The organism is Salinarimonas sp., assembly GCF_040111675.1.
Lineage (GTDB): Bacteria > Pseudomonadota > Alphaproteobacteria > Rhizobiales > Beijerinckiaceae > Salinarimonas.
This window is the reverse complement of record NZ_CP157794.1, coordinates 4,249,087-4,306,757: the sequence shown is the minus strand read 5'-3', so window position 1 is coordinate 4,306,757 and position 57,671 is coordinate 4,249,087. Positions and strand designations below refer to the sequence as shown.

Here is a 57,671-nt window from a genome sequence, read left to right as displayed (position 1 = left end):
TTCCCGGCATGGCGGAGCGGATGGTCCAGGGCTACGCCCAGATCGCGGAGCAGGTGCCGACGACCTACGAGTACAACGAGGATCTCGGCTTCCACGTCGAGCGCTTCGTCCCGTTTCCGCTGCTCGTCAAGTTCCGGCGGCTGCTGAAACCCGCCGACGCCACCTGAGGCGAGCCCGGCTCGAGGGGAGGCGGTGGCGATGCACCTCGCGGCGTTCCTCTACCCGACGGGATACCACGTCGCCGCCTGGCGCCTGCCGGAGACGCGCGCACGAATGGGCGCCGAGCCCGCCGCCTATCGCGAGATGGCGCGCGCCTGCGAGCGCGCCTGCTTCGACTTCGTCTTCCTTCCCGACAGCATGGCGATGCGCGGCAGCGACGTCGACATCCTGTCCCGGTCGGCGATCAACTACGTCGCGCAGCTCGAGCCGCTGACGCTCGCGGCGAGCCTGTGCGCCGCGACCGAGCGGATCGGCGTCGTGGCGAGCGCCTCGACGACCTACAACCATCCCTTCACGGTCGCCCGCCAGATCCTCTCGCTGGACCACGTCGCCGCGGGGCGCGCCGGCTGGAATCTCGTCACCTCACAGAACGTGCACGAGGCCGGCAATTTCGGGCGCGAGGCGCATGTCGCCCACGACGCCCGCTACGCGCGCGCCGAAGCCTTCGTCGACGTCGTGACGGGCCTGTGGGACAGCTTCGCTGACGACGCCTTCGTCTGCGACAAGCCGGCGGGACGCTTCTTCGACCCGGGCAAGCTGCGTGCGCTGGACCATGCGGACGAGCATTTCCGCGTCCGGGGCCCGCTCAACGTCCCGCGCTCGCCCCAGGGACGGCCGGTCGTGCTCCAGGCGGGCGCGTCGCCGCCCGGTCGCGCGCTCGCCGGAAGGACGGCGGACGTCGTGTTCTGCGCGCAGAACGAGATCGGCGCCGCGCGGGCCTTCCGCGAGGACATGCGCGCGCGCGCCGCCGGCTTCGGCCGCGACCCCGACACGATCCGGGTCCTCCCCGGCGTCATGCCGATCGTCGCGCCCACCGCGGCCGAGGCGCGCGCCGCCTTCGAGCGCCTGCAGGCGCTGATCACGCCCGAGGTCGGGCTCGCCCTGCTCGCCGGCCAGCTCGGCGAGATCGACCTGTCCGGCCTCGCCGTCGACGCCCCGCTGCCGGAGCTCCCCGAGACGCTGCGGACCGACGCGAGCCGCAGCCGGCCCGCGCTCCTGCTGGAGCGCGCCCGCGCCGCCGGCCTCACCCTGCAGGATCTCTACCGGGAGGTCGCGGCCTCGCGTGGCCACCTCCTCCTCGTCGGCGATGCCGTCGGCGTCGTCGACGAGCTGGAGCGCTGGGTGGTCGAGGGGGCCGCCGACGGCTTCAACGTCATGCCCGCCGCGCTGCCCGGCGGGCTCGAGGCCTTCATCGACCTGTGCGTTCCGGAGCTGCGCCGCCGCGGGCTCGTCCGCGAGCGCTACGAGGGAACGACGCTGCGCGAGCATCTCGGGCTCGCGCGCCCCGAACGGCGGGTCGCGCCGTGAGCCCCGAGGAGACCGCGCGGGCCCTCGACGCCCTCACCGAGCACTCCGGCAAGCGCGCGCTGTATTCCGAGGACAGCTTCTTCCGCGAAGGGCTCTCCGAGGCCCGCGTCGCGCTGGGCGACGCGCTCGCACCGGCGCTGGCGCCGATCGCGCTCGTCCTGTTCAAGCCGGACGCGGTCGCCGCGCGCAAGGTCGCGCCCGCCCTGGCGCTCCTGCGCGAAGACGGCTTCGCGCCCGTCGCGGCGGCGCCGCTCGCCTTCACCGGGCCCGTGATCCATGCGCTGTGGCGCTACCAGATCCGGCGCAACACGATCGACAAGATCCGGTTGTACACGCGCTGGGCCTCGCGCGTGCCGGCGCTGCTCGTCCTGTTCCGCGACGAGGCCGATGGCCGTGCGCTGCGCGGCGCGGCGCGGATGAGCGCGGCGAAGGGGCCGGCCCTCGTCGAGCGGCGCGAGCCGTGGCATCTGCGCACCCGGCTCGGCAGCCCCAACAGCATCCTCAATTTCCTGCATTCCGCCGACGAGACGGTGGACGTGCTGCGCGAGCTGCCGATCCTCGCCGACGCCGACATTCGGCCCCGCCTCCTCTCCGCCGTTCGAACGGGCGCCGACGCGGGCGATCTCGCGCCGGTCCTCGCGGATCTCGCGGCCCGCATCCCCGAGCACGACGCGGATCCCCGGGCCGCGGCCCTGCGCCTGCGCGCCGCCGCCGCGGAGATGCCCGGGGCGGCCACGCGCGACCTGGTGGAGCGGATCGACGCGACGCTCTCCGGCCGGTCGCGCCTCGACCTGCACGCGCTGGAGGCGGCGATCGCGGCGCTCGGGCTCGAGCCCGATCCGCTCGACGTCTTCGCCTTCGGCTCCCACTTCATCGATCGCGACATCGCCGGGCTCGCCGGCGAGATCGAGGCCGCCGGTGCGCGCGCGTGATCTTCCTTGGAATGCGCCCGGCGCGCGCCGCCGAGGGAGCGCCGGCGCGCCCCTCGTGCGCGGGGTGCGCGCGCGCCTCGCGGCTCTCATGGACCGGGAGGAGGAGCGGGGCCGTTCGCTCGTCGTGATCGGCGCCGACGGCGTCGGCCTCGCCGATGCGCGGCGCCTGTGGCGCGGCGCGCGGATCTCCGCCATGTCCGCGGAGCTGCCGACGACCTCGTCGACCGGCTGGCTCTCGAGCCTCACGGGGCTCGCGCCCGTCGAGCACGGCGCGCTCGGCGTCGTGCAGCGCGCGGAGGCGGATCGGGTCGCGCGCTTCGTGCTCTCGCCCGATCCGGACCTCGCTCTGCCCCCCGTCGCGACGGCGTTCGAGGACGCGGCGCGCCTCGGCCGGCGGGCGATCGCGCTCACGGGGGATCTCCTCGACCTCGACGGCCCCTGGCGGTCGCGGCTTCTCGCGGGCGCCGAGATCCGCGAGGGGCCGCGGCTCCTGGCCGGGCGCGCGGTCGAGCGGCCCGAGCCGGGGGAGCTGGTGGAGACCCTGGAGAGCGCGCTCGCGCGCACCCTCGACGAGGCGGCGCCCGCCTTCGTCTGGTGCCATGTCGACATCGACCTCGCCATCCACCATCACGGGGTCGACCCCTGGGTGGAGGACCTCCTCGCCCGGCTGGACGCGGCGGCCGGGCGGCTCGCGAGGCGCGCGCGGGTCGTGGCCTATGCCGATCACGGCCTCGTCCCGACCCGGCACGACCCCGGGCTCGCCGCGCGGCTCGCGGCCTTCTGCGAGCGCGAGGGGCTCGCCGTCGGCGGGGCCGGGCGGATGCGCTGGCTCTACGATGCCGACGACCCGCGGATCGAGCGGGCCCTGCGCACCCTCCTGCCCGAGGACGTGCGGCTCGTGCGGCGCGAGGCGCTGTTTCCCGCCGGGCCGTATCGCGCGCGCGTCGGCCCGCTCGTCCTCCTGGCGACCGGGACCCGGTTCCTGACCGACCCGCTCTACACCCACGACCACGGCGGCGGCTCGCCGGCCGAGCGGCGCGTCCCCTTCGCCGTCTGGGAGGCCCGATGAAGCTCGCCGTCGACAGCTATCGCGGCCTCGCGCTCGCGGACGGGCCCGGACGGCTCGATCTCTCCTGGACGAGCGACGAGCGCGACGCGCTCGAGCCGGAGCTCTCGCAGGCGCTCGCGCCGGTCCTCGCCGACGCCGCCCGCCACATCGCGATCTACCCGGTCGGCGATCCCTACGGGCGCGCACGCCTGTCTCCGGCGGTCGCCCGCCGCTTCGCGCTCGGGGAGGATGTCGATCTCGTCTGCGGCGCCGGCGTCGGCGCCCTCGTGGCGGCGACCGCGCGCGCCTTCGCGACGCGGCGTGTGGCGGTTCTGGGCTCCGTCTACCCCGACCTGCCGGCCTGGCTCGCGCGGCTCGGGACCGCCCCGGTCGACCCCGTCGACCCCGTCGCCGGAACGCTCGGGCCCGCGCGGGCCGACGTCGTCTTCCTCGAGCATCCCTCCCTGCGCGCGAGCGCGGATGCGCCCGATCCAGCCGCGATCGTGGATCTGTGCCGGCGCGGCTTCGAGGCGGTGGTCGTCGACGAATCGAACGCGAACTACATGCAAGCCGCCGAAAGCGCGCTCGGGATCGCGCCGATGCCGCCGAATCTCGTGGTCCTGCGCGGGCTGAGCAAGGCCTACGGCATGGGTGGCCTGCGCTGCGGCTACGCGGCGGGGGGGCGCGACGCCGTCGCGCGCATCGCCGCCGCGCTGCCGCCGCTTCAGGTCTCGAGCCTCTCGCTCGCCGCCGCCGAGGCGATCCTGGCGCTCCCCGACGCGGTCGAGGCGCGGCTGCGGGACGCGATCGCGCAGGCGCGGCGCGCCGCCTGCGACGCGCTGGCGGCCGCCGGGTTCCCCGCGCCGATCGCCTCCCACCCGGCCTTGCCCTATCTCCTCTACGACCCCGACGCCGACCCGCTCCACCGCGACGCCGTCGCCCGGCTCGCGCGCCTCGGCATCCACGGCAAGCGGCACCTGGTCCACGACGGCGCGACGGGCGCGCTCGCGCGCTTCAGCGCGCCGATGCGGGCGGATCGACGGGCGCGGCTCGCCGCGCTCCTCGGCGGAGGCGCGCCGTGAGCCGTCCGCGACATCAGGGATGGGACGACGTCTACGACGCGGTCGTCGTCGGCGGCGGGCCGCACGCGACCTACGCGCTCGAGCGCCTCGCCTGGGCGGCGGAGACGCTCGCGCCGCCGCGCGGGCTGCGGATCGCCGTCGTCGATCGCGACGGCGCCTTCGGCTGCGGGGCGGTCCACGCCTGGGACCAGGCGCCGACGAGCTACCTCAACCGCGCGGCCGGCGACGTCGCGCTCGGTCTCGGCTCGGGGCCGATGCCCGACTTCCACGCCTGGCAGGAGCGCGAGGTCGCGGCGGGGCGCCTCGACGCCGCGCTGGGGCGCGGCGACACCCCCGAGCGGGCCCTGCACGGGCGCGCCCTCGCGGCCGCCTTCGCGAGCCACGCCGCACGCCTCGAGCAGGCCGGGGGCGGCGAGGTGGCGCGCGTCCCCGGCGAGGCGGTCGCGATCGCGCCCGCGGGCGAGGGTCCGGACGCGCCGCTCGTCGTGACGGTCGAGGGCCGGTCGCCCGTGCGGCTCGCGACCCGCGCCGCGCTCCTCGCCACCGGCCACGATCGCATCGCGCCCGACGAGACGGAGAGCGCGTACGCGGCCTTCGCGCAGGCGCGCGCCGGCCTCGCCTACGTCCACGATCCGTACCCCCTCGCGGCGCTCGACGACGCCTTCGAGCCGGCCGGCGCGACCGTCGCGCTGCTCGGGCTCGGCCTGTCGGCGATCGACGTCGTGCTGCACCTGACGGAAGGGCGCGGCGGCGGCTTCGAGCGCGACGCGAGCGGCCGGCTGCGCTACCGGGCGGGCGGGCGCGAGCCGCGGCGGATCGTCGGCGTGTCGCCCTCCGGGCGACCGGTCCTCGCCCGCGCCCGCGACGTCCGTGCCGCGCGCGGCGCGCCGCCGCATGAAGCCTACGCCCTGTCGATCGACGCCGTCGCGCGCCTGCGGGCGCGCCGCGGCCGATGGACGACCCTGCCCGGCCGCGGGGAGACGGCGCAGCTCGATTTCGACCGGGACGTGCTGCCCCTCGTCCTCGCCGAGATGGCCTGCGTCCACCACGCGGCCGCCGCGCCGGACGCGGTCGGGAGCGCCCTGCGCGCGTCCCTCCCGACCGTGCTCGCGCGCTACCTCGACGCCCCGGCCGCGTCTGCCGGCGAGGCGTCGGCGGCGCTCCTCGCCGCCGTGGACGAGGCCGCGCGCGCCGGCGGATCGACCCGCCGTCTCGACGGGCTCGCGCTGATGGAGGGCGCGCTTCCCCCGGGCGACGGCGACTGGGCGGCCCGCACCCGCGCGGCGATCGCCGACGATCTGGCGCGGGCGCGGGTCGGCAATCTCGACGACCCGCTCAAGGCCGCCATCGACGCCGCCTGGCGGGAGCTGCGGCCGGCGCTCGCGGCCGCGCTCGACTTCGGGGGCCTCACGGCCGCCTCGCAGGAGCGCTTCGGCCGCGTGCGGCTGCGCGCCTACAACCGGCTCTCGAACGGCTCCGCCGTCGAGCCCATGGAGAAGCTCCTCGCCGTCGCGGAGGCGGGCATCCTCGACCTGTCCGCCGGCCCGGGCGCGCGGGTCGAGCTCGACCCGGAGCGCGGGCGCTTCGCCGTGATCGGCCCGCGGACGGGCTGTCGGGTCGCCGCCGACGTGGTGATCGGCGCGCGTGTCCGCCGCTTCGATCCGCGGCGCAGCCGCGCGCCGCTCTACCGCGCGCTGCTCGATCGCGGGCTCGTGACGCAATGGGAGAACCCCGGGGCGGACGGGGAGCCCGGCTATCGGCCGGGAGCGATCGCGATCGATCCCCGTCATCACGCCCTCGACGCGCGCGGGCGGCCGGACCCGCGCCTCACCCTCGTCGGCTCTCCCGTCGACGGCGTGCGCTACTTCCAGGAGAGCCTCGCCCGCCCGGGCGCGAGCGGCGGCGTGGCCGGCGTGCTCGGCGCCTGGGCGCAGGCGGTCGTCGGCCGCGCCGGCGGCGGGGCAGGGGGCCTCACAGGCGGCTGATCGCGTGCAGGACCCGCTCCACGAGCGCCGTCGTGCCCGCGTCGAAGGGCTGCTCGAGCGCAAACGAGGCGGCGCGCGTCGCCTCCGCCGGCTCCACGCCCTCCCACAAGGCCACCACGCCGTTCGTCAGGCGCGCGAGCGTCGCCTTGTCGCGCGCCCGCGCCGCCGCGATCTCCGCCGCGTCCGCCGGGGGAAGCGCCGCGAGGATGCCGCGCAGGTCGAGGGGGCCGGACAGCCGGATGCGCGGGGTCCGCTCGCGGCGTTCGCCGCCGTCCACGAGACGAGCGGTCGCCGCGGCCCGATAGGCCTGCGCCCAGTCCTCCGCGCCGGCGCGGGCGGCCCGCCCGGCGACGGCCTCCACGCGCCGCGCACAGCGGCGGCGGTGACGCCGCACCGCCGCATGCGCCGAGCTCTCTTCCCGAAGGTCGGGCGCGGCCGCCCACGCCGCCGCGCGCGCGGCCGCCCCGGCCGCCGCGTGCAGGACGGCGAGGTCGAGCCGCTCCGGGGCGTCCCCGTCGGTGTGGTTGTAGGCGTCGCGGTCGTGGCAGAGCTGGACGGTCGGCGCGGCGAAGGGACCCGCGGCGAAGATCGCGTTGTCGGAATAGCCGTGGAAGGGGAACAGCCGCCAGCCGGCGAGCTCCGGCGCGGCGTCGAGGGCGGTCGCGACGAGCGCCTCGAGCGCGAACCCGTCGGCCGTGGGGGCGCGCTCCAGCCCGAACCGGCCGCCGGCCGACGCGGCCTGGCCGATCATGTCGAGGTCGATCACCGCGTGCGGCGGCGCCCGCGGGGTCTCGCCGTCGCCGTGGAGGTGCGCCGCGGGCCCGGTGAACTCGGGGCCGGAGAGGAAGCGGATCGTCCGCCGCCGCGCCGGGGGCACATGCGCCAGGCGATCGCGCAGGAACCGGCTCGCCAGAACGAGCCCGGCGACGCCCGAGGCGTTGTCGTTGGCCCCGGGCATCTGATGGCACAGATGCGCCATCAGCAGCACCTCGCCCGGCCGATCCCCCGGCAGGGACCAGGAGACGACCGGCATGTCGGCGCTCTCGTCCAGGGCGAGGCTCGCCTCCAGCATGCGGCCCGCCGTGCCCTGCAGGGCGGCGAATTCGGCGCGCGTCAGGCTGAAGCCGGTGAGCGGCGCGTGCTTGGGAAGCTCGATGCGCCCGCGCAACGGGGCGCCGTCCGGCGCCTGCCGCGCGGCGGCGTCGGTCGCGAAGCGCTCCACGCTCGCCGCGAGGAGCGCGTCGATCCGGAAGCTCTTCGCGGGCACGAGGACGAGCGCGCCCGGCGGGGGCGGCGCGCCCGCCTCGTCCAGGCGCACGACGACGACGTGGTCGCGGCCGGGCGGCGTCGCCCGCGAATGCACGGCGACGAGGCAGGGCGTCGTCTCGTCGAGCGCGACGACGCCGGGGCAGACGAGCCGCGCGCGCGCCGGCGCCCAAGGCTGCGGGCTCTCGAACGTCCACCAGGATCGGCGCCCGTCCACCCGTCGACGGTCGACCGAGACGGGAAAGCCGAGCGCCGACACCCGCCCGGCCAGGATGTCGGCCGCCGCGGCGAGCCCGGGGCTCGCCTGGTAGCGGTCGAAGGCGCACAAGGCGGCGAGCAGGTCCCGGGTCTCGTCCGAAGTCTCCTCCCGATCGAGCCCGCTCGCCGGCGCGGTCACGGCGCGCTCACCGCTTCGCCGTCGCCCGGGCGCGCGCGAGGAACGCGTCGCCGTAGACGGCGCTGTCGCCGAGCTGCTCCTCGATGCGGATGAGGCGGTTGTACTTGGCGGTGCGGTCCGAGCGCGAGAGCGAGCCCGTCTTGATCTGGCCGCAATTGGTCGCGACCGCGAGGTCCGCGATCGTGGTGTCCTCGGTCTCGCCCGAGCGATGCGACATCACGCAGGTGTAGCCGGCCTTCTGCGCCCGCTCGACGGTATCGAGGGCCTCGGTGAGGCTGCCGATCTGGTTGACCTTGACGAGGATCGAGTTGGCGATGCCGTCCGCGATCCCGGCCTCCAGGTATTTCAGGTTCGTGCAGAAATTGTCGTCGCCGGTGAGCTGGCAGCGCCCGCCGAGGCTCTGCGTGATCATCTTCCAGCCCTCGCGGTCGTTCTCCGCCATCGGGTCCTCGATCGAGACGATCGGGTAATCGGCGACGAGCTGCTCGAGGTAGCGGACGTGCTCCTCGCGGGAGCGGACCAGCTTCTCGCCCGAGTAGTGGTAGGCGCCGTCCTCGTAGAATTCCGAGGACGCGGGATCGAGCACGATGCCGACGTCGACGCCGGGCGTGTAGCCCGCGCCGGCGATCGCCTCGACGATGAAGTCGAGCGCCTCGCGGGCGTGGCTGAAGTTCGGCGCGAAGCCGCCCTCGTCGCCGACGTTGGTCGCGTGCCCGGCCCGGCGCAGATGGGCCTTGAGCGTGTGGAAGATCTCCGAGCCCACGCGCACCGCCGTCGACAGCCGGTCGACGCCGATCGGCATGATCATGAACTCCTGGAAGTCCATGGGATTGTCGGCGTGCTGGCCGCCGTTGACGATGTTCATCCCCGGCGCCGGCAGCACGTGGGCGTTGGCGCCGCCGACGTAGCGGTAGAGCGGGACGCCCTGGCTGTCCGCGGCGGCCTTGGCGACGGCGAGGGACACCGCGAGGATCGCGTTGGCGCCGAGCCGGCTCTTGTTGTCGGTGCCGTCGACGGCGATCATGGCCGCGTCGACGCCGCGCTGGTCGTAGCCGCTCATGCCGAGGAGCGCATCCCGGATCTCGCCTTCCACGGCGGCGACGGCGTCGGCGACGCCCTTGCCGAGATAGCGGCTCTCGTCGCCGTCGCGCAGCTCCACGGCCTCCCGCTCGCCGGTCGAGGCGCCCGACGGCACGATGGCGGTGCCGAAGGCGCCGTCGTCGAGGTGCACGTCCGCCTCGACGGTCGGGTTGCCGCGGCTGTCGAGGACCTCTCGGGCCACGATGTCGATGATGTCCGCCATTCCGGATGCCTCCTGCGTGTGCGGCCGCTCTGCCTCCCGCGCCCGGAGGCGTCAGGCGCCGCCGGCGGCCCCTGTGCCGCGCGGTCTCGCCATCCAGCGGCCCGCGACGCGATCGGCACAATGTCTGCTGCGTACGCCCGGCCGTGTCAAGGCTGCAGGGCGTCGGCATGCTCGTAGGCGACGAGCTCGCTCGCCACGACGACGACGTCCCAGCGCGCCCGGTGGTCGAGCGTCGCGCCGGCGATCGCGGCCTCGAACGTCCACCACGGCACGCCCTCGTCGCCCGCCAGGCCCGCGGCCGCCCGGCCCGCGCGCAGCGCCGGCCGCCGGGCGAAGACCTCCGCCTCGAGGATCGGTCCCGCGGGGCTCGCGAGGAGGCGCTCCAGCGCCGGCGCGAACAGGAGGTCGTGGCGCGGGTTGCGGGCCTCGACGGCCTCGAGCGCCGCGCGGACGCGCGCCCGCGCGGCCTCCGGACGGACCTGCGCCGCGGCCTCGCCGAGGGCCGCGCGACGGGCCGGCGGATCGAGCAGGATCGAGAGCTCGCGCAGGACGTCCCCCGGATGGTCCGCGACGTGGACGAAGTTGAGAACCTGGTTGGGCGGCTCGAGGCGCGTGCGCAGGTCCGTCGGCCGGCGCGCGCGGGGCAGGGACGACCCCTTCACCGCGCTCAGGCGCCGCGCCGCCGACACCGCGCCGCGCGCGGGCATGTGGACGAGAAGGAGAAGCCCCTCGGCCGCCTCGTACCAGAACCGGCAGAAGGCGAGCCTGTCGACGGGATAGACGACCCAGTCGTTCCGCCAGAGCTCGTACGTCGCCCTGCGCTCGAACCGGATCGGCGCCGCCGCAACGGGCGTGCCGCCGTGCTCCTCCAGGAACGCCAGGATGCGCGCGCCGCGCCGGCCGACGACGGCGTCCGGCTTGAGGCACAAGAGCGCGAGATCCCGCACCGCATCGGCGGCGCCGGGGCCGAGGAGGGTGCGCGCATCGTGCCAGGCGGCGCGGAAGTGGAGGTCCTCCCGCAAGACCCGTCGCTCCGCTGGGGCGACCGCCGGGTCCGCGAGCGCGCGCCACTCCTCCGGGCTCGGGTCCTCCGCCGCGCGCGAGGCGCGACGCACGGGATCGCCGCCGCTCACGCGGGGACACTCCGCCCGGCCGTGCGCAGCGGCGAGAACCAGAGCCCGACGACCGTCGCGAGGTTGAGGCCGGCCGCGAGCAGGAGGGCCGTCGAGACGTCGCCGCTCTCCGCGAGGAAGCCGCCGAGCAGGATGAGCGGCGGCATGCCGATCTTGAAGATCGAGCCCGTGATCCCCGCGACGCGCCCCATCGTCTCGGCCGATGTCGTCTCCTGGCGGAAGGTCCACAGTCCGATCACGAACACGGTCGAGAAGAAGCCCTCCGCGAAGGCGAGGCCGGCCAGCGTCCAGACGTCGGGCGCGAAGGCCGCGGCCACGTAGACGAGCGCGGTCGCGGCGATCGGGCCGGCGAAGGTGAGCGGCGTGCCGAGCCGGGCGCGGATGCGCGGGGTGCCGACGGCCGCGAGGAGCGCGCCGACGCCGCTCGCGCTGAGCACGAGCCCGACCATCAGGTCCCCGCCGCCGTGCACGCCCTTGAGGGAGGCGATGAGCATCGTGGCGTAGATGCCCTCGGCGCCGTTGACGACGAGCACCGCGATCGACATCGCCACCAGGACGCGATTGGCGCGGAACGCCTGGACCCCTTCGACGAGCGCCTTCCAGAGCGAGCGGCGCGGCGGGCGTGGCTCGTCGACCGCGATCGTGAGGGAGACGGCGAGGGCGGCCGCCATGGCCAGCACGCACACGCCGAGCGTGCCACCGAAGCCGATGCTCGCGAGCATGAGGCCCGCGGCCGCCGGACCGGCGACCGCGATGACGGAATCCACCCCGGTCGTCGCCGCGTTCGCATCGACCAGCCGGTGCCCGGGCACCGCGAGCTTGGTGAGCCCGATCCGGGCGTTGCCGAAGGCGTAGCGCACGCCCGCGATGCCGAAGGCGCCGACCAGCAGCGCCGGCAGCGAGATCGCGTCGAGATAAGCGAGGCCGGCGAGCACGCACAGGATGGCCAGCTGCGCGAAGACGTAGGCGACGAAGGCGCGCCGCTTGAGCAGCTGGTCGTTGATGACGCCGATGAAGACCCCGAGCAGGAGGTTCGGCAGGAACGTCACGCCGCGCAGGGCGGCGAGATCCATCTCCGAGCGGCTGAGGTCGTAGGCGGCCAGCGGCAGCGCCAGGTGCAGGATCTCGGCGCACGCGCTGCACAGCGCCGTGGCGACGAGGATGCGCGCGAAGGTGGGGTTGACCGGCACGAGCCGGTCACGCAGGCGGCGCGTCGGCTCGCTCGCGGTCACCGCGCGGCCTCCACGAGCCCCTGGCCGTAGAGCAGCTCCTCGTGGAACGCCGGGTCGAGCGTATGCGGCAGGTCGAGCGCCGCGATCCGCGCGGCGCAGGCGTCCGAGAGCCGCGCCAGGCTGCCCAGCACGGCGCCGACGTCCTCGAGGAAGCCGCAGCGTCGCGCCTGCGCGACGAAGCGCGGCGCCGCGAACCCGTGCCGCTCGTCCCCGAGGATCGCGGCCAGCTCCAGGAGCGACCGCAGGCGCTCCTGCCCCTCCCGGACGCCGACGTGCACGCGGCGCGCCGAGAAGGTGGCGAAGGTCGTCGCGTCGAGCGTGCGCGCGCCGAGGAAACGCTCCTGGTTCGCCGGGTCGGCGATCACCGCGCCCTCGTCCGCGCCGCCGTAGGAGGCGGTCCGCTCCAGCACGAGGAAGACGCGCGGCCCCTCGGCCAGGCGGCGGATCGGCCCGTAGGCGTCGGCGAGCTCCAGCGCGTCGTCGAGGGGAGGCGGGGGCTCCTGCGCCATCCGGCTCAGCGCCGGGTCCTTCACCACGCGCCCGCCGCTCGCCTGTGCGGCCGCCTCGCGGCGGGCGGCCTCGTCGAGCGCGACGACGCGGCCCTGCGCGTCGACGCCGAGGGCGCGATAGCCCAGGCCCGCGAGGGTCTCTTCGTAGCGCGCGACGTCCCGGGGCGCCACGTACACGTCGATGTCGCCCCGCGGCCCGGGCGGCAGCGCCGGCCCCAGGCGGGCGTTCCAGGGGAAGCCCTGCACGAGCACGAGGCTCTCGATTCGCGCGAGCGCGGCGGCGTCGGGGGCGAAGGCGCGCCGCTGCACGGCGTCGAGCTCGGCGAGGAAGCGCCCGAGCCCGGCGAGCGCGGGCACGGCGGAGGCGAGCACGCTCTCGAGCTTCTGCGCGACCGCGAACGCCGCGAGCGAGGCGAGCGCGTCCTCGTCGAGCGGCGCCAGCCGCACCGGCCGCGCCTGCGCGGCCGCGTCGAGGGCGGCCTCGACGAAGCGCCGGGCGTCGCTCAAGCCGCGCTCCCGCGGCGAGCCTTGCGGCGATACGTGCCGGGGGTGCCCGCGTTGCGGCGCAGCGCGTTCTCGGTCAGCCGCTGCCAGAGCCAGCCGGGAACGTCCGCGAGGTCCTGCGTCACCTCCGGCGCCGGCGCGCGGGCGTGAACGGCGCGCGGCACCTCGATCACCTGCAGCCACGGCCGCGTGCGCGAGAACGCGACGGGCTCGTCGGTGCGCAGCATCTCGATGTTGGTGAACAGCGGCCCCGCCCACCAGTCGGTCTCGACCACGCCCTCGATGATCGTGCAGGCGGGGTCGCCCCGCCGGTTGACCGGGGCGCGGATCCAGGCGCTGACCTCCGGCTCCGTGACGCCGTAGAAGCCGGTCCAGACCTGCACGACGCCCCGCTCCGCGAAGGCCTCGAGGAAGGGCGGCATCAGCTCCAGCGCCTCGGCCGGGACCCGGTCCTCCCAATGGTCGGCGCATCCCGGCAGGAAGGCGCGATCGAGCTTCAGCAGCGCCTCAACGCCCTCCAATTGTGCGAAGATCGATGCGCCGTCCCAGGTCAGCGTGAAGTCGAGGGGCGGATAGAGAAGCCAGCCCGCCCTGTTGGCGGCGAGATAGGGCTCGCAGAACCGGTGCGCACGCGACGAGATCTCGCCGGCGAGATCGTCCGTCGCGGGGGTCGGATCGAGAACGCCCGGCCAGGCCTTGAAGAACTTCATGAGCGCCTCGGATGACGGCGATCGGTCGGAAGAGGCGAGCGTCGCCCTCCAGGTAGCCGGGCGGCGCTCGCCGGCGTCGCCTCAGCGGGCGGCGCCGCCGCCGTTCGCGAAGACGCGACGGCCGTTGCTCGAAACCGGACGCAGAGTGCTGGCGAGGACAATCTTCATCGCTTCTCTCCTGTGCTCGAACGATCGCCCCAGCGGGGTCGCAGACGATCATTCATATCCGCTCCACTCTCGGAGCCACCTGAAGTATGGCAATCATTCATCGTATGGTCAACGCGATAGTTCGTCGGAGTGGGGGCGTCGACGCCTGCCGGTCGTCGCCTGTACACGCCGAGGTCACCCCCCGAGGCAACCCGTCGAGCCCCCTCGCCGCGACCGGTCGCACGACCTACGGGCCCGAGAGGGGGTGCGTCGGCGCGCCGGAGCTCGAGCAGGCGGTCGACGCCGATTTCGCGCGCCTGCGGGCGAAGGGCGCCGCCTGCGCCGGCGGTGGCGGAGGCGGGAGGGGAGCGCCTCGGCGCGTCCCTCGTCGACCTGGACGACGCCTGCGAGACCCTCGGTCGGCGCCAAGCCTACGTCCACGACGTCCATGTCCTTCCCGGCGCCGTCGGTCGCGGCGTGGCGCGACGCCTCTATGCGGACATCGAGGCCGTCGCCCGTGCGGCGGGTGGCGCGCGGCTCGGCGCGACCGTGTCGGCGCCGACCGCGGACGCGCTGCGTGCGCGCCTCGACGCCATCGCGCGCGTCGGCTGGGCGCCGGCCTACGTCTCGCGCGTCCTCGATCGGCCCGCCTGAGCGGCGGCCGGCTGGTGCGTCCCGCGACGCGGGCGATCCGTCGCGCGCCGGCGCGGACCGCGGGAACCGCCGCGCTCACGTCTCGTACACGCAGACCAGCTCCTTGCGCGCGATCCGCCGCTCCCGTGGATAGCCGAAGGCGTTGTTGACGTACGTCACCCCGTCGAGCTCCTTGCGCTGGTTGACGTGACTGTGGCCGTAGACGTGCAGGCTCCCGCCCAGCGCCCGCACCTGCTCGTCCATCCGCCGGCTGCCGAGCACCGGATCGAGGAAGCGGTAGGCGGCGCGGGCGCGCTCCGGCACGACGTCGATGCGCGGCAGGAAATGCGAGAAGGTCAGCGTCACCGCGTCGGCGACGGGATGCAGGGGCGCGTTGAGGCGCAGGAACTCGGAGGTCACCGCCCACGCGTCGTAGCCCTCGGGCCAGCGGCAGACGCGGAAGTCGGCCCACGACGTGCGCAGCCGGTCGTCGGGGTCGCCGAAGCTGAAGTCGTACCAGCCCAGCAGCGGCACGATGCGCAGCGCACCCTCGCGCCACTCCCGCATCGAGACGCCGCTCTCGCGCGCCACCCGCACGACGTCGCGATACTTGTCGAAGGAATCGCCGAGGCTCCGGTCCGGGCCGACCCAGAGGTCGTGGTTGCCGGGCACGAACAGGACGACGCGGAAGCGCGCGGCGAGAAGCTCGAAGGCGTGGGCGACGAGGGGGAGCGCGCTCGAGACGTCCCCGGCCAGGATCAGCACGTCGTCGCTGTGGTCCACCCGCGAGAGGCCCCGCAGCCAGTCGAGGTTCTCGGAATAGTCGATGTGGATGTCCGAGACGGCGAGGACCCTCATGCGAGGACGCTCGCGACTGCGGCGGTCGCTCGCTGGACGTCGAGCGGGATCGGCATCGGTCCTCCGGATCGTGTGCGACGGCGACGGGGGGTGGGGCGGCGACGGGCGGGTCGGCGGCGAGCGGACGGGCGAGGCGGATCGGCCCGGCTCTCGCGGAAGCAGACTAGCGGATGCCCGTCGCCGTTTCCACCCGCCGCTCGACCTGGCGCTCCCGCCGCGCGGCGCGGGTCGACCGGCACGCCGTCGACGGAACGAGCGGTGTGGGGGCGGGTTGACGAGGCAAGGATAAGAACAGGGAGAAACTCCGCTTGCCGCAAGACGACATCAGCCGCTTCTCCCGTGCGCCGGGGCGTAACGACCCGATGAGACCCCGTCGCGAGCCGGGCGTCCGCAAGACAGGCTCCAGCGCCGGCATCGCCATCGGGCTCGCCGCGATGGGTATCGGCCTGGGCATCGGCGCCGCACTTCTGGCGCAGCGTCGGGGATCGTCCCGGGACCGCGGTGGGGATCTCGCCGGGTCCATCCGTCGGGAGATTCTCACCAAGCCGATCCACGGCTGGGCCCGCAAGGCGCTCCCCCGCCTCTCCGAGACCGAGCGCGAGGCCCTGCATGCCGGCGAGAGCTGGTGGGATGCGGAGCTGCTCTCGGGCGATCCGGACTGGCGCAAGCTCGACGCGGTCGAGGCGCCGCGGCTGAGCCCGCGCGAGCAGGCCTTCCTCGACGGGCCGTGCGAGCGCCTGTGCGCCATGCTCGACGACTGGAAGATCAACCGCGAGGAGGGCGACCTGCCTCCGGAGGTCTGGCGGTTCATGCGCGAGGAGAAGTTCTTCGGCATGATCATCCCGCGCTCGCGCGGCGGGCTCGAATTCTCCGCCTACGCCCATTCGGAGGTCGTGCGCTACATCGCGAGCCGCTCCATCGCCGCCGCGGTGACCGTGATGGTGCCGAACTCGCTGGGTCCCGGCGAGCTCCTGCTTCAGTTCGGCACCGAGGCGCAGAAGGACCATTGGCTGCCCCGCCTCGCGGACGGTCGCGAGATCCCCGCCTTCGCGCTCACCAGCGAGGAGGCGGGCTCGGACGCGGCCTCGATGGTCGACAGCGGCGTCGTCTGCCGGGGCGAGTGGGAGGGCGAGCAGGTCCTCGGCATCCGGCTGAACTGGTCGAAGCGCTACATCACGCTCGCGCCGGTGTGTACGGTGCTCGGCCTCGCCTTCAAGCTCTACGACCCGGACCGCCTGATCGGCGAGGACGCGGAGATCGGCATCACCTGCGCGCTGGTGCCCACCCATCTCGACGGCGTCGAGATCGGGCGCCGGCACGTCCCCTCGCAGATCATGTTCCAGAACGGCCCCACCACGGGGCACGACGTCTTCATCCCGCTCGACAGCATCATCGGCGGGCCGGCTTGCGCCGGGCACGGCTGGACGATGCTGATGAGCGCGCTCGCCGCCGGGCGGGGGATCTCGCTGCCGTCGATGGCCTCCGCCGCGGTCGCGATGGCGGCGCACACGTCGGGCGCCTATTCCCGCGTGCGCGAGCAGTTCGGCATCCCGATCGGCAGGTTCGAGGGCATCCAGGCGCGGCTCGGCCCGCTCGCCGCCAACGCCTACGCGCTCGACGCCGCGCGGCGGCTGACCTGCGCGGGGCTCGACGAGGGGAGGGCGCTCGCCGTCGTCTCGGGCATCATGAAGGCGCACGCGACCTACCGGATGCGCGAGGCGCTCGACGACGCCATGGACATCCATTCCGGCAAGGCGGTGATCGACGGGCCGAGCAACTACCTGCTCCCGCTCCACCGCGGCGTGCCGATCGCCATCACCGTCGAGGGCGCCAACATCGTCACCCGCAACCTGATCATCTTCGGCCAGGGCGCGATCCGGGCGCATCCGCACATGCTCGACGAGATGATGGCGCTGGAGGAGCGGCGGTACGACGTCTCGCTCGCGCGGTTCGACGCGCATCTGTGGAAGCACGTCGCGCACACCGCGCGCACGCTCGCGCGGGCGACGCAACTCGCCTGGTCCGACGGGCTCCTCGCCCCTGCGCCCGATCGCGGCCGCGCGACGCCGATCTACCGGCAGATGACGCGCTGGTCCGCCGCGCTGGCGCTGACCACGGACGCGCTGTTCCTCACGGTCGGCGGCGGGCTGAAGAAGAAGGAGATGATCTCCGCGCGCATGGGCGACATCCTCTCGGAGCTCTACTTCCTCTCCGCCACGGTGAAGCGCTGGGAGGACGACGGCCGGCCCGCCGCGGACTTCCCGCTCGTGCGCTTCGCCGCCGATCGCGGTTTCGCCCGCATCCGCATCGCCCTCGACGAGGTTCTCGCGAACTTTCCCAATCCGTGGGTCGGCGGCGCGCTGCGCGCGCTGCTGCGGCCCGGCCGCGCCGTGCGCGCCCCCGACGACGCGCTGGTGAAGGCCTGCAGCGACCTTCTCTACGAGCCCTCGCAGACGCGCGAGCGCATCGTCGGCCGCATCTTCGGCGGCTGCGAGCGCGAGAGCGTGCGGGTGCTGGGCGAGGCCTGGGAGGCGGTCCTCGGCGCCGAGCGCATCGCCTCGAAGCTGCGCAAGGTCGGCGTCGGACCCGAAGAGGCGGTGCGTTCCGGCGCGCTCTCGCCCCGCGAGCGGGCGCGATACGAGGAGACGACGGCCGCGGTGCGGCGCGCGGTGGCGGTCGACGATTTCAGCCAGGACGAGCTCGCCCGGCTGCTGCCGGCCTATCGGCGCACCACGCCCGAAGCGGTCGTCCGCCCGCAGGAGGGTTCCCATGAGCGATCGTGACGTCTTTCTGGTGGACGGCGCGCGCACGCCGTTCCTGAAGGCCCGCGGCAAGCCCGGGCCGTTCACGCCGGTGGACCTCGCCGTGCAATGCGGGCGCCCGCTGCTGGCGCGGCTGCCGCTGTCGCCGGACGCGATCGACCTCGTCATCCTCGGCTGCGTCAACGTCATCGCCGACGAGATGAACCCCGCCCGCGTCGCCGCGCTGCGGCTGGGGCTCGGCGCGGACCAGGTGGCGTTCACGATGCAGATCAATTGCGGCTCGGGGATGCAGTCCATCGACACGGCCTGCCGCTACATTCGCGAGGGATCGCACGAGCTGATCCTCGCCGGCGGCACGGAGGCGCTGAGCCACGCGCCGCTCGTGATGCGCGAGGAGGCGGTCGAATGGTTCGCCGACGTCGCGCAGGCCAAGAGCCAGGTCGAGCGCGCAAGGCGGATGGCGGACCTGCGCCCGAACTTCTTCCAGCCCGTGATCGGCCTCGAGCGGGGCCTCACCGACCCGATCACCGAGCTCAACATGGGCCAGACCGCGGAGGTGCTGGCGCACCGCTTCGACATCGACCGCGCCACGGCGGACGCCTACGCGATGACGAGCCATCACCGGCTGGCGAAGGCGCAGGAGGAGGGCTGGCTCGCGGGCGAGGTCGAGCCCGCCTTCACCCGCGAGGGCCGCGCCTACGATTCCGACGACGGCGTGCGCCCCGACAGCGACATGGACGCCCTCGCCAAGCTCAAGCCCGCCTTCGAGAAGCCCTACGGCAAGGTCACGCCCGGCAATTCCTCGCAGGTCACCGACGGCGCCTCCTGGGTCGTCGTCGCCTCGGGCGAGGCGGTCGAGACGCAGGGGCTCACGCCCATCGCGCGCATCGTCGACAGCGAATGGGCCGCCCTCGATCCGTCCGTGATGGGCCTCGCGCCGGTGCTCGCCGCGACGCCGATCGCGACCCGCCAGGGGCTCGGCCTCGACGACATCGACCTGTGGGAGATCAACGAGGCCTTCGCCGCGCAGGTGCTCGCCTGCCGCGCGGCATGGCGCGACGCGGATTTCTGCCGCGCCGTGCTCGGCCTCGGCGACGCCTTCGGCGAGATCGACACGGACCGGCTCAACGTCGACGGCGGCGCGATCGCGCTCGGCCACCCGGTCGGCACGAGCGGCAACCGCATCGTCCTGCATCTCGTCAACGCCCTGCGCCGCCTCGGCAAGCGGCGCGGCATCGCCACCGAGTGCATCGGCGGCGGCCAGGGCGGGGCCATGCTTCTGGAGGTCGTGTGATGACGGGACCCGTGCTTCGACACCTGGGCGAGACGCGGCTCGAGCTCGGTCCGGCGCGCGACGCCGCGCGCGAGGGCCATTGGCGTCACGCCAAGGGGCCGGACGGCATCGTCTGGATGATCCTCGACGCGCCCGGCGACGGCCCCAACACGATCTCGAGGGCGGTCATGGCCGAGCTGGGCGCGCGGCTGGAGCGCCTCGAGGAGACCCCGCCCAAGGCGCTCGTCCTGCGCTCGGGCAAGCCGGCGGGCTTCGCCGCAGGCGGCGACATCGCGGAATTCTCCGCGATGGACCCGAAGGACGTCGAGGTCATGCTGCGCGACGGCCATCGCATCGTCGACCGCCTGGCCGATCTCCCCTGCCCGACGATCGCCGTCGTCCACGGCGAGGCGCTCGGCGGCGGGTTCGAGCTGGCGCTCGCCTGCGACTGGCGCATCGCGGTCGACGGGGCCGCCTTCGGCATGCCGGAGACGCGGCTCGGCCTCCATCCCGGGCTCGGGGGCACGTTCCGGCTGACGGGGCTCATCGATCAGGTCGAGGCCATGCAGCTGATGCTGACCGGCAAGAAGGCCCATACGAAGAAGGCGAAGGCGCTGGGCATCGCCGACGTGGTCACGCAGGAGCGCCACGTGGCGGCCGCCGTGCGCGCCTGCGCCGACGGCGAGGTCGAGCCCCGCAGGAAAGGCGGCCTCGCCGGCGGGCTGAAATCGGGCGCGCTCAAGTTCGGCCGCACGCGCAGCCTCGCCGCGCGGCAGATGCGCGCGAGGACGCAGGAGAAGGCGCCGCAGGAGCATTATCCCGCGCCCTCAGCGCTCATCGACCTGTGGGAGACGCACGGCGACGATCCCGCGGCGATGCAGGACGCGGAGATCCGCTCCTTCGCGAGCCTCCTCGCGACGGACGCAGCGAAGAACCTGGTGCGGGTCTTCTTCCTGCGGCAGGCCCTGAAGCAGCGCGCGCGGGGCGACGACGAGATCGCGCACGTCCACGTCGTCGGCGCCGGCGAGATGGGGGCCGAGATCGCGGCCTGGGCGGCGATCAGCGGCAAGACCGTCAGCTTGTCGGACGTGAAGCTCGACGTGCTCGGCGAGGCCGTGAAGACGGCCGCCGGCGTTTGCGAGGGCGCGCATCTGAGCCCGGCCGAGACCCGCGACGCGCTCGACCGTATGATGCCCGATCCCAACGGCTACGGCGCGAAGCGCGCCGATCTCGTGATCGAGGCGGTGCCCGAGAAGCCCGAGCTGAAGGCGAAGATCTACGAGAGCGTCGGCGCCGAGATGAAGCCGGACGCGATCCTCGCCACCAACACCTCGAGCCTGCGGCTGGAGGCGCTGTCGCGGTCGGTGAAGAACCCCGAGCGCTTCGCGGGGCTGCACTTCTTCAACCCGGTCTCGAAGATGCAGCTCGTCGAGGTGGTGCGCACGCGGGCCACCGACGCGCGCACGAGCCGACGCCTCGCCGCCTATTGCGGCGCCATCGACCGGCTGCCGGCGCCGGTGCGCGACCATCCCGGCTTTCTCGTCAACCGGGCGCTGACGCCGTACCTGATGGAGGCCGTCGTGCTGCTCGACGAGGGCGTCCCCAAGGAGGTGATCGATCGCGCGGCCTTGCGCTTCGGCATGCCGATGGGACCGATCGCGCTCGCCGACCAGGTCGGGCTCGACATCTGCCTCGACGTCGCCGACAGCCTGAGGGCGGATCTGGAGAAGCCCATCCCGGACGTGCCTGACTGGATGCGCCGGATGGTCGAGGACGGGCGACAAGGCAAGAAGACGGGGCAGGGCTTCTACGACTGGTCCGGCGGTCGGCCCGACCCGGGCGAGGGCGAAACGGGTCCGGAGGACCTCACCGACCGCCTGATCCTGCCGATGCTCGACGCCTGCGTCGAATGCCTGCGCCGCGACGTCGCCGAGGACGAGGACGAGGTCGACGGCGCGATGGTCTTCGCCACCGGCTTCGCCCCCTTCCGCGGCGGCCCGATGAAGTACGCCCGCGACCGTGGGCATGCGACGGTGCGCGAGCGCCTCGCCGCGCTCGCCGAGCGCCATGGGCCGCGCTTCGCCCCCGACGAGGGGTGGTCGCGCTATGGATGAGGCGCGGATCCGGGACGACGCGAAGGCGATCGCGCGCGAGATCGTGGAGCGCACCGGGGGCGACGTGCGCGTGGCGACGCCGCTGGGGCTCGGCAAGCCGGTGCGGCTCCTCAACGCCCTCACCGAGCTCGCCGTCGCCGACACGTCGATCCGGCTTGCGATCTTCACGGCGCTGACGCTCGAGCGGCCGGAGGCGTCGAGCGACATGGAGCGGCGCTTCCTCGAGCCCGCCCGCGACCGGCTCTTCGGCGTCTATCCCGACATCCTCTACGCCAAGCGCCTGCGGGGCGGCACGCTGCCCGAAAACATCCGGGTCACCGAGTTCTTCTTCATGGCCGGGGAGTGGAAGGGCGTGGCGCAGGCCCAGCAGGACCACGTCTGCGTCAACTTCTCGGACGCGCTCGGCGTGCTCGTCTCGCGCGAGCCGAACGTCGTGCTCCAGCTCGTGACGCGTGAGGGCGACGCGCTCAGCCTCTCGTGCAACGCCGACGTCTCCCTCGACCTGCTGCGCCTGCGCCGCGAGGGCCGGCTCCCCTTCGTCCTCGCGGCGGAGACGCATCCGCAACTCCCCTTCATGGGCGGCGAGGCCAGCGTGCCGGTGGAGGAGGCGGACCTGCTGCTGGACGTTCCCGAGGCCGCGTACGAGCTGTTCTCGGTCGTGAAGCGTCCGGTGAAGAACGCCGATCACGCGATCGGGCTGCACGCGTCGCGGCTGATCGCGGACGGCGGCACGCTGCAGATCGGCATCGGCTCGATCGGCGACGCCGTGGCGCACGCGCTCATCCTGCGACACGAGGGTCGGGCCGCCGAGATCTGGGAGCGCTGTCCGCTCCCGCACGGCGATTTCCGCGAGGCGGGTCCCTTCGAGGAGGGGCTCTACGCCGTGACCGAGATGCTGGTCGACGCGATGCTGCCGCTGTTCCAGCGCGGCGTGATCAAGCGCGAGGTCGACGGTCGGGCGATCCACGCGGCCTTCTTCGTCGGCTGCCGCGACTTCTACACGCAGCTGCGGGAGATGGAGCCGGAGCGCCGGGCGAAGATCGCGATGGTGCCGGTCTCCTTCACGAACACGCTCTTCGGCGAGGAGGCGGGCAAGCGCGCCGCGCGACGGAACGCGCGCTTCGTCAACGCGGCGCTGATGGCGACGCTGCTCGGATCGGTGATCTCCGACGGCACCGGCGACGGGCAGGTGATCAGCGGCGTCGGCGGCCAGGCCGATTTCGTCGCTCAGGCGCTCGCGCTGGAAGGCGCGCGATCCGTCATCGCCGTGCCCGCGACCCGCACGCGCAACGGCGAGACGGTGTCGAACATCGTCTTCTCCTACCCCCACGAGACCGTGCCGCGGCAGATGCGCGACATCGTCGTGACCGAATACGGCATCGCCGACCTGCGCGGGCGCAGCGACGCGCAGGTGATCGCGGCGATGCTCGCCGTCGCCGACAGCCGCTTCCAGGACGGGCTTACGGCGGAGGCGAAGGCGGCCGGCAAGCTGCCGGCGGACTACGAGCTCCCGCAGGCGCACCGCAGCAACCTGCCCGAGACGCTCGACGCCTGGCTCGGTCCCCTGGACCTGCCGACCTTTCCGCTGGGAACCGATTTCGACGGTGTCGAGCGGCGGCTTCTGCCGGCTCTCGCCAAGCTGAAGGCGGCGCAGGCGTCCAAGACCGAGCTGGCGCGCCTCGCGCTCGCGGGACGGGGCGAGCCGACGTCTCACGCCGAGGTCGAGGCCGCCTGCATGGCGCGGATGGGATTCTCGGACCCGAGCGGCGTCGCCGAGCACGCGAGCGCCGCGGCGCTGCGCGGCGCGCTGCGCGAGACGCTCTGAGGCGCGCGGCACGATGCGTCGCGCCGTCCGCGCTACCGGGACGATTCCAGGCCGCCAATAACAGGCCGCCAATAACAGGCCGCCATGGGAACGCGGGCGCGGCGGCGCCGGTTCGCAAGGCGGGGCTCGTCGATCGAGCCGAGACGTGGCGGCCCAATCGCACCGCTTCGCCGCCACGATCGGCGCCGCAGGACAAGGAGAGACCGTGATGACCACGCCGAAATTCCTCGCCATTCTCGCGACGTCCCTCGCGGCGACCACGTTGGCCGGCGTACAGACGCTCCAGGCGCAGCAGCCGGCCGCGCAGACCCGGATCGACTCGCCCATCTCGGACGCCGACGTCGTCCCGCTGCGCGAGTGGCAGGTGCGGGACGTCTACGAGCAGGGCTGGAGCGCTCGCGCCCTGCGCGACGCCGACGTGATCGACGCGACCGGCGAGGACGTCGGCGACGTCGAGACGATCGTCGTCGACGCCGACGGGAGGATCGTCTCACTGCTGATGGAGGTCGGCGGCGTGCTCGGCATGGGCCAGACCATGATCAACGTGCCGTGGGAAGAGGTCGAGGTCGGCCCCGGCCTCGAGAGCGTGCGCATCCCGGTCACCGAGGAGGCGATGGAGCGCTACGAGGACTTCACCCGCGAGATGCTCACCGCCCGGGTCGCCGGGGAGGAGATCACGCCGGTGGAGGACGAGGGCTGGTTCGCCGACGACGTTGCGACCGGTCCCCGCGCCTGGCGCGTCGAGGAGCTGATCGGCGACTACGCCTACCTCACCGAGGGCGCGCCCTACGGCTACGTGCGCGACATCGTCTTCGACGAGAACGCCGAGATCGCCGCCGTGGTGATCACGGCCGGGGCCGGCTGGGGCTACGGCACCTACGCCTATCCCTATGCCGGCTGGGGCTATCGCGGCTGGACGCCCTACGGCGCCCGCTACCCGGTCCCGTACACCGAGGAGGAGGTCCGCGGCGCCGAGCCGTTCGAGACCCGCGAGCTGCGCGGGGGCGGCTGAGCGCGGCCATTCCAGAGACGCGATGCGCCGACGAGGGTCGGAGGGAGAACCTGAGACGGGAGGCCTGCCGATGACAGCTGGAAGACCGATGGCGGCGAGATTGCCCGCCGCCGCCTCGATCGCCGCGGCCGTACTCGCGCAGCTCGCCGCTCCGGCGGCGTCGCAGGAGGCGGTCCGCAGCACGCCACTGGAGGTCGGGTCGGTCGATCCCGATCGCCTCGCCGCCGCGTGGCGGGCGCGCGACGCCATCGGCGAGCCGATGCTCGGCGCCGACGGCGCCCGCATCGGGCGCGTCGACGATCTCGTCTTCACGGCCGACGGCGCGGTCAATGCCGTCCTCGTGGAGCGCGACGAGGGGCTCGGCCGCGACTACGCCGCGGTGCCCTGGGGCGAGATCGACGGCCCGGACGGCGCGACCGGCCGCCTCGTCGCCCCGACGACGTCGGACGCGGTCGTGTTCGAGGGACGTCCCCTGGAGGCGGCGCCGGCCGCGCACGGGCCGAACGCGTTCCTCGCGAGCGAGCTTCTCGACGACGTCGTCAGCGCCGCCGACGGGGTCGATTTCGGGACGGTCGTCGACCTCGCGCTGTCGCGGGACGGGCGCCTCGAGGCCGCGCTCGTGCAGCGCAGCGCGGCCCTCGGCGGCGGCCTCTACGCGTTCCGCTTCGCGGGCGTCGAGCAGGGCCTGCACCCCGGCGTGGAACGTCACGAGATCCCGATCGCCAGCGCGGAAGCGGGCGAGGCGGCGCAGCAGGTCGGGCCGTAGGCGCCCGGCTCGGTCGTCCGCGTGCTCGGCCGTCTTTCGCCCGCCGGATCGGGCCTCTCCGAACGCGATGCGGGGGCCCGGGTTCGACCAGCCGCGACGAAGGCGGCCGTGGCGGCCTCGCCTCCCGGGGCCTTTCGTCCGCCGCTCGATCCCGCGCTCGTCAATCCAGCGCGTCGTGCCCGATTTCCGCGCAGCTCGACAGATCGGACCCGCCCTCGCCGGAGACCTCCCTCGAAAGCCTGCGCAGGGCGCTGCGCAGGCCTTCCTCGAGCACCGGGTGGTAGAAGGGCGTCGCGAGCACGTCCGCGACCGTCATGCCGCGCTCGACGGCGAGCGCCAGCAGGTGCGCGAGGTGCTCGGCCGCGGGCACGCACATCTCCGCCGCCACGATCCGTCCGCTCGCTCGCTCCGCATGAATCCGCAGCATGCCGCCGGCTCGCTGCGCCATCCGGGCGCGGGCCTGGCTCGAGAAGTCGGCGCTCGCCGAGGCGATGGCCTCTCCGTCGAGCTCCGACAGCGGCGGTCCGACGCGCGCCACCTGCGGCGAGGAGAATACGATCGCGAGCGGCGTGCGGCGGCACAGGCTGTCGCCGCCGGCCTGGGGCGCGGCCATGCGCCCGGCGATGAAGCCTTCGTCGGCCGCCTCGTGGAGGAGCGGACGGTAGCCGTTGGCGTCGCCTGCGAGGAACACCGGGAGATCGCCGATGCGCAGCGTCGCGGGGTCGACCTCCGGCAGGCCGTCGTCGTCGAGCGGCACGCCGAGCGTCTCGAGCCCCAGATCGTCGACGTTCGGGCGCCGCCCCATCGCCGCCAGGACGGCGTCTGCCTCGAAAGCCCCCGTCGCGCCGCTGACGCGAATGGCGTCGCCGGCCTCTTCCAGCTCGGCGGCGGCGCCGAGATGCAGCGCGATCTCCGCCTCGATCAGCGGACGGAAGGCGGCCAGAACCCGCGGATCGTCGATGCCCGCGAGCCCGTCGATCGCATCGAAGCCCGCGACCGCGATTCCCAGCCGCGCCAGCGCCTGCGCGAGCTCGATGCCGATCGCGCCCATCCCGATCACGGCGATGCGGCGCGGCAGGTCGGCCTGGTCGAACAGGCTGTCGGTCGTCAGGATGCGCGCGCCGAAGCCCCGCCACGGGCCCGGCACGATCGGCCTGCTGCCGGGTGCGAGGATGATCGCGCGCGCCGCGATCTCCTCCCCGTTCACCGCGATCCGTCCCGGCCCCGACAGCCGGGCGCGCCCGGACAGCGCCCGCTCGCCGAGCTGCCGCGGCGTCGACGCGGGGCCCTCGACGAAGCCGTCACGAAGCGCGCGCACGCGCGCCAGGACCGCCGGGACGTCGGCGCCGAGCGCCTCCGCGCCCGTGATCCCGAACGCGGCGAGGGCATGGCGTCGATGGAAGGCGTTCGCCGCCTCGATCAGCGCCTTGGAGGGCATGCAGCCCGCCATGGCGCAGGTCGTGCCCCAGTGCCCGTCGTTCACCAGGAGGACATCGTCCGTGGCCCGGCGCACCTCGCGCAGCGCGGACAGGCCCGCGGTGCCCGCCCCGACGATGATCGTATCGACCTCTTTCACGTGCTCACTCGCCAGGTTCGCGTTGGCTACCCCCACCCGCCGGCCGTCGGCGCTCGCCTTCGTCGCGTCTCGTTCGGCACCCGGCGGTATCGGAAGGTGTGTCGAGAACGCGGTCCGGCAAGGGCGGCGGTCGCCTGCGCCATGGCGCTCGAGCTCCTGCTCCTCGCCGCGCTCGCCGTCGTCGTCGCGGAGGACCCGCTCGCCGGCTCCCGGGTGACGCGCGCGACGTCGGCGCCGAACCGGCGCGGCCGTTCGTCGTCGGCGCCTCCACGGCGGCGTCAATCCCAGCGGTAGCGCGTCTCCGAACGGGCGTATTCGGGCACGCCCGCGCCTCCGCGTCGTCCGGCGCCATGGATCAGGTACGCGAGACAGTACCCGACCGCGCCTGCGACCAGGACCGAAAGGATCGGGTTCTGGTTCACGGGCCGGCGGACGGCTCCCGTACCGTAGCCGATGTAGCGCTCGGCCTCGGGGTGGCGCTCACGTTGGCGCTGGACGTAGCGCGACGAGCGTTCGTAGGCGTCCTGCGCATAGCGCCGGGCGCTGTCGGCGGTTCGGCCGGGAATGTCGGACTGGGCCATGGGCGGCTCCTCTGCTGCTTCCGGTCAACGAATGCCGGCCGCGGATCGTTGCGCGACGGGCATGCCGCGCCCGTCCGGCCTCCTCAAGCCCGCCGTTCACGAACCTCTCGATGTGTTCTTGTTCACATTTGGCGATGGCTCGAGTAAGATGTGCAAAATAATTACGAATACGAACCAGCGGAGGCGGGGGCATGGCGAGGGTTTGGGTCGCGGGGGACGCGGCGACGGATCTGTGCCTTTTGAAGCTGCCGCCGCGCGGCGGCGAGGCGGGAGCCGATCCCACCTTCACGATCTGGATCGAGGACGGCGGCGTGAGGCTGTCCGCCCGGACGCTCGTCGGGCTCGGGTTCGAGACCGAGCTTCTGGCCGTGGAGGGCGTCGACGGCGAGAGCCTGCACTCCCTGGTCAGCCTGGGTTGCCTGACGCCGCCGGGCAAGGCGCCCGAGGCTTTCGATCCCGCGCCGGACCGGTCGAAGAAACCGGTCCATGCCCGCGTGCAGAGCTTCGACGGCTATTTCGAGGGCGCACCCCTCCGGAGCCACAGCGGCGCCCTCGCCGAGACCGGCGCAGCGGATGCGGTCACCGCCAGGCTGGAGGCCGCCGAGGCGATCTTCCTCAACGACGCGGGCCGCTCGACACGGCACGACGCCGCGGCGGCCCGGAGGCTCGCGACGCTCGGGCCGACGGCGAAGATCGTCCTGCACAAGCGGCATCCCCCCTTGCTGCCGAAGGCGGACGGCCCGGAGCCCCTCCTCGAGGCGCTCGACGCCATCGACGGTCCGGAGAAGCTGCTCATCGTCTCCGCCAACGACCTGCGCACGTCCGGCCAACGTCTGCGCGGCCATCTGTCCTGGGACGCGGCCCTGGAGGATCTCGCCAAGGCGCTGCACGACCGGAACGGCGTTCTGAGCCGGCTCCGCGAGCATTACACGCGGGTCCTGGTGCAGTTCGACGTCGAGGCGCTCGCGCTGATCTCCGAAGCGGGCGCGCACATCGACTTCGTCTTCCATCCCTCCAGCGCGGAAGGAGACCAGGCTCACGAGCGGCCGGGCTTCCTCTACGGGCAGATGAACGCGCTGAGCTGCGCCCTCTTGACGGCGCTGCGCGACAGCGACTGGCGGATCGACCGAGACGTGCTCGAGCAGGCGCTGACCGCAGTGCGGCGCTATGCGCGGGGGCACATCACGATCCACGACCTGAAGGATGCTTCCCGACGCCTCGAGTGGCCCGACATCGAGAAGACGGCCGCCGCCTCGGCAGGGGGGGCGGGGGAACTGCGCCACGTCGCGCTCGCTCTCGCCGACATCCAGCCGGGCTTCCGCCTGATCCGCGAGCTCGAGCGCGATACGGACCAGCTCGCGCTCGACATCGTCACGCACGGGGAGCCGCGGCTGCGCAGCCTGCCCGCGGCGATCATCGGCAAGTTCGCCACGGTGGATCGCGCCGAGATCGAGAGCTATCGCACGATCCAGCGGCTGATCGACCGCTACCTCGCCGACGGCTCCGCGACGAAGCCGCTGTCGATCGGGGTGTTCGGCCCGCCGGGATCGGGCAAATCCTTCGGCATCAAGCAGATCGCGCAACAGCGCGGCATCCCGATGCTCGAGTTCAACCTCTCGGAAGCCGAGCCGGCGGCGCTGCCCGGCTATTTCCATGTGCTGCGCGACATGCGCCTGCGCGGCAAGACGCCCTTGTGCTTCTTCGACGAGTTCGACAGCAACGGCCGACAGCTGGTCGCCCGCTTCCTGGCGCCCATGCAGGACGGGGAATTCCGTGACGGAGACCGCGTGCATCCGGTGGGGCGCGCCATCCTGGTCTTCGCCGGCGGAACGGCGAGGACGGCAGACGACTTCGTCGGCAGCGAGCTCGAAGCCGGAGACGCGAAGCTCGAGGAAGGCAGGACGCTCAAGGTCCCGGACTTCGCTTCCCGGCTCTCCGCAACGCTCGACATTCGCGGGCCGAATCCGCTTAGCGACGAAGAGGACGCCGGGGCGCATCTGCTGCGCCGCGCCGTCCTGCTGCGCAGCCTGCTGGAGAAGACGTTCCCGCAGGTGGTCACGGACGGGCGGGCCAGGGCGGCGGTCGCCGCAGACGTGGTGCAGCGCTTCCTCGACGTGGAGCACTTCACCTACGGGGCGCGCTCCATCGAGCAGGTGCTGAAGATGTGCGCCGTACCCGCGGGACAGGCCCGGCTGGAGGTCTCCGACCTGCCGGACGCCGAGCGCATCAGGCTGCATGTCGACGATGCGGACGGCTTTTTCGGGCCGTAGGTCGGGACCCTGGGGGCCGGCGCCCCCGAACGAGGGGCAGCGGCGCGGGGGCACGCGATGACCACAGAGAGCAAGTACTACGAGCAGATCCGGGAGCAGCTGCGCTACTGGCCCTACATGATCAACCAGCTCGACGAGACGCTGGACATCGCCTTGATCGAGGGGCGCGCGCGGCAGATCCTGTTCCAGGCGCTGAACGCCCGCAGCCTCACCGCCTTCGTCGGCTCGGGCACCTCGGCGGCCTACGGCCGGCTGTCCTGGCCCGGCTGGGAGCGCGAGCAGCTCGCGGTCGTCACGCAGAACCTGAAGGCCTTCGAGGTCGTGTCGGAGCGCGCCTGCCAGCTCATCGACTGGCTGGTCTGGATCGTCGAGCCCGTCACCGTCGCCGCCGACCGGGAACCCGCAACGGGATACGAACGCCTCCAGGCGCTGCGCGATCGCGTCTTCGCAGGCCCCGACGGGAAGGAGCTGGAACGGCGAGACCGCTACAACGTCTGGCGTTGGCTGCGCTTTCGCCGCCGTCAGATCGAAAACGCGCGCAAGCAGGTGGAGCAGTTGTCGGCGACCTTCCAGCGTGCGGAAGACGGGGGCGACTTTCCCGGCGGCGAGGGATCGCCGGTCAAGTTCGAGATCGCCCAACAGCTCCAGGACGAGCTGCAACGCCATGTGCAGTTCTTCATGCCGGCGCGCGATACCGCTCGCGACCGCAGCGAGATCGACTACGCGCGCGCCTGGCCGGGCAGCTGGATCGACGATCGCAGCGCGGCGCCCGAGAATGCGCTCTCGGCCCTTCGGGCGTTGGTCGAGGACGAGTTCGCGGGTGGAGGTCCGGAACTGAGGACGCTGATCCGCGGCGACGGGGCCGCCGCGAGCCCAGCCGGGAACCCCACGACGCTGGCGGACGCTCTCCAGGCCTACGGCCACGCCCTGGCGGACTATTTCGACGCCTACAACCGACCGGAAGCGGGCTTCAGCTTCGAGACGCTGGCCAAGCTGCTGCTCGCCGACGAATGCGCCCACGCGCTGATCACCCTGCGTCAGGGCTTCCTGGCGGGGCGCGAAATCGGCACGCTCGACAAGGGCGAGCGTCGCGCGCTCTGGAAGTTCGAGCGCGAGCTGGCGGTCTTCGACGAGACGGCGCTGCGCCGCGACATCGCGGGCATCCGCGAGAAGCCGGAGCGCTACGAGGTGCTGGCGCCGTTCCGCTTGTCCGGATTCAGCACCGAGGCCGCCGCTCGGTCCTCATTGCTCGACCTGCCCAGCGAGGACGGCCTGAACACCCGCTGGGAAGGCTTTCTCGACGAGCTGAAGACGAACGCCGATAGCGCGCCTGACGGGGCGCAATTCCTCACGCCGACCTCGCGCTTCGTCGTCGCCGTGCTCCTGGCGCTGCATGAGGAAGACGCGAGAAGGAGATTCCTCGGTATCGGCGATGGGACCGCGGGGGCGCTGTTCGCGAATCCCTTGAAACGGGACGACTTCAAGTCGCGTCGCTCGATCATCGCCGAGCCCTTCGATCCGCTCTCCGTCGTCGTCGACCGGCTGGGGATCAAGCGGTTCATCACGTTGAACTACGACTTCGAGATCGAGCGCTTCTTCGTGGATGCCGGCTACCGGCATTTTCCGCCGCGCGAGCGCGGCGAGACGGTCAATACGCGTCCAGACGAGAACGATTTCCGGAACGACGCCGTGGGGCGCGTGCTCCGCGACCAGACGTTCACGCGTGCACGCGCCGCCGACCTGGTGGGCTTCTCGGTGGCCCGCGAGGCGGAGCAGCCCTCGGTCTTCCATCTGCACGGCCGCGCGACCCGCGACGACCCGCTCGTGGTCACCGAGCGCAACTACATGAACCTCTACCTGCGCGAGGACGAGCACAGCGACACGGTTTCGGAGGGCATCACCACCGCCTTCTCCAGCACGCCGTTGATCTTCCTCGGCCTGGGCATGCGCGAATCCGACCTTCTGCGCCCGCTGCGCCAGTTCATGTCGAACCGCGATCGGACGATCGGCTACAATGCGATCGCGCTGCTCCCCGCCGAGGAGTCGCTGGAGCGACGAACCCAGTACGCCGCGGCCTTGTACATGCGCTATGGGGTGCACACGATCTTCTACGGCGGCGGCGAGATCGAGATCGAGCTCGGTGAAATCGACCCGGCAACCGGGAAGACGAAGAAAGACTTGCAGAGCATCGACTGGCTGGCGCGCATCTCCACGGTCATCAGGACGCTCTCGGACGCCTTGAAGCGCCTCGAAGACCGCGAGCCGTCGCAGGACGACGCGGACAAGGGCCTGATGCGCGTGCTCATCGACGCCTGCGGCACGCTGGGCGACGATCTCGGGCCCATGAACCGCGCCTTCGCCTTCATGGCGCTGTGCGGCGAGAAGGTCACGCAGTCCGAGGACGACACGGAAAGCCGAAGGGCGATCGAGGCGTTCGTGACGCGCTTCGAGAACGGACGAGCCCAGCTGCGCATCTGCACCTTCACCCCTGTCCGCCGCAGCGACGTGAACCGGCGCTCGCCTCACTACGACGCGGCGACGGCGGTCGACGGGACGCCTTACGTCGGCTTCTACGTGGGCCTCCTCGACCAGGTGATCCGCATCGCCTGCGCGGTGCACGCGCGGGGACTCGGGCAGCTCGGACGCGCCACCGGGTCCGACGACCCGTTCGCCGGGACGGCGGTGCACCGCGAGATCGCCGCCCTTCGGATCGCGCTCGACGGTCTTCGGGGCAGCATGCTCACCGCGGCCCTGTGCGCCGCGCTCGACGGGATCGAGCGCGAGTGGCGATCCTGGTGGGAGAAATGGCAGCACTCGCCGCCGCGCCGACTGGCCAAGTTCGAGGAGATTCCCGCCCCGACATCGCGCACGAAGCTGCCGCGCCGGCACATCCGGCACCTCATCGAGAGCACGATCACCCGCATCCCGGACAAGCGCCCCGCCGGCGAGCCGTTCATGTGCGAGTCCGGAGCGGAGCTGCAACCCGACTGGAAGACCGGCGTGCGCGCGTTCGACACCTTCGTCTGCGCGCTGGCCGGGCGGCATCGCGCGGGCGACCCGGCGAGCGGCGTTCCCGGGACGCCGGCATGGCGCAACCGATCCGGCGTCGCGCCGGACGATCCGTCGCGCCGGCTGCTGATCACGGTGGCGGCGCAGCGCGGGCTGGGCAAGGGCACCTTCACCTCCGCCTTCGTCAGCCCAACCGGGCTGACGGCCTATTGCAGGGCCGCCTGGCCCGAATACTACGCCGACACGGACCCCGATGCCCCGGGGCCGCGCATCCACGCCGCCGCCTTCGTCAACCTGAGCTTTTCCACCGAGATCGCCTCGTGCTTCGACATGATCGTCCAGGCTCTGATCGACACGGTGGCCGCGCTGGAAGCGCCCGACCCGTCCGAGGTCGACGCGCGCGGCAAGGCGATCAAGGACGAGCTGTACGGCCTGTCGCGGCTGACCATGCTGCGGCGGCTGAGCGAGCGCTTCTCGGACATCTCGCGCGGCCGCAGGCGCGGGCCGCTGCGCTTCCTCCTGGTGATCAGCGCGCTCGACCTGTTCTACAAGAAGGGCAAGCCCAAGAACGCGGAGATCGGCGCCTTTCTCGATTTCATCCTCGGCGAGGGCCTGGAATCGAAGCCTTTCGACGTGGTGATCGTCGCCGCGGAGCACGAGATCGGTGCGCCCTTCACCGGGCCGCTCGCCGGCCGCCCGTTCCTCAACCGGCAGCTGGACCGGGCGCGCATGCCCGATCGGGCCCGCGAGCAGATCGCGCAGCGGCTTCGCAACAGCGACCTCGAGATCGACCACGACCCTGCGCGCGGCACGGGTCCGAGCGCCGACGAACGGAAAGGCAAGCCGACGAACTACGTGCACTTCGCCCGCGGCGTGAACCCGATCACCCTGATGATCGACAATTTTCCGGTCCTTGCCGCGGGGCTCTACCTGCATCACCCGCCCTACGACGATGTCGAGGAGAGTCGGCTCCCAGCCCACAAGGCCGCGAGGAACGCGGAGATCGAGACCCTGTGGGGCCGGTTCGGCGATGCGCTGGCGCAAGGTCGCGACGCGGCCAAGAAGGAGCTGAAGAGACTCTGGGAGAGGGAGAGCACCGGGGACGACGAGAATCGTCATCCCCCGGCGGGCGTGCCCACCTCCGACGAGCTCGACGACGCACGACGCATGGTGGAGACCCACGTCCGCGACGCGCTGCTCGACGCCTTCCGCCGGCACTTCCCTTCGGTCGTCTTCGTCGGGGACGACGAAATCGATTTCGGCGCCTTGCTGCGCGCGCGCATCGACAAGCAGGACGACACGCTGAGGGCGTGGCGCGAGATGCGGCGCTACCTGATCCACAACCGTCACTCGCTGACGATGCTGCTCGCGGCGGCCGAGCACGTCATCGTGCGGGCGGCCGATCCACGGGAGGGGGTGCGGGAGGCCGAGAGCTTCCTCTTGAACACGGCGAACAGCCTGCGCAACATCGGTGAGGACCGACGCGAGGGGATCGTGCTGCAGGAGGTCCTGGCCTGCTACCAGCGCTATCACGAGGTCGGCGACGCCGAGGCCGACATCGAGCTGCACAAGACCATCCTGCGGCATCTCGGCGTCATCGGGGCGCCGCTGTCCTCGGCCGTCATCGTGCGATTGCCGCGCGTGCGCGACCATTTCGACAGGATCGGGGTCGAGCTGGAGACCAGCCGCCGCCGCGTCGTCGCCCGCGCTCTGACGACCCTCGCCTACAGAGGCCTGGTGTTCCGGCTGACGCCGCATGTCCGGCTCGTGGCGCTCGCGAAGAAGGCGCGCGACGAGAACGAGCGGGAGGAAGAGCCGGATTGGCCGGCCTCCAGGGAGTATCGCTACGCCCTGCACAGGATCGTCCAGCGCTACGCGGTCTCGATGCTGGGCACGGCGTCGGCCGACTCGATCTCGACCAACGGCTTCGCGCCCACGCTGTACACCTCGATGCCTTCCTCCGGCGCGCAGCTGACGCCGGACAATTACGGCTTCATCCGCCAATTGCTGATCGCCACCAGCCAATATCCCGACCTGTCCCACGACGAGACCACGCTGCAGCCCTGGCCCTTCGCCAGCAATCCGCGCGGTGTGCGCGCGCAGGCGCTGCGCGCCGCGCTCTCCCTGGCCCGCTCGGCCCTGTCCGTATCCACCATCTCGCGGTTCTCGGGCCGGGAGATGGGAGGTGCGACCGCCCCCCGCCGCGGCTACATGGAGACCTACAAGGTCCGGCTGCGCTGGATCATCCGCCTGGCCTGGGAGCTCGCGAACGAGAGGGAGGACCCCGACAGCCCGCTCCAACCGGTCGACCGGCTGGAATTCAACCCGGAGACGGATCGCATCCAGCCGCTGTACCGCGACGAGATCGTCTGGCTCTACAACGAGATCGGGGTCATCGCCCTGGTCCAGGGCAGCCTGACCGAGGCGCTCGGCTTCCTGCGCCAGGCGGCGGAGTACAATGAAGGAGTCGAGGGCCGTTCGCGGGCCGGGCCCATCTTCGATCACATCGATTTCAACCATGCGCTGGTCCAGCTGGAGCGCGGCCAGCTCGTCTCCGCAGAGCAACGCCTCGCGCGCATCGTCGCGTCCGCGGCGGAGCCGGACAGCGTGCTGCATCTGAGCGCTCAGGGCTACCTTTGCGTGCTCAGGCACGTGACCGGCCGTTTCGAAGGGCTCGCGGAGCAGTTCAGGGACGTCACCGAGAAGCTGCAGCGCACCGACGACCTGCGCGCCTCGGCTCTGCTTCTCGGCCACCGCGGCCGATTCCTCGGCGCGCGCGACCGGAAGGGTGCGAACGCCTGCCTTCGGGCGGCGCAGGCGCTCGCGGAGACCGGCGGCCACGAGGATGTCCGCCATCACATCGAGATCGCGCGCATCGCGACCGCGCATCGCTTTCGCCAGAAGCCGGTCGGCGACGAGGAGCACGACGACGCCCGTGCGCTGGCGCGGCTGAAGGAGATCGAGGCCTACGGCCGCCGCATGGACATCTGGAGCATTCAGGCCGACGCGCTGCGGCTGCGTGCCGAGATCCTGCTGCGCCAGGGCGAGACCGCCACCGCCGGCTCCGCCGCGATCCGGGCCTTGGCGATCTGCCGGCGCACCCTCATGACCCTGAGGATGAACGCCACCTTGACGCTCTACGGCGAGATCCTCCTTCAGCGCCAGGACCGGCGCGGCGCCAACGAGCTCGCGCGCCAGAGCCTGGAACTGGCGAAGGCCACGCACTACAACAACGAGACATCGCGCGCTCAGGCCTTGCTGTCCCGGGCCGCGCTCGGCCGGACCTGAAGAGGTCGGGGCTCGGTGAACGGATCGGGCTAGGCCGCGGCGCTGCCGTTGCGCGACAGGATGAAGTCGGCGATGTCGTTGAGCGAGGTGAAGGCGAAGATGTCGTCGTCGGTGACGGCGACGCCGAACTCGGTTTCGACGATGAGCGCCATCAGCAGCGCATCGACGGAGTCGAGGCCCAGGCCGTCGCCGAAGAGCGGGACGTCGTGCGCCATGCTCTCGGGCGGCCTCTGCAACTTGGCCCGCTCGATCAGGCACGCCTTGAACTTCTCGATGATCTCGGATTTCGATGCCGTATCCGGGTGGGGAGCTTGCGCGTTCACGATGGTCACTCCACTGCTCGTCGCGGGCGAGGTGCGCTGCGCTAGTGCAGCGCCGCGTCGGGTATGTCGTTCACGGCCGCGTCGCCCAGCCCGAAGAAGGTCTTCAAGGCGTCGCGGGCCGCGCCTTTGGGCACCCTTTCGATCGTGAAGCTGTCTGCCGTGCGGCGGATGATGTGGCCGTGATCGTAGGTCACCGTGCCGTCGCCGGTGTTGCGCCGCAGATAGAGCTTGTCGCGGTACAGCCGACCGTTGGCGAGCCCGTCGACCGTGCGTCTGTGCTCCTCCTCGAACCGCTCGTAGCGGACATCCTCGTCCTCGATGCGGAACGACCCGGAAAAGCGGCTTTGCGGCAATTGCCAGCGGATCTGGCCATCGGGGTCCGACCAGACCTGCAAGGACCCCGCGCCGGCGGTGGTCTGTTCCCCGGGTACGATGGCCAGGGGCTCCTCGCAGAGGAAAGTCGCGTCGACGATGTACTTCTCCTCACCGACATACGCGGCAAGGCTACCGTGCGGCATCGCCGTGATCAGCAGGTTGCGCCCGGTGCCCATCGTCCCGATCACGCGCGAGGTGCGAAAGCCGTAGGTGGACAGCAAGGCGCCGAGCGCTTCGCAATTCGCCCAGCAGAAATTCGCGACCCCCTGGTCCAGCCAGAGCCGGAAATACATCGGCCCGGGCATTCCGGGTACGTCACCCCGCGACCCGCTGTCGAGATACTTCAGAAGACTGATGTTGTCATAGCCGACATTCCTGCACCACGCCCTGTAGATGCTGGTCAGCCCGTCTTTGGTGAGGGGCATCTCGGTCGGCATGCCGAGCTTGGCCGCGACGTCGGCGAATTGTGCTTGCGAAAGGCTCATCCCCGTCCCTCAAAGCCGTTTCACGGTCTTTCCGTCTGCTTGCCTTCGGATCGGCTCGATCGAGCTGAACAGGACGTCTCGCTCCTGATCCCCATGCCGGTCCCGACCGCGACCGTGCGGGCCAGCTGGGCTCCACGCCCAGCGGTCGAATTGCCACGATTGTATGCGACCGTGGCATGAGATCAAGTCCGTCAAGCAGATCCAGGGGTGGGGGAGCACGACGTTCCCGAGCGCGGGCGATCTCGACGCCATCCGGCGCCCCGCCGACGGCGTCCTGCGAGACGATCGCGCATCGGCCGACGCACCCGTTGGGGGTCCGCCGTAGAGGGAGGTCGCGGGGTCTACGAGGATTTCGGATTTCAAGCGGCATTCCGGGACGAGGAGCGCCGTGGCATCGCCGAGATCGAAGGGCACCAGTGAGCATTGTGGCATCGCGTCGGCTTCATCGGCGCCGACCCGCCGATGAAGCCCGACGGGGTGGCGCGGTCATGCAACCGGCGCGGCACAGCCGCGCAGCACGTCACGGAGGGCGCGCACGCCCTTCGCCGGACGCGGCTGCCATGCGAGCGGCTCCGCGACGACGAGGTTCGGCAGCAGCGACACGCGCCGGCCTGCAACCCTGCGACCTTATGGCGCTGCATCGAGCTGCGCGAGCCGATGGCCGGTCGGTCGCTCGCCGGCCGCCGGCTCGAGCCGATCGGGATCGGCGCGCGCACGAGGCGTCACGCGGGCGCCACCGTGGTCCAGCCGGCCGAGGTCGCCGGCCCTATGCTGCGCCACACGTGCCGCCATCCGCGGCCTCCGAGCGCGGCCGCCCGGAGCATGGCCGCGATCGACCACAATCAGACCGAAAGCGGCTCGAGACGCGTCCGCCCGGCGTGCCGAAGAGGTGATTTTCCGATTAACGAAACTGATTGCAAGATACCTTTCATGCTTACCCTCGGGTGCTGATACAATCACAGGCATATTTTGTTGAAAGAAAGCGCTTGACCGTTCCGTCCCGTCAAGCAACCTTGGCGGCAAGCGGCAATCAACCTGAGAATGTCTGACGGACCGTTATCGGCGGGTAGGCAATCAATGCACTTGATCGTCATCGACAATTTCGACTCCTTCACCAACAACATCATCCACGCGCTCAAGATCTCGCCCGGCGTCGAGACGCTGACAGTCATCCGGAACGACGACGTATCGGATGTGGCGCGTCGCAGCCTGGACGCCGCCGACGCCATCGTCCTGTCGCCCGGGCCGGGCAACGTGTACAACGCGAGCGATCTGGGATTGTGCGGTGACGTACTGGAAAACGACACCCGGCCCATCCTCGGCGTATGCCTCGGCCATCAGGCCATCGCACGGTATGCGGGCGCCGACGTGCGGCTGGCCAGGCGGCCGGTGCATGGTCGCGAATGGGTCGTCGAGCACGATGGCGACGGTCTCTTCGCCGGCATTCCCAGCCCGGTGACGGTGGTGCGGTATCATTCCTGGATCGTGGCCGAACCGTTGCCGCCGCAGATCGCGGCGACCGCCCGGGCGGACGACGAGATCATGGCGCTGCGGCATACCGAGCTGCCGCGTTGGGGGGTGCAGTTCCACCCGGAATCGATCGGCACCGAGCATGGCCAGCGCATCTTCGACAACTTCGTCGAGCTGGCCGCCCGCCACATCGCGGCGCAGCACGCGCACAGCCCGGCGACGCACGCGCGCGAATTCGCCTATCGCGTCGTCGAAACCCGGTGCGACGTCATCGAGCTCGTCGAGGCCCTGCGGATGCAGGGCCGGGCGCCGTTGCTTCTGGAGAGCGCGATGGCGCGGCCCGGCTTGTCGCGGTTCTCCTATGTCGGGGCGGATTTCGGCCTGGGGCGCGAAACCCTGACCTACGACCAGCGCGAGAAGGTGATCACGCTGAGCAGTCCCGGCGGCGCCAGCCGCCGGGTGCACAGCGCCCTGGCCCCCTACCTGCGTGCGGAGCTCGCCGACATCGCCTGCGCGCAGCGTCAGCCGGAGTTCCGCTTTCGCGGCGGGTTCATCGGCTGGTTCGGCTACGAGCTGCAGGAAGAGTTCGCCGGGGTCGGCGCCGCCAGCTGCGAAGGCGAGTCCGCGGCGCTGGAGCGGGTCGACAGCTTCTACGTCTTCGATCACGAAACCGGCACGATCTTCGCGGGCGTTTGCACGGCGGCGGGGGAGGGAGCGCGCGCGCAGCGGGTTCTCGACGAGATGGAGCACGTCGCCCGCGGCGCGTATCCCGTCGAGACGCCCGACCCCGCCTCGCGCATGGTCGGCCACGCGGCGGCGCCCATCGCTTTCGCGTCCCGCCACGACGATGCCGCCTATCTCGAATTGATCGAGAGGTGCCGGCAGGACATCACGCTCGGCGAAAGCTACGAGCTGTGCCTGACCAACCAGATCACGGCCAAGGCCGACCGCATCGATTCCTGGAAGCTGTACAAGCTCTTGCGCGAGCGCAACCCGTGCCCGTTCGCGTCTTATCTCGAGATCGGCGAGACGATCGTCGTCAGCTCGTCGCCGGAGCGCTTCATCTCGGTCGACGCCGGCGGCCGGGTCGAGGCCAAGCCGATCAAGGGCACGATGCGGCGCGGTCGGAACCCCGCCGACGACGCCTACCTCAAGGGCACGCTCCAGAAAAGCACCAAGGACCGCGCGGAAAACCTGATGATCGTCGATCTTCTGCGCCACGACCTGAGCGACGTGTGCACGCCGGGCAGCGTCGTGGTGCCGAAGCTGATGGACATCGAGAGCTATCCGACGGTGCATCAGATGGTGTCGACGGTGACGGGCCAGCTGGAGCCCGGCAAGAGCGGCTTGGATGCTTTCGTGTCCTGCTTTCCCGGTGGGTCGATGACCGGTGCACCGAAGGTGCGGTCGATGGAGATTCTCCGCAACCTCGAAGCGGGCCCACGCGGCGTCTATTCCGGTTCGATCGGGTGGATCGGCTATGACGGGCAGATCGACCAGAGCATCGTGATCCGCACCGTCGTGCTGCGCGGCGACACGGTGTCCATCGGCTGCGGCGGCGCGATCACCTACCTGTCGAATCCGCAGGAGGAGCTGGACGAGATCAAGCTGAAGGCCCGGGCGCTGTTACGCGCCGTTGCCGAAGCAGCGGTCGGCGACGCCGGCGGCTACACCCTGAACGGCGTTGCGGACACTTCGGGCCTCGCCGCGCCGGAACCGGCGCATCCCGCGCGCGGCCGCACCGCCGGGAGGGCCCCGGGCCGGCCGAGCATCGCCGGCGCACAACAAGCCGAATCGCGGCTGGGCAACGAGCCGGCCCACGGCGCGACGCCCGGTCCTTTCTGAAGATCCGGCGAGGGGGTATCACGTCGATGTCAGAGCGCCCGTTGTTCGACACGAGCGACCCGGAGGTGTTCTTTCGCCTGCAGATGGCGGCGCTGACGGCGCGCACGACGCTGCTGGTGAACACCGGACGGCCCGAGGATGCCGGCCTCGACCCGGCGGCGGAGCCCGATGACGATCCCGACATCGTGGCGCGGGTGTTCGCCGAGACGCCGGCCGATCACGTCGCGATCACCTTCCACACCTCCGGGTCCACCGGGCAGCCGAAGCCCGTGCCGCACAGCTGGGGGCATCTGGTCGGCGATGCCAGGGCGATCGCCGCGTCGGTCGGGATGACGCCGGGCATGTCGCTGACGACCGTTCTGACGGTGCCGATGGACCACATGTTCGGGTTCTCCTACGGCTTCATGCTGACCAACGTCATGGGGTTCGCGCGGCCCACGGCGAGGGTGGTGAGCCCGAAAAGCCTGCACGAGGCCCTGGAAGCCGCCGAGACGCCCGTCGTCCTGGTGACCACGCCGACCCATCTGAGGATCTACGCGGATTCGGCCATCGCCCGGTTCCCGAACGTGGCCTGGCTCTTCTGCGCCACCAGCCCCATCCCCGAAGGACTGGCCGAGGTGGTGCTGCAGAAGTTCGGCACACCCGTCACCGACATCTACGGTTGCACAGAGGCCGGTACGCTGGCCTATCGGGTGATGGACGAGCCGTCGCCGGAGTGGCGCTGCCTGGACGGCATGTCGCTGCGACAGGAGGGCGAGCGGTACATCTTCGAAACGGACTATTTCGACGCGCCCGTTGTGATCGACGATCGGCTCGAGATCACGCGCCCGGGTCGCTTCCGTTTCCTCGGCCGGTCCAGCGATCTGGTCAAGATCGGCGGCAAGCGCCAATCGCTCGCGGGCATGGCCCGCATCGTGGAATCCCTGCCGCACGTGCGCGAGGCCGCGTTCTTCCTGCCGCCCGATGAGCCCAATGCGCGGTTGGTCCTCTTGGCCGTGTTCGACGGGCCGCCGGACTTCGACGCGGTCCGCGCCAAGCTGAGGGACGCGGTGGACCCGGTGTTCATGCCCCGCCACTGCATCGCGGCCGATGCGCTTCCGCGCAATGCCAACGGCAAGCTGCCCCTGTCGGCGCTCGTCGCTGCTTACAATGAAAAATTGCGCGCATAGAGCGCGCGCGAGGAAGCGAAGGAAGCGGACATGCTGGAAGGAAGGACAGCGATCGTCACCGGCGGCAGCCGCGGGATCGGCGCGGCGGTGGTGCGCCGGTTCCTGGCGAACGGGGCCAACGTGATGCTCAATTGCCGGACGGAGAGCAAGGCGCTGAGCGACCTGCGAGACGAGCTGTCGGGTCGGGCGGACAGGATCGAGGTGGCGGTCGGTGACGTGGCGGACGCGGGCTTCGTGGCCGGGATGGTCCGGCAGGCGCAAGAGCGCTTCGGCACCGTCGACATCCTGGTCAACAACGCGGGCGTCACGCGCGACAAGCAGATCTCGTTCCTCAAGGAGGAGGACTGGGACGCGGTCCTCGACACCAATCTCAAGGGGGCGTTCCTGTGCGCGAAGGCGGTGATCAAGCCGATGATGCGCGCGAGGTGGGGCCGCGTGATCAACGTCTCGTCCGTCTCGGGCCTGACGGGGCGGCCCGGTCAGAGCAATTACGCGGCGGCCAAGGCCGGGATCGTGGGGTTCACCAAGGCCCTGGCCCGAGAGGTGGCGCCGTACAACGTCCTGGTGAACGCCGTATCGGTCGGCGTGGTCGAGACGCGCATGACCAAGTCGATGCCGCGCGACATCTATGCCGAGATCGAGCGCAGCGTGCCACTGGGGCGTGTGGGGCAACCCGACGAGGTCGCCGGCGCCTGTCTGTTCCTCGCGTCGGATCTGTCGTCCTACGTCACCGGCTCGAATCTCAACGTCAGCGGCGGGGGGTACATGTGATGGAACAATCCTACGAACACGCCAGGAGAGTGAGCATGGCACGCGAGGACATCACGCGCCAATTCGTCAGCCTGCTCATCGAGCGACTGAACCTGGAGCTCGAGCCCGAGGACGTGGCGGACGACACGCCGCTGTTCGGCGCGGGCCTCGGGCTCGATTCGATCGATGCGCTGGAGATCGCGCTGGCCATCGAGACCGAGTTCAAGTGCGAGGTGTCCGACGACCAGATGCAGGTCCTGCGCTCGATCAACACGGTGGTCGATTTCATCCAGCAGAGCCGGGCGAGCTCGATTTCGGAAGCGGTGTGATGCAGGACGATTATCTTCGTGTTCGTGAGACCGTGGCCTGCTTCGCCGGAGCACCCGCCTGTGCCGTGGCGGTGACGGGCGCCGATGCCGAAGCCTGGCTGAACGCAGCCTTCGCCAAGGATGTCGAAGCGATCGTACCCCTGAAGGGCGCCATCGGCCTCTTTCTGGAACACAGCGGCGACGTCTTCGCGATGGCGAGCGTGTTCCGCAAGGAGGACGACGGCTTTCTCGTCTTCAGCGATCGCCGGGAGCTCCGGGATCGGCTGATCGCCGATGCCGACGGCGATGTCGCGGTGACCGACATCGCCGCGACTCACGGCCTCGTCAACGTGATCGGGCCCAAGGCGATGGAGCTGATGACCGAGATCGCGGGCGAGGACATCGTTTCGATTCCCTACATGGGCTTCGAGGAGAGCGTCGACGGCGATTACGTCGTCTTCCGCCAAAGCTTCACCGGGGAGTTCGAGTTCCGTCTGATGGCGCCTCACGACGGGTTCGACGCGCTCTATTCGCGGGTGCTCGAAGCGGCCCGAGAAATGGGCGGCGGAGAGATCGATCCCGCGATCATCGACCTGGTCTCGCTCGAGATGCGGTTCATCAAGGACGCCGACGTCATCGGCCGCGTCACCGCGCTGGAAGCCGGGCTGCATTGGATGATCGACTTCCGCAAGGAGGATTTCGTCGGAAGAGACGCGGTTCTGCGCGAGAAGAGCGATCTCAAGCGCAAGTCGTTGATCGTCAGGCTTGATGAGGCTGGCGTGGCCGAGGCGGGCGCGGATCTGATGATCGAGGCGCGACCCGTCGGGAAACTGGTTCGGGTCGTCTATTCGCCAAGGCTGGAAACCGATATCGCCTTCGCCTTCGTGGAACGGGATATCGGCTGGGTCGGCGTGAACTATGCCGTCCGCTCGGGCGAAGGTCGGACGACGCTTGCATCGGCGGTGTCCTCACCGCTGTTCCTGTCGCGGAGTGTTCTGAGTGACTGAGGATTGGTTCGCCCCGCGCAAGGAATTCTTCTTTGCGCGTTACCGGCTCGCGACGGTGGTCCTGACGCCGGTGGTCGCGCTGAGCATGTTCGTCCTGCCCTCAACCATCGCGAATGTCGCGCTGGTGCTGCTGAATCTCGTCGCGCTGCGGATCGAGCGGAAGCATCGCTACGTCAACCCGATCACCTACACTCTGATCGGGGTCGGCGTCGCCCTGCTGATCGTGCAGGTGGTCAGGCCGGAGCTCTACGACATCTTCTTCTTCCCGACATTCGTCTTCTGGACGATGTTCGCGGTGGGCGCGGTGCTGGCGCTGCTCGGCCAGCCCTTCACGAATTTCCAGCGCACGCATCTGGGGCGCAACGACATCCACTGGCTGACGAGCGCGACCTGGTTGGTGATCTATCTTCTCTGCGGCGTGATCTGCATCTACATGCCCACGCGGCTGGAGCTGTACTTCCTGCCGCCGGCCCTCGTGGCCATCGGCGCGGCGCTGACGCTGTGGTTCCAGCTGAGCTACGGGCACAAGCGTGATGCCGACCGTGTCGGGACCACCAATCCGCTCGCCCGGTCCTTCCCACGGGACCGCGAAAGCGTCCGCGAGGTTTACGGGTTCTTCGCGCAGAACATGATGCAGTCGCGGCGGCGGTCGCGGGGACGGACGCACCGGACGGTGGAGGAGCTGGTCGACTACCAGCTCGACGTTTGGACGGATGCGCATCTGGCGTCGCTGCGCTGGTTCGTGGCTCGGGACGACGCCGGCATCAAGGGCTGCATCAGCGCCGGCCACGGTGTCGACGGGAAGATGACCATCGAGCAGCTCGATCCCGACTGTTTCGATCTCGACCGCCTGCGGCGCTACGGCAAGATCATCGAGATGGATCACTTCGCCATCCGCAACGACATGCGGCGGTCGAAGGAACTGCCGCTGGCTCTGCTGACGACGGCGGTCGACTACGCGGTCTCGGTGGATGCCAAGCTGATCATCGTCGAGGCGCTGCCGGAATCGGAGCCGCTCTACCGGAAGTTGGGCTGCGAACCTCTTCTGGACGAACGGACCGTGTCGGCTGAGGGCTTCTCCAAGCAGGTCATGTTCATGAACCTGGAGCGGATCATGATCCAGGCCGCCGACGCGGATGATCTCGAGGAGTATCACGCTGCCACCAACCACAGCGCCATCGAGCGCTACACCAAGCGGCGCGCCTTCGCGAGCCTCTTCGGCCTGCGGTCGATGTGCCATCTGAGCGCCGACGAGATCCGGCGGATGGCGCGGACGGAGCCGCGCGTGCAGGCGGGCGGGGCCGCGCTGGCCGAGACCGAGCCGGGACGCGGGACCTATGCGTGACGTCGTGATCACCGGCACCGGCGCGGTCGGCCCCTTCGGCGACACGGTCGACGCGTTCTGGCACGCGCTTCGCGCACCCGACCCCTGCCTCGGCCCGGCTGCGGCGGGCAGCGACGGGCATGTCGACGTGCCGGGCTTCGATATCGCCCGGTTCACGAAGTCCAGCCGCGTGTCCCGCGCGCCGCGCGTGTCGCAATACGCCTACGCGGCCACCAGTGCGGCGATCGCGCAGGCGGATCTGCCGCTCAGGACGATGGACAAGGACACGGTGTCCATCGTCTACGGCACCGCCAACGAACCCACCGAGATCGTGGCGCGCAACGTGCACTTGCTGTGCGCCGTCGGCGTGAACGCGATCGAGCCCATCGGCTTTCAGGAAAGCGTCTACAACGCGCCGGCCAGCCTGATCAGCATCGAGTACGGTTTCCGCGGTCCCTTGCTCGCCCTGCCGATGGGGTGGGCCGCGGGCGGCTATGCCCTGTGTGCCGCCGCGGATCTGATCGCGACCGGCCAGGCGGAGGTCGTGATCGCCGTCGCGTCGGATCATGTGGCGGGCCTCGGCCGCGACATCGATCGCAAGCTGCGCTTCATCTCGCCCAACGACGGCAAGGAGGCGCGCGTGCGCCCGTTCGACGAGCGGGCCAACGGCGTGATCGCCGCCACGGGCGGCGCGGCGCTGACCCTCGAGGCGAGATCGGCGGCCGAGGCGCGGGGCGCGCGCATCCTGGCCGCCCTGACGGGATGGGCCTCGACCAACGACGCGCGCGGCGTCTCGCCCAAGCGCGGCTATTCGAGAGGGATCGCCAACGCGATGCGGCTGTCCGATCCGGCGCGTGCGGGAACGGACGTCGTCCTGGCGGGCAGCTACTGCACGCGGGACGCCGAACGGGCCGAGGCCGAGGCGATCGCCGCCTATGCGAACGGGCGCGAGGCGCCGACGGTGACCAACATCCGTGGGGCGGTGGGGGATTGCAAGGGCGTGTCGGGGCTCTGGAACGCGGTGGCGGCGGTGAAGATCTTCGAGCACGGCGTCGTTCCGGCGCCGGTGGGCACCGAGTATCCGGACGAAGCGCTGTCGCTCAGGCTGCCGGGTCCGCAGGACCGACCGCCGCGAGCGATCCTGTGCAACAACTTCTGGGTCGGCGGGCTGAACACGTCGGCACGCCTGGAGGCGCCGGCATGACGCTCGCGATGCTGTGTCCGGGGCAGGGATCCCAGGCGGTCGGGATGGGGCGCGCACTTCTGTCGCACCACCCCGTCTTCGACGAGATGCTGGCCGATGCCGGCGCGCGCATGTCGGTCGATCTGGGCCGCGTGGTGCGCAAGGGGCCGGCGCGCCTGTTGCAGTCGACGCGGGTGGCGCAGGTCGCGATCTTCGTGTTCTCGGCCGGCATCGGGCGGATTCTGCACGCGGCCGGCGTTCGGTTCCGGATGGCCGCGGGCCATTCCCTGGGCGAGATTTCGGCGCTGCATCTGGCGGGTGCCATCCGTTTCGACGATGCGCTGGACCTGGTGATCGCGCGGGCGGCCGCGATGGAACACGCCAACGCCCTCTCCCCGGGCGGCATGGCGGCCGTCTCGGGCGCGTGGACGGAGGAATGCGGCGAGATCTGCGCGACGGCGGGCATCACCGTGTGCAATTTCAACGCGCCGACGCAGACCGTGATCTCGGGCGACGTCGCGGCGCTGGCGCAGGCCGAGGCGGCGCTGCGGGCGGCCGGGCTCCGCGTGACGCGGCTCGACGTCGCGGGCGCCTATCACAGCCCGCTGATGGCCCCCGCCGTGCCGATGTTCGAGGAGGCCCTCGCGCGGTGCCCGATGCACGAGCCGCGCATTCCGGTCCTGTCGAACGTGACCGGGGCGGTGATCGGTTCGGAGGACGACCTGCGGCGCGAGCTCCTGACCCAGGTGACCGCTCCAGTGCTGTGGAAGACCTGCCTGTCGACGATGGCCGCGCAGGGGGCCTCCGCCTTCGTCGAGGTGGGCATCGGCAAGCAGATGAGGGGCCTCGCGCTTCAGAACATGCCCGGCGCGACTTGCCTCGGCACCGCGTCTCCCGGCGAGATCGCCGCGGTGGTCGCGGTCGCCGCTGCGGAGGCGGCGGCATGATCGCGATCACCGGCATGGGCTGCGTCACTGGTTTCGGGACCGGTGTTCCCGCGCTCGAAGCGGGCTTGCGGCGCGGCGCGTCGGCGCTGCGCGCGTGGTATCGAGACGCGTTTGCCTATGCTAGGGTGCCGGGCATCGACGACGACCGGACCGACCGATGCGCGATGCTGCTGGAACTGGCGATCAATGAGGCGCTGAACGGCGCGGGCCTGCACGAGGTCGCGGCGCCGCTTCCGCTGCTCGTCGGCTCCACCCATGGCGAGCTCGGCGATTGGGAAGCGCGCTTCGACCCCGAGAGCACGGCGTGCTGGGCGGCGCCGGCGATGCCCGTCGTGCGATCGGCGGCGCTGCAGGGCCGGGCGCGGCAGATGCCGTTCTCCGTCACGACGGCCTGCACCGCCTCGGCCCATGCCCTGGCCTATGCCGGCGCGCAGATCCGGGCCGGCCTGGTCGACCGGGTCGTGGTCGCCGGCGGCGATGTCGTCTCGGACTTCCTGATGCAGGGCTTCGTTGCGCTGCGCGCCATGTCGCGGGCGGGCTGCACGCCTTTCGCCGCGGGCCGCGAAGGAATCTCGCTGGGCGAGGGCGCGGCTGCGCTCGTGGTCGAGCGCGCCGATGCGGCGCAGGCACGGGGCGCGGAGCCCCTGGCCTATGTCACGGGCGTCGGATGCGCCACGGATGCGTTCAGGCTCACCGCGCCGGAGCCGTCGGGGCAAGCCATGTCCCGGGCGATCCTGATGTCCATGGGCGAGCGCCGCGACGCGCCGGACTTCATCAACGTTCACGGCACCGGGTCCGAGCTCAACGACAGCATGGAATACCATGCCTTGGCGCGGGTCTTCGGGGAGCGCCTGCGCGACGTGCGCGTCAGCGCGACCAAGAACGCCACCGGCCACACCTGCGGCGCGGCCGCGGCGCTCGAGTTGATCATCTGCATCCTGGCGCTGCAGGGGGCCGTCACGCCGGGCATCTTGGGCACCGCTGCGGTCGATGAGCAATTCGAGCACCTGGCGCAGGGCGCCTCGGCGTCGTCGACACGAAAGCAGCCGGCGACGGCCGTGACCATGAACTGCGCTTTCGGCGGCAGCAACACGGCGGTCTTCGTGGAAAGGGCGGTCTGACCATGCGCCATGCTCGGACACCTCGCGCGCCGTTCGTCGCCCTGGCCGGGTCCGTCGATGCGCTCGATCGACGGTACCGCGCCCAGCGGCTGAGCCCGCCCGTCGGCCGCTGCCTGCACGGCAGCCGGGTGCTGATCATGGCGGGCCATGCGCTGATGCCGCCCGCCCGGACGCCGGATGCGCGAACGGGTGCCTGCCTGTCGGTGTCGAATGTCGCCGGCGAAAGCTACACGGCGTTCCAGCGAAGCCTGGCCACCGGCAACGTCATGCCGCGCCACTATGCGGTGTCGGTGCCGAACGCCGCCACGTCGGAGCTTTGCCTGACGTTCCGGGTCGCCGGCCCCGCGGTGACGCTGTCCGAGGAGGCGAAGGCGCCGGTCGAGAGCTGCCCGCAGCTCGTGCTGGCGCGCGACTGGCTCGGGTCGGGGATCGTCGACCGGGTGCTGATCGGCGCGATCCGCGTGGGCGCCTCGCCGAGCGACGAGACGCGGTGCGCCCTGGTTCTGGCCGATCGGGACACGACGGACCGGATGTGCGCGGCCGAGGCGCTCTCGCCTGCGGCGCGGGACGCGGTGTCGTTCCTCGCGGGCCTCGCCGAAGCCAGCGGCCTGTCCGAAGCAAGGGGGACCTGAGACATGGAGCTCGTCTCGCGCCCGCCGCCGAAGCGGGGTTTTCATCACGACCTTCATGTCCGCTACAACGAGACGGACCAGATGGGCATCGTCTATCACGCCAATTACATCATCTGGTTCAACGAGGCGCGGGACCGCTTCATGGGGAGCCTGGGCATCTCGATCCCGGAGCTCGAGCGGACCGGCCTGACGTTTCCGGTGACCGAGGTGACGTGCCGCTACCTGGCCCCCGCGCGCTACGGCGATGTCGTCCGTGTCTGGGTCGAGCCGGTGTTTTCCCCGGTCGCGCGGCTCGAGATCCGTTACCGCGTGACGAAGCCGAAGAGCTCCCAGCTGCTGTGCACCGGCACCACGGTGAACGTGATCCTCGATGCCAATGGAAAGATGCTGATCAAGCTGCCGGCGATCATGCAGCGGTTCGCCGACAGGTTCGAGGCGGTCAAGCACGCGCAAGCGCAGCGAGATTAGGGGAATCGGATGTCGCGAGTTCCTGTCGTCACGGGCGTGGGGGTGCTGAGCAGCATCGGCTCGGGCTATGCGAATTTCGTCAAGGGCCTGCAGGGGGGCGTGGACGGCATCAGGATGGTGACGTCGTTCGACGCGTCGGACCTCGCCGGGAGGATCGGCGGAGAGGTGACCGATCTCGAGCGCGCCGAGCATTATCGCGAGGCGGATTTTCGCAAGATGGATCGGTCGACCCGGCTGGCGATGGTGGCCTTGCGCGAAGCGGTGGCGCAGGCGGGGCTCCACCTGACCGACGAGGAACGGCTGAGCGCGGGCGTCTACCTCGGCTCCACGCTCGGCGGCATGATCGGCGGCACGGCCTTCTACGAGAAGCTGCAGGAGACCGGGCGGATCAACACGACGCGCCTGCGCGACTACCCGATCTTCTCGTCCGGCACGCACATCGCCGAGGAGCTGGGGATCGAGGGCCCGAACATGTCGTTCTCGACCGCGTGCTCGTCGGCCAACATGGCGATCGGCTACGGCGCGCTGATGATCATGTCCGGCAAGCTGGACGTCGCGATCGTGGGCGGCGTCGATCCGATGGCCAAGATGACGATGGCCGGGTTCAACTGCCTGCGCAACGTGACCCCCGACAAGATCCGGCCCTTCGACAAGAACCGCAACGGCGTGGCGCTGGCCGAGGGGGCGGGGATCCTGGTCCTCGAATCCGAGGCGCGGGCGCGGGCGCGGCGGGCCGAGGTGCTGGGCCGGATCACCGGGTTCGGCGCCAGCGCGGATGCGTTTCACATGACGGCTCCCGACACGTCGGGCCGTGGCGCGCATCTGGCCATGCGGCGCGCGCTCGACATGGCCGGCATCGCCGGCGCCGACCTCGACTACATCAACGCGCACGGCACCGGCACGCCGCACAACGACGCCATGGAAGTGCGCGCGATCAAGAAGCTCAACCCGGCGGACCGGGACTGGACCATTCCCGTCAGCTCGACGAAGTCCATGCACGGTCACACGCTGGGCGCAGCCGGCGCCCTCGAGGCGGTGGCCTGCGTCGCGGCGATGAACGAGCACTTCCTGCCGCCGACCATCAACTTCGAGACCCCCGATCCCAAATGCCGTGTCGATTGCGTGCCCAACCAGGCGCGGGATGCGAGGCCGCGGCGGATCCTGTCCAACAACATAGGCTTCGGCGGAAACAATGCGTCCATCGTTCTGGAACACGCTGATGCGTGAGGCACGCGGCATCGTCGGCTTCCTGGCCCCGCTCGCCCTGCTGGTCGGGGCGGACGGCGCGTCGGCTCAGGTGCGCGGCCCCGATTGCGTGGCCACGGCCGAGGCGCGCGCGACCGAGCCGCGCAGCACCACGTTCGCCGACGTCGTTTCCGACGATACCGACTATTCGGGGGTGTTCGTGCTGTCTTGCGCCGGCGGGCTGGAGGCCTTCGACTACGATCTGGGCGTGCGGGTGACCGCTGACGAAAACCCGAACCGGCGGCACCGGGGCCTGGACCTGAACGACGACCTGGGCCTGGATCTGCGCATCCGCGACTTGAAGATCGCGACCGATGTCGGCAGCGAGAGCTATCTGATCTTCGGCTATCACGCGCTCAACACCGACCCGAGCTACGCCTTCCAACCCATCGGGCTGTTCGGCGACAGCGCGGACTATTCGACCTTCCTCGATCGGACCTTCGAGCGTGAAAGCTCGCCGATGGCCCGTTTCGAGCACTATTTCGGCGACGTTCTGGCCGCGGCGACCCTGAGCGAGAACCGCCGCCACGACCTGGGCAGCCTGCAATTCGTGACCTCGGCGGCTTTCTCGGTCGGGAACACCGATGCGCAACTGCTTTATCGGTACGATGAGGAGTTGGGCAGCGGGGCCGGGGGCGCCTTCAGCACGGTGATCGGCGAGGGCCTGCAGCTGCACGGGTCGGCCTTCGTGCAGCGCGGCAGCGCGCGGCGATATCATGCCGACGCGATCTCGGGCACGTTGCGGTTCCGCACCGCGGACGACAGCCCCATCGGCCGGCATCGGCTCGATGCCGACGACCTCGTGCTGCGCGCCGTGATCGGCGGGCACTACACGTTCCGCTCCGGTCACAACCTGCTCGTCGAGCTGATCCACGACGGCGAGGGGATGAGCGATGCGGAATGGGGCCGCTATGTCGACGTCGTCGACTTTCACCGCAACGCGCCCGCGCCCGCGGTCGCGCGCGCCGGAAATCTCGGCTTCGACGCGAGCGTTCTGGGCAGTGCGAACATGCAGAACTATGCTTTCGCGCGCTACAGCCTGGGACCGCGAGCGTCGAACCTGTCGCTGAGCGCGCTGGTGAACCTGTCGGACGGCAGTACGCGGCTGACCGTGGATGCGTTCCGCGAGATCGGCGACAGCGTCGAGATCTACGGCAACGTGAGCATGAACAGCGGCTGCCGCACCTGCGACTTCGGCCTCCTGCCGGAGCGGTATTCCGCAAATCTCGGATTATCCCTCAGGTTCTAACCCTTCGGTTTCAGGTTCCGCCCATGCCAGATACTCATCTCGATATCCAGGACATCATGCGGCGGCTGCCGCACCGGCCGCCGTTCCTGATGATCGACCGGATCGTGTCCTGGGGTCCGAAACAGGTGGTGGCGCACAAGAACGTCACCATGAACGAACCCTACTTCGCCGGCCACTTTCCCGCTGCGCCCATCGTTCCCGGCGTGCTTCTGGGTGAATCGATGGCGCAGGCATCGGCCTTCATCGAGCCCGAGACCGACGCGGCCGAGGGCGGCGCGGCCGATCGGCCCCTGGAGGGGATCGGCGACAAGGCCTTTCTGACCGGCATGACCCTCAAGCTTCATCGCGCCGCCGTGCCGGGCGACCAGCTCGTCGTCACCGTCGTGCTGCTCAAGCGGCTGGGCGTGATGAGCCGGTTCAAGGGTCAGATCCACGTCGACCGCCGGGAAATCGCCACGGCGGACTTCTCCGTCGCTCTGGCCGCGGACTGACCGATGCGACGCAACCGGAAGAGGAGACCGACCATGCCGCGACCCCTCGATCGCCTCGTGGCGATCTGCCTGGCGACCGCGCTTCTCGCGGCCGCCCCGGCGAACGCCCAGGACGAGGCTTCCGCGACCCCGCAGGCGGTTTTCGAGCGTGTCGAAGCAGGTGACATGAGCATCGCGGACGCGCTCGATACGCTCGAGGACCTGCCGCAGAGCCGAAGCGATCCGCTGTCGCTGGCGGTGCGCGGGACGCTGTTGACCATGCGCGCTGCGGAAGAATGGCTGCCCTACAACAAGCTGCGTTCCGTGAATGCCGGGCTGGAACTGCTCGATCAGGCCGCCGCCCGGATCGACGCGTCGCACGACGATTTCCTGCGCGTCACCATGTACGCCGCGGTCGCCAATGCCGCGGTGCCCGGCTTTCTCGACCGCGCCGATTTCGCCAAGCGCTACTTCAACGCCGTCAAGGAGCACGCCAGTTTCGACGGGATGGAGGCGCATACCCGGGCGAGCGTCTATGCCTGGCTCGCGCGTCTGGAAGGCACCGACACCGGCGCCGGAGAGGCGTTGCTCGCGCAGGCCAAGGCGCTCGATCCGGCCGCCGCCGACGCCATCGTGAACCGGGAGTGAGCGATGGCCGCGCCGCTTCTCGTCGCCGAGAACGTGTCGAAGACCTTCAGGATGGGCAGCGTCGATGTCCCGGCGCTGCGCGATGTCTCCGTGGCGCTCGAGGCCGGGGAGCTCGTCGCCCTGACCGGCCCGTCGGGGAGCGGCAAGTCCACGCTCTTGAGCATCTTCTCGGGATTGGCGCGCCCCACGGCCGGGCGCGTCTGCATCCAGGGCGCCGACCTCTCCGACATGGCCGAGGCCGAGCGCTCGGCCTTTCTGGCCGGGACCTGCGGCTACATCTTTCAGAGCTTCAACCTGATCGACGTTCTGAGCGCGCAGGAGAATGTCGAATTGCCGCTTTGGGAAGTGCCCATTTCCCGATCCGAGAGACGGGCCCGCGCCGTCGAGATGCTGGAGAAGGTCGGCCTGGGCACGCGACTGAACCACCGGCCGGCGCAGCTTTCCGGGGGGCAGCAGCAGCGCGTATCGATCGCTCGCGCGCTGGTGCGCAGGCCCAAGATCCTGTTCGCGGACGAGCCGACCGCCAATCTCGACGCGCAGGCGTCGGAGCAGATCATGGCGCTGATCCAGGAACTGAACACCGCGAACGCATGCCTCTGCATCGTGTCGACCCACGACCCTGACATCGTGGCCTACACCAGCCGCAAGATCCGGCTTCTCGATGGGCGGGTCGTCGCATGAGATGGGTTCGTCTCGCATGGCGCAATGTCTGGCGGAACGCCGGGCGCACCGCCATCGTCCTGCTGATCGTCGGCGTGGGGGCCATGTCGGCGATGCTGTCGCTGGGCTTCATGCTGGCCACCTTCTACGGCCTGCAGGAGAGCACCATCCTGGGCGGCGTGGGGCACATCCAGGTCTCGAAGGACGAGGACTTCCTCTCGCCCCGGGAGATCGGCGCCCTGGAGGACTGGGCGGCCGCCGACGACCGGGTGCGGTTCGGCATGAGCCGGCTCAGCTTCGGCGGTTTGATCTCGACGGGAGCGCAGACGCGGACCCTGCAGGTGATGGGTATCGAGCCGGAACGGGAACGCCGGATGTCGATCGGCTTCGCGCCGGTGACCGAAGGCGAGCATCTGCCGCTGGACCACGACCCGGTCGCGCCCGACGCCGTGCTGGGCAAGGAGCTGGCGCAGGACATCGGCGTCGCGCCGGGCACCTTGCTGACGCTCCTGGGCACGACGCATGACGGCGTGCTGAATGCCGTCGACGTCAGTCTGCGCGGCAGCTACACGACCGGTGTTCCGGAGCTCGACATGCGTCAGGGCCTGACGCATCTGGAGACCGCCCGGTTTCTTCTGAACACCGACGTGACCGAGACGAAGGTGATCGTGCTGCACGACACCGCGGATGTGGAAAGCGTGGCCGCCGCGCTCGCGCAGCGCTTCCCGGAACTGACCGTCGCCACCTGGTCCGAGCTGTCGCCGTTCTACGGCGGGGTCGTGTCGCTGTATCGCAGCGTTTTCTTCGTGCTGGGCGCGGTCCTGTCGACCGTGATCGCATTCTCCGTGATCAACGTGGTCGTCCTGGCGATCAACGAACGCCGCAAGGAGATGGGCACGATGATCGCGCTCGGCATCAGCCGCGCCAAGATCCGGGCGACGTTCGCGCTGGAAGGCGCCCTGATGGGCTCGTGCGGCGCCCTGGCCGGCGTGGTTCTGGGAGGGCTCGTGGCCTTCGGCGTGACCATGATGGGCATCGACATGCCGCCGCCGCCGGGCCGGACGCTGCAATACCCGTTGATCGTCGACGTCGACCTGCTCGGTGGCGCCCTGATCGTCGCGTTCTTCACCGCCCTGACCACGCTCGTCGCATGGGCGCCCACCTATCAGCTCGAGCGGCGCGAAGTCGTCGAATTCTTGTCGGAACGCTGAGGAGGACCACTCGATGAGCCTATGGAAATCCGCCCTGGCCTGTGCCTGCGTCGCCGTTCTGGCGCTGACGTCACCGAGCCCGGCCGCCGCCGACGCCGTGCTCCAGCAGATCGATGCTCACCGCGTGCCCTATCCGAATGCCGAGGTGATGGTTCGGGCGCGGACCGCGGACGGCCAGACGAAGGACTTTCAGGTCTTTCTCAACGACCGCAACGAATCGGTGGTGAAGATGCTGACCGGGGTCGAGAACGGCCGCTACGTGCTGATGACCGACACCTCGTTCTACCTCTACATTCCGTCCACCAGCCGCCCGGTTCGGATCAGCCCGCTGCAGCGTCTGGTCGGGGATGCCAACTTCGGCGACATCGGGCGGCTGACCTTCGCGGGCAGCTACCGGATCGAGGAACGCGCGCCCAGTGCCGCGCCTGCCGGCCCGCCCACGAATGTCGGGTTCCGTACCGCGAGCGGCAGCTTCGAGCGGATCCGGTTGAAGGCCACGACGCGCACCGCGACCTACGATCGGATCGACCTCTGGGTCGTGGCGGGGTCGCTCGTGCCCGTGCGCGCCGATTACTACCTGGTCAGCGGCAAGCACCAGAAATCGGCGTGGTTCTCGTCGCCCGAGTCCTTCGGGGGCGGCACGTCGATCCGCCACATGGCGCTGGCCAACCCCACGCCGCCCTACAACACGACCGTCGTCACGACGAGGGAGGCGCAGTCGGCGCGATTCTCGCGCCGCGACTTCTCGGTGAACGGCTTCTTCCAGATCAACTGAATGTCCGGGACGGTCCGTGTGCTCGCGCCGCTCGAGGTGTTCGAAACCCTGCGATTCGATCCCGACGAGGGATACGTGCGGCTGGATCTGCACCTCGCGCGGCTGGCCGACAGCTGTGCGGCCTTCGGCCTGCCCCTGGCGCTGGATCGCCTGCGCTCGTCCCTGGCGGCGCGGGCGCCGGCGGGCCCCGCGCGCATCCGGATCGGCGTGGCCGAGGGGGGCGCCGCACCGGTGATCCAGGCCTTCGACCTCGCCCCGGACGCCACGGCCTGGCGCGTGGCGGTGCACGAGAGCCGTGTCGACGAAGGCGAGATCTGGCGCGCCCACAAGACGAACCGGCGCGAGCTGTACGACGAGGCACGCGAGGCGCTGCCCGAGGGCCTCGACGAATGGCTCTTTCTCAACGGCGCAGGGGAGGTTTGCGAAGGCAGCATCACCAACGTCTTCCTGCGACGCGAGGGCCGCTTGATCACCCCGCCGGTCGCCGCGGGCGCCTTGCCCGGCGTGCTGCGAAGGGCGTTGATCGAAACAGGGCGCGCCATCGTCGCGCCGCTGAGCCTGTCCGACCTGACCGGCAGCCCGGAGGGGCTCTTCGTCGGAAACTCCCTGCGCGGGCTCATCCCCGCCACGCTGGTGTCGCCCGGTGTGTCGGATCGTTCGTGACGATGGGCACGGCCATGCCTCTGCTTGCCGGCAGGCGCGGGACGGCCGGCCGAAGCCGCGCCTTCAACGCGAGGGAACGCCGGCCGCGATCGAGCCCGGGGCATGGCGCCCGTCTCCGGACAGCCCCATGCGGTCCAGCGCGACCTGCAGATATCGTTTCTGAACGCCGTGTTGAGCGCGGAAGTATTCACGGTTGATCGTGAAGGTCGTGCTGCCGATATGGTCGTTGATGGTCGGTTGGGCGTTCGTTTCGATGAAATAGATCGTGCCGTCAGGATGAATGCGGAAATCGATCCGGATCATGTCCTTGCCGTCGAAGGCGTCCGCCAGCACGTTGGTCAGCCGCACCAGCTCGTCACACACGCTCGCGTCGAGCTTCGCTCTGGCCAGCTTCCACAAGCAGCGTTTTCCCTTGGGCGAATTGCCCAGCTTGTCCTGTTGCAGGAAGACGAAGTCCGACGGCGGCAGGTTCCCGCGTTCGTAGGTCAGGATCAACGGCACCACATCGGCAGACTCGCCGTTGCCGATCTTCACGACCGTGATCTCGGTTCCCGGCACGAAGCGTTCCACGAGCACGTCGTCCCGCGCTTCCTGCCTGACCCGGTCGACGAAACGAACGGCTTCTTCCCGGGTCCGCGCCAGGAACAACGAGCGGCTGACGCTGGCGGTGTTCGGCTTGACGATCGCCGGCAGCAGCGCGTCCAGACGCCCCGCGTCGCCCAGATCCGACGAGTCCGACAGCCTGATCCAGCTCGGCGTGGGAACGCCGACCTGCTCCGCCACGATCTTGCTCTGGTCCTTGTCGCGCTGCAGGATCCGCGACACGGCGCCCGAGCCCGAATGCGGGATCCCGAGCGCGTCCATCGTCCGCGGCAGATCGTCGATCGCCGCGTTGCCGGCACTGGGCTCGAACAGGTCGATCAGGCCCGACACCGGGCGACCCTCGGCGGCGGCTCGTGCGACGCGCGCCTCGATGCCCCGCGGGGAAAAGCTCATCGTCTCGGCATCGCAGCCGATCTCGGCCAGCAGCTGCTCGACCAGCGCGACCGTGCCCGCGGAATAGTGGACGTAGCCGCTGATCTTGCCCGGCGACGGGTCTTCCGGCCGGCCGGGGGTTTCGAAATCATTGGTTGCAATCAATATCCGAGGCTTGCCGTCGACGCGGTCGGTCATTGTGTCGTGCCCCTTCCAGACGATCGGCGCGATCGGCCGATGACGGACCGAGGCGCGGCGCACAGGCTCCTTGCTCGAGGACGGCTTGACGGTACATGAAAAATGAGACAGGCACAACGTCTGACACCCGATCGGGATGCTATGCACATGGCGGAAAATGCGACAGCTCACGCGATCCGTGCCGAAGGTCTGTCCAAGCGGTTCGGCGTCGTCCAGGCCGTCTCGCGGGTCGACGTGGCGGTGGCGCCGGGGCAGGCGCTCGGGTTGCTCGGTCCGAACGGGGCGGGAAAATCGACGACGCTGAGAATGCTGCTGGGCCTGATCTCCCCCGACAGGGGTGAGGCGCTGATCTTCGGTCACCCCGTCGGCAGCCCCGCGGCCCGCGCGCTGGTGGGGGCCACGCCCCAGGCGGCCGGGTTTCCCGAGCA

47 protein-coding genes (2 of these 47 only partly in view) are annotated in these 57,671 nt (G+C 71.0%); 35 read left to right on the top strand and 12 right to left on the bottom strand.

Features of this window, described 5'->3' with window-relative positions:
- The 6 genes from ABL310_RS19865 to ABL310_RS19840 all read left to right on the top strand — a co-directional run.
- Positions 1 to 167 carry the final stretch of a hypothetical protein gene (locus ABL310_RS19865; protein ID WP_349368732.1) on the top strand. It extends 1,048 nt beyond the left edge of the window, so the window shows 167 of its 1,215 coding nt (coding positions 1,049-1,215); its start codon lies beyond the left edge, outside the window; the stop codon is at positions 165 to 167.
- A 31-nt stretch (positions 168 to 198) separates the two neighbouring features.
- Positions 199 to 1,527, top strand: a complete 1,329-nt coding sequence (locus ABL310_RS19860; RefSeq protein ID WP_349368731.1) for an LLM class flavin-dependent oxidoreductase — start codon at positions 199 to 201, stop codon at positions 1,525 to 1,527.
- Entirely contained in the window at positions 1,524 to 2,459 is a 936-nt protein-coding gene (locus tag ABL310_RS19855) for a hypothetical protein (protein ID WP_349368730.1), read from the top strand. The genes ABL310_RS19860 and ABL310_RS19855 overlap by 4 nt, the downstream gene beginning before the upstream one ends.
- Positions 2,460 to 2,547: 88 nt before the next feature.
- Positions 2,548 to 3,528, top strand: coding sequence for an alkaline phosphatase family protein (locus tag ABL310_RS19850; protein ID WP_349368729.1), 981 nt, complete (start codon positions 2,548 to 2,550; stop codon positions 3,526 to 3,528).
- Positions 3,525 to 4,589: an aminotransferase class I/II-fold pyridoxal phosphate-dependent enzyme gene (locus ABL310_RS19845; protein WP_349368728.1), complete on the top strand. Its 1,065-nt coding sequence runs from the start codon at positions 3,525 to 3,527 to the stop codon at positions 4,587 to 4,589. The genes ABL310_RS19850 and ABL310_RS19845 overlap by 4 nt, the downstream gene beginning before the upstream one ends.
- Positions 4,586 to 6,574: an FAD/NAD(P)-binding protein gene (locus tag ABL310_RS19840; RefSeq protein ID WP_349368727.1), complete on the top strand. Its 1,989-nt coding sequence runs from the start codon at positions 4,586 to 4,588 to the stop codon at positions 6,572 to 6,574. Before ABL310_RS19845 ends, ABL310_RS19840 begins: the two co-directional genes overlap by 4 nt.
- On the opposite strand, the gene ABL310_RS19835 is transcribed toward ABL310_RS19840, so the two are convergent.
- The 6 genes from ABL310_RS19835 to ABL310_RS19810 all read right to left on the bottom strand — a co-directional run bounded on the left by ABL310_RS19835 (position 6,561) and on the right by ABL310_RS19810 (position 13,628).
- On the bottom strand, positions 6,561 to 8,237 hold the full coding sequence (locus tag ABL310_RS19835; RefSeq protein WP_349368726.1) for a M28 family peptidase: 1,677 nt from the start codon (positions 8,235 to 8,237) through the stop codon (positions 6,561 to 6,563). The two genes, ABL310_RS19840 and ABL310_RS19835, sit on opposite strands and share 14 nt — an antisense overlap.
- Positions 8,238 to 8,244: 7 nt before the next feature.
- Positions 8,245 to 9,540, bottom strand: coding sequence for a phosphopyruvate hydratase (gene eno, locus ABL310_RS19830; RefSeq protein WP_349368725.1), 1,296 nt, complete (start codon positions 9,538 to 9,540; stop codon positions 8,245 to 8,247).
- Positions 9,541 to 9,686: 146 nt separating this feature from the next.
- Entirely contained in the window at positions 9,687 to 10,673 is a 987-nt protein-coding gene (locus ABL310_RS19825) for a hypothetical protein (protein ID WP_349368724.1), read from the bottom strand.
- A complete protein-coding gene (locus tag ABL310_RS19820) occupies positions 10,670 to 11,905 on the bottom strand; it encodes an MFS transporter (protein ID WP_349368723.1) in 1,236 nt (411 codons plus the stop codon). Before ABL310_RS19820 ends, ABL310_RS19825 begins: the two co-directional genes overlap by 4 nt.
- Positions 11,902 to 12,921, bottom strand: a complete 1,020-nt coding sequence (locus ABL310_RS19815; RefSeq protein ID WP_349368722.1) for a hypothetical protein — start codon at positions 12,919 to 12,921, stop codon at positions 11,902 to 11,904. The genes ABL310_RS19820 and ABL310_RS19815 overlap by 4 nt, the downstream gene beginning before the upstream one ends.
- A complete protein-coding gene (locus ABL310_RS19810) occupies positions 12,918 to 13,628 on the bottom strand; it encodes a DUF6065 family protein (RefSeq protein WP_349368721.1) in 711 nt (236 codons plus the stop codon). The genes ABL310_RS19815 and ABL310_RS19810 overlap by 4 nt, the downstream gene beginning before the upstream one ends.
- A gap of 297 nt (positions 13,629 to 13,925) precedes the next feature.
- Between ABL310_RS19810 and ABL310_RS19805 the strand changes: the two genes are divergently transcribed.
- The gene (locus ABL310_RS19805) at positions 13,926 to 14,429 is read left to right on the top strand and encodes a GNAT family N-acetyltransferase (RefSeq protein WP_349368720.1); all 504 of its coding nucleotides are present in this window, start codon (positions 13,926 to 13,928) and stop codon (positions 14,427 to 14,429) included.
- A gap of 75 nt (positions 14,430 to 14,504) precedes the next feature.
- Here the strand turns inward: ABL310_RS19805 and ABL310_RS19800 are convergent, their stop codons facing one another.
- Positions 14,505 to 15,266, bottom strand: a complete 762-nt coding sequence (locus ABL310_RS19800) for a metallophosphoesterase (RefSeq protein ID WP_349368719.1) — start codon at positions 15,264 to 15,266, stop codon at positions 14,505 to 14,507.
- A gap of 362 nt (positions 15,267 to 15,628) precedes the next feature.
- Here ABL310_RS19800 and ABL310_RS19795 point away from each other — a divergent pair, with 362 nt between their 5' ends.
- The 6 genes from ABL310_RS19795 to ABL310_RS19770 all read left to right on the top strand — a co-directional run bounded on the left by ABL310_RS19795 (position 15,629) and on the right by ABL310_RS19770 (position 25,018).
- A complete protein-coding gene (locus ABL310_RS19795; RefSeq protein ID WP_349368718.1) occupies positions 15,629 to 18,049 on the top strand; it encodes an acyl-CoA dehydrogenase in 2,421 nt (806 codons plus the stop codon).
- Complete coding sequence (locus ABL310_RS19790; protein WP_349368717.1) at positions 18,036 to 19,322, top strand: acetyl-CoA C-acetyltransferase; 1,287 nt, start codon at positions 18,036 to 18,038, stop codon at positions 19,320 to 19,322. Before ABL310_RS19795 ends, ABL310_RS19790 begins: the two co-directional genes overlap by 14 nt.
- Positions 19,322 to 21,415 carry a 3-hydroxyacyl-CoA dehydrogenase NAD-binding domain-containing protein gene (locus ABL310_RS19785; protein WP_349368716.1) on the top strand — a complete coding sequence of 698 codons (2,094 nt, stop codon included), beginning with the start codon at positions 19,322 to 19,324 and terminating at the stop codon, positions 21,413 to 21,415. Before ABL310_RS19790 ends, ABL310_RS19785 begins: the two co-directional genes overlap by 1 nt.
- Entirely contained in the window at positions 21,408 to 23,240 is a 1,833-nt protein-coding gene (locus tag ABL310_RS19780; protein ID WP_349368715.1) for an acetyl-CoA hydrolase/transferase C-terminal domain-containing protein, read from the top strand. The genes ABL310_RS19785 and ABL310_RS19780 overlap by 8 nt, the downstream gene beginning before the upstream one ends.
- A gap of 208 nt (positions 23,241 to 23,448) precedes the next feature.
- Positions 23,449 to 24,252, top strand: a complete 804-nt coding sequence (locus ABL310_RS19775) for a PRC-barrel domain-containing protein (protein ID WP_349368714.1) — start codon at positions 23,449 to 23,451, stop codon at positions 24,250 to 24,252.
- A 70-nt stretch (positions 24,253 to 24,322) separates the two neighbouring features.
- Positions 24,323 to 25,018 (top strand): PRC-barrel domain-containing protein, encoded by a 696-nt coding sequence (locus tag ABL310_RS19770; protein ID WP_349368713.1) that lies wholly within the window; start codon positions 24,323 to 24,325, stop codon positions 25,016 to 25,018.
- Between the two features lie 160 nt (positions 25,019 to 25,178).
- On the opposite strand, the gene ABL310_RS19765 is transcribed toward ABL310_RS19770, so the two are convergent.
- On the bottom strand, positions 25,179 to 26,594 hold the full coding sequence (locus ABL310_RS19765; protein ID WP_349368712.1) for a dihydrolipoyl dehydrogenase: 1,416 nt from the start codon (positions 26,592 to 26,594) through the stop codon (positions 25,179 to 25,181).
- Between the two features lie 278 nt (positions 26,595 to 26,872).
- Positions 26,873 to 27,175 (bottom strand): hypothetical protein, encoded by a 303-nt coding sequence (locus tag ABL310_RS19760; RefSeq protein ID WP_349368711.1) that lies wholly within the window; start codon positions 27,173 to 27,175, stop codon positions 26,873 to 26,875.
- 191 nt (positions 27,176 to 27,366) lie between these two features.
- Between ABL310_RS19760 and ABL310_RS19755 the strand changes: the two genes are divergently transcribed.
- A complete protein-coding gene (locus ABL310_RS19755) occupies positions 27,367 to 29,445 on the top strand; it encodes an AAA family ATPase (RefSeq protein WP_349368710.1) in 2,079 nt (692 codons plus the stop codon).
- A gap of 57 nt (positions 29,446 to 29,502) precedes the next feature.
- Complete coding sequence (locus tag ABL310_RS19750; RefSeq protein WP_349368709.1) at positions 29,503 to 35,742, top strand: SIR2 family protein; 6,240 nt, start codon at positions 29,503 to 29,505, stop codon at positions 35,740 to 35,742.
- A 29-nt stretch (positions 35,743 to 35,771) separates the two neighbouring features.
- On the opposite strand, the gene ABL310_RS19745 is transcribed toward ABL310_RS19750, so the two are convergent.
- Entirely contained in the window at positions 35,772 to 36,074 is a 303-nt protein-coding gene (locus ABL310_RS19745) for a phosphopantetheine-binding protein (RefSeq protein WP_349368708.1), read from the bottom strand.
- A 32-nt stretch (positions 36,075 to 36,106) separates the two neighbouring features.
- Complete coding sequence (locus tag ABL310_RS19740; protein WP_349368707.1) at positions 36,107 to 36,925, bottom strand: arylamine N-acetyltransferase; 819 nt, start codon at positions 36,923 to 36,925, stop codon at positions 36,107 to 36,109.
- Positions 36,926 to 38,002: 1,077 nt separating this feature from the next.
- Between ABL310_RS19740 and ABL310_RS19735 the strand changes: the two genes are divergently transcribed.
- The 19 genes from ABL310_RS19735 to ABL310_RS19645 are packed head-to-tail and all read left to right on the top strand — an operon-like array spanning position 38,003 to position 56,070.
- Positions 38,003 to 40,240: a chorismate-binding protein gene (locus ABL310_RS19735; RefSeq protein WP_349368706.1), complete on the top strand. Its 2,238-nt coding sequence runs from the start codon at positions 38,003 to 38,005 to the stop codon at positions 40,238 to 40,240.
- A 41-nt stretch (positions 40,241 to 40,281) separates the two neighbouring features.
- Positions 40,282 to 41,409 carry an AMP-binding protein gene (locus tag ABL310_RS19730; RefSeq protein WP_349368705.1) on the top strand — a complete coding sequence of 376 codons (1,128 nt, stop codon included), beginning with the start codon at positions 40,282 to 40,284 and terminating at the stop codon, positions 41,407 to 41,409.
- A 30-nt stretch (positions 41,410 to 41,439) separates the two neighbouring features.
- Positions 41,440 to 42,180 (top strand): 3-oxoacyl-ACP reductase family protein, encoded by a 741-nt coding sequence (locus ABL310_RS19725; RefSeq protein WP_349368704.1) that lies wholly within the window; start codon positions 41,440 to 41,442, stop codon positions 42,178 to 42,180.
- A gap of 35 nt (positions 42,181 to 42,215) precedes the next feature.
- Positions 42,216 to 42,488, top strand: coding sequence for a phosphopantetheine-binding protein (locus ABL310_RS19720; RefSeq protein ID WP_349368703.1), 273 nt, complete (start codon positions 42,216 to 42,218; stop codon positions 42,486 to 42,488).
- Positions 42,488 to 43,474 (top strand): glycine cleavage T C-terminal barrel domain-containing protein, encoded by a 987-nt coding sequence (locus ABL310_RS19715; protein WP_349368702.1) that lies wholly within the window; start codon positions 42,488 to 42,490, stop codon positions 43,472 to 43,474. The genes ABL310_RS19720 and ABL310_RS19715 overlap by 1 nt, the downstream gene beginning before the upstream one ends.
- Complete coding sequence (locus ABL310_RS19710) at positions 43,467 to 44,819, top strand: hypothetical protein (protein ID WP_349368701.1); 1,353 nt, start codon at positions 43,467 to 43,469, stop codon at positions 44,817 to 44,819. Before ABL310_RS19715 ends, ABL310_RS19710 begins: the two co-directional genes overlap by 8 nt.
- Positions 44,812 to 46,002 carry a beta-ketoacyl synthase N-terminal-like domain-containing protein gene (locus ABL310_RS19705; RefSeq protein ID WP_349368700.1) on the top strand — a complete coding sequence of 397 codons (1,191 nt, stop codon included), beginning with the start codon at positions 44,812 to 44,814 and terminating at the stop codon, positions 46,000 to 46,002. Before ABL310_RS19710 ends, ABL310_RS19705 begins: the two co-directional genes overlap by 8 nt.
- Positions 45,999 to 46,928: an ACP S-malonyltransferase gene (locus ABL310_RS19700; protein WP_349368699.1), complete on the top strand. Its 930-nt coding sequence runs from the start codon at positions 45,999 to 46,001 to the stop codon at positions 46,926 to 46,928. The genes ABL310_RS19705 and ABL310_RS19700 overlap by 4 nt, the downstream gene beginning before the upstream one ends.
- Complete coding sequence (locus ABL310_RS19695; protein WP_349368698.1) at positions 46,925 to 48,049, top strand: beta-ketoacyl synthase N-terminal-like domain-containing protein; 1,125 nt, start codon at positions 46,925 to 46,927, stop codon at positions 48,047 to 48,049. Before ABL310_RS19700 ends, ABL310_RS19695 begins: the two co-directional genes overlap by 4 nt.
- Positions 48,050 to 48,051: 2 nt before the next feature.
- Positions 48,052 to 48,681, top strand: coding sequence for a hypothetical protein (locus ABL310_RS19690; RefSeq protein ID WP_349368697.1), 630 nt, complete (start codon positions 48,052 to 48,054; stop codon positions 48,679 to 48,681).
- A gap of 3 nt (positions 48,682 to 48,684) precedes the next feature.
- The gene (locus ABL310_RS19685; protein ID WP_349368696.1) at positions 48,685 to 49,149 is read left to right on the top strand and encodes a thioesterase family protein; all 465 of its coding nucleotides are present in this window, start codon (positions 48,685 to 48,687) and stop codon (positions 49,147 to 49,149) included.
- A gap of 9 nt (positions 49,150 to 49,158) precedes the next feature.
- Positions 49,159 to 50,376 (top strand): beta-ketoacyl-[acyl-carrier-protein] synthase family protein, encoded by a 1,218-nt coding sequence (locus tag ABL310_RS19680; RefSeq protein ID WP_349368695.1) that lies wholly within the window; start codon positions 49,159 to 49,161, stop codon positions 50,374 to 50,376.
- Positions 50,369 to 51,643: a hypothetical protein gene (locus ABL310_RS19675; RefSeq protein ID WP_349368694.1), complete on the top strand. Its 1,275-nt coding sequence runs from the start codon at positions 50,369 to 50,371 to the stop codon at positions 51,641 to 51,643. The genes ABL310_RS19680 and ABL310_RS19675 overlap by 8 nt, the downstream gene beginning before the upstream one ends.
- 23 nt (positions 51,644 to 51,666) lie before the next feature.
- Entirely contained in the window at positions 51,667 to 52,134 is a 468-nt protein-coding gene (fabZ, locus tag ABL310_RS19670; protein ID WP_349368693.1) for a 3-hydroxyacyl-ACP dehydratase FabZ, read from the top strand.
- Between the two features lie 33 nt (positions 52,135 to 52,167).
- The gene (locus ABL310_RS19665; RefSeq protein WP_349368692.1) at positions 52,168 to 52,761 is read left to right on the top strand and encodes a hypothetical protein; all 594 of its coding nucleotides are present in this window, start codon (positions 52,168 to 52,170) and stop codon (positions 52,759 to 52,761) included.
- A 3-nt stretch (positions 52,762 to 52,764) separates the two neighbouring features.
- Complete coding sequence (locus ABL310_RS19660; protein ID WP_349368691.1) at positions 52,765 to 53,442, top strand: ABC transporter ATP-binding protein; 678 nt, start codon at positions 52,765 to 52,767, stop codon at positions 53,440 to 53,442.
- Positions 53,439 to 54,632: an FtsX-like permease family protein gene (locus ABL310_RS19655; RefSeq protein WP_349368690.1), complete on the top strand. Its 1,194-nt coding sequence runs from the start codon at positions 53,439 to 53,441 to the stop codon at positions 54,630 to 54,632. The genes ABL310_RS19660 and ABL310_RS19655 overlap by 4 nt, the downstream gene beginning before the upstream one ends.
- A 13-nt stretch (positions 54,633 to 54,645) precedes the next feature.
- On the top strand, positions 54,646 to 55,407 hold the full coding sequence (locus tag ABL310_RS19650; protein WP_349368689.1) for an outer membrane lipoprotein-sorting protein: 762 nt from the start codon (positions 54,646 to 54,648) through the stop codon (positions 55,405 to 55,407).
- Complete coding sequence (locus ABL310_RS19645) at positions 55,408 to 56,070, top strand: aminotransferase class IV (RefSeq protein ID WP_349368688.1); 663 nt, start codon at positions 55,408 to 55,410, stop codon at positions 56,068 to 56,070.
- A 63-nt stretch (positions 56,071 to 56,133) separates the two neighbouring features.
- Here the strand turns inward: ABL310_RS19645 and ABL310_RS19640 are convergent, their stop codons facing one another.
- Positions 56,134 to 57,243, bottom strand: a complete 1,110-nt coding sequence (locus tag ABL310_RS19640; protein ID WP_349368687.1) for a hypothetical protein — start codon at positions 57,241 to 57,243, stop codon at positions 56,134 to 56,136.
- Between the two features lie 147 nt (positions 57,244 to 57,390).
- Here ABL310_RS19640 and ABL310_RS19635 point away from each other — a divergent pair, with 147 nt between their 5' ends.
- Positions 57,391 to 57,671, top strand: the 5' end (the start) of a protein-coding gene (locus ABL310_RS19635; RefSeq protein WP_349368686.1) for an ABC transporter ATP-binding protein. Its footprint extends 613 nt past the window's final position; the window shows 281 of its 894 coding nt (coding positions 1-281); its start codon is at positions 57,391 to 57,393; the stop codon falls past the right edge of the window.

Excerpts from the sequence above, each read along its gene's own strand:
- ABL310_RS19860 (WP_349368731.1), top strand. The coding sequence starts at position 199 with ATGCACCTCGCGGCGTTCCTCTACCCGACGGGATACCACGTCGCCGCC.
- ABL310_RS19850 (WP_349368729.1), top strand. The coding sequence starts at position 2,548 with ATGGACCGGGAGGAGGAGCGGGGCCGTTCGCTCGTCGTGATCGGCGCC.
- ABL310_RS19845 (WP_349368728.1), top strand. The coding sequence starts at position 3,525 with ATGAAGCTCGCCGTCGACAGCTATCGCGGCCTCGCGCTCGCGGACGGG.
- eno (WP_349368725.1), bottom strand. The coding sequence starts at position 9,540 with ATGGCGGACATCATCGACATCGTGGCCCGAGAGGTCCTCGACAGCCGC.
- ABL310_RS19810 (WP_349368721.1), bottom strand. The coding sequence starts at position 13,628 with ATGAAGTTCTTCAAGGCCTGGCCGGGCGTTCTCGATCCGACCCCCGCG.
- ABL310_RS19800 (WP_349368719.1), bottom strand. The coding sequence starts at position 15,266 with ATGAGGGTCCTCGCCGTCTCGGACATCCACATCGACTATTCCGAGAAC.
- ABL310_RS19795 (WP_349368718.1), top strand. The coding sequence starts at position 15,629 with ATGAGACCCCGTCGCGAGCCGGGCGTCCGCAAGACAGGCTCCAGCGCC.
- ABL310_RS19790 (WP_349368717.1), top strand. The coding sequence starts at position 18,036 with ATGAGCGATCGTGACGTCTTTCTGGTGGACGGCGCGCGCACGCCGTTC.
- ABL310_RS19785 (WP_349368716.1), top strand. The coding sequence starts at position 19,322 with ATGACGGGACCCGTGCTTCGACACCTGGGCGAGACGCGGCTCGAGCTC.
- ABL310_RS19780 (WP_349368715.1), top strand. The coding sequence starts at position 21,408 with ATGGATGAGGCGCGGATCCGGGACGACGCGAAGGCGATCGCGCGCGAG.
- ABL310_RS19775 (WP_349368714.1), top strand. The coding sequence starts at position 23,449 with ATGACCACGCCGAAATTCCTCGCCATTCTCGCGACGTCCCTCGCGGCG.
- ABL310_RS19770 (WP_349368713.1), top strand. The coding sequence starts at position 24,323 with ATGACAGCTGGAAGACCGATGGCGGCGAGATTGCCCGCCGCCGCCTCG.
- ABL310_RS19760 (WP_349368711.1), bottom strand. The coding sequence starts at position 27,175 with ATGGCCCAGTCCGACATTCCCGGCCGAACCGCCGACAGCGCCCGGCGC.
- ABL310_RS19755 (WP_349368710.1), top strand. The coding sequence starts at position 27,367 with ATGGCGAGGGTTTGGGTCGCGGGGGACGCGGCGACGGATCTGTGCCTT.
- ABL310_RS19750 (WP_349368709.1), top strand. The coding sequence starts at position 29,503 with ATGACCACAGAGAGCAAGTACTACGAGCAGATCCGGGAGCAGCTGCGC.
- ABL310_RS19740 (WP_349368707.1), bottom strand. The coding sequence starts at position 36,925 with ATGAGCCTTTCGCAAGCACAATTCGCCGACGTCGCGGCCAAGCTCGGC.
- ABL310_RS19735 (WP_349368706.1), top strand. The coding sequence starts at position 38,003 with ATGCACTTGATCGTCATCGACAATTTCGACTCCTTCACCAACAACATC.
- ABL310_RS19725 (WP_349368704.1), top strand. The coding sequence starts at position 41,440 with ATGCTGGAAGGAAGGACAGCGATCGTCACCGGCGGCAGCCGCGGGATC.
- ABL310_RS19720 (WP_349368703.1), top strand. The coding sequence starts at position 42,216 with ATGGCACGCGAGGACATCACGCGCCAATTCGTCAGCCTGCTCATCGAG.
- ABL310_RS19715 (WP_349368702.1), top strand. The coding sequence starts at position 42,488 with ATGCAGGACGATTATCTTCGTGTTCGTGAGACCGTGGCCTGCTTCGCC.
- ABL310_RS19705 (WP_349368700.1), top strand. The coding sequence starts at position 44,812 with ATGCGTGACGTCGTGATCACCGGCACCGGCGCGGTCGGCCCCTTCGGC.
- ABL310_RS19700 (WP_349368699.1), top strand. The coding sequence starts at position 45,999 with ATGACGCTCGCGATGCTGTGTCCGGGGCAGGGATCCCAGGCGGTCGGG.
- ABL310_RS19695 (WP_349368698.1), top strand. The coding sequence starts at position 46,925 with ATGATCGCGATCACCGGCATGGGCTGCGTCACTGGTTTCGGGACCGGT.
- ABL310_RS19690 (WP_349368697.1), top strand. The coding sequence starts at position 48,052 with ATGCGCCATGCTCGGACACCTCGCGCGCCGTTCGTCGCCCTGGCCGGG.
- ABL310_RS19685 (WP_349368696.1), top strand. The coding sequence starts at position 48,685 with ATGGAGCTCGTCTCGCGCCCGCCGCCGAAGCGGGGTTTTCATCACGAC.
- ABL310_RS19680 (WP_349368695.1), top strand. The coding sequence starts at position 49,159 with ATGTCGCGAGTTCCTGTCGTCACGGGCGTGGGGGTGCTGAGCAGCATC.
- ABL310_RS19675 (WP_349368694.1), top strand. The coding sequence starts at position 50,369 with ATGCGTGAGGCACGCGGCATCGTCGGCTTCCTGGCCCCGCTCGCCCTG.
- fabZ (WP_349368693.1), top strand. The coding sequence starts at position 51,667 with ATGCCAGATACTCATCTCGATATCCAGGACATCATGCGGCGGCTGCCG.
- ABL310_RS19665 (WP_349368692.1), top strand. The coding sequence starts at position 52,168 with ATGCCGCGACCCCTCGATCGCCTCGTGGCGATCTGCCTGGCGACCGCG.
- ABL310_RS19660 (WP_349368691.1), top strand. The coding sequence starts at position 52,765 with ATGGCCGCGCCGCTTCTCGTCGCCGAGAACGTGTCGAAGACCTTCAGG.
- ABL310_RS19655 (WP_349368690.1), top strand. The coding sequence starts at position 53,439 with ATGAGATGGGTTCGTCTCGCATGGCGCAATGTCTGGCGGAACGCCGGG.
- ABL310_RS19650 (WP_349368689.1), top strand. The coding sequence starts at position 54,646 with ATGAGCCTATGGAAATCCGCCCTGGCCTGTGCCTGCGTCGCCGTTCTG.
- ABL310_RS19645 (WP_349368688.1), top strand. The coding sequence starts at position 55,408 with ATGTCCGGGACGGTCCGTGTGCTCGCGCCGCTCGAGGTGTTCGAAACC.
- ABL310_RS19640 (WP_349368687.1), bottom strand. The coding sequence starts at position 57,243 with ATGACCGACCGCGTCGACGGCAAGCCTCGGATATTGATTGCAACCAAT.